Annotated in this window: 54 protein-coding genes and 3 tRNA genes (1 of these 57 cut by a window edge); 30 read left to right on the plus strand and 27 right to left on the minus strand. The window is 73.5% G+C overall.

The window, feature by feature from the left end:
- Positions 1-490 (minus strand): ALF repeat-containing protein (locus ACIO5D_RS17490; RefSeq protein ID WP_400796128.1); only part of this gene is annotated, 490 nt, incomplete at its 3' end.
- Positions 491-660: 170 nt separating this feature from the next.
- Positions 661-2,001 carry a hypothetical protein gene (locus ACIO5D_RS17495; protein ID WP_363607207.1) on the minus strand — a complete coding sequence of 447 codons (1,341 nt, stop codon included), beginning with the start codon at positions 1,999-2,001 and terminating at the stop codon, positions 661-663.
- A gap of 211 nt (positions 2,002-2,212) precedes the next feature.
- Here ACIO5D_RS17495 and ACIO5D_RS17500 point away from each other — a divergent pair, with 211 nt between their 5' ends.
- The gene (locus tag ACIO5D_RS17500; RefSeq protein ID WP_363607205.1) at positions 2,213-2,704 is read left to right on the plus strand and encodes an ATP-binding protein; all 492 of its coding nucleotides are present in this window, start codon (positions 2,213-2,215) and stop codon (positions 2,702-2,704) included.
- Positions 2,705-2,767: 63 nt separating this feature from the next.
- Positions 2,768-2,995 (plus strand): hypothetical protein, encoded by a 228-nt coding sequence (locus ACIO5D_RS17505; RefSeq protein WP_400796131.1) that lies wholly within the window; start codon positions 2,768-2,770, stop codon positions 2,993-2,995.
- Between the two features lie 83 nt (positions 2,996-3,078).
- Here the strand turns inward: ACIO5D_RS17505 and ACIO5D_RS17510 are convergent, their stop codons facing one another.
- A complete protein-coding gene (locus ACIO5D_RS17510; RefSeq protein WP_363607203.1) occupies positions 3,079-3,552 on the minus strand; it encodes a hypothetical protein in 474 nt (157 codons plus the stop codon).
- A gap of 22 nt (positions 3,553-3,574) precedes the next feature.
- On the minus strand, positions 3,575-4,819 hold the full coding sequence (locus ACIO5D_RS17515) for a helix-turn-helix domain-containing protein (protein ID WP_400796133.1): 1,245 nt from the start codon (positions 4,817-4,819) through the stop codon (positions 3,575-3,577).
- Positions 4,820-4,888: 69 nt separating this feature from the next.
- Between ACIO5D_RS17515 and ACIO5D_RS17520 the strand changes: the two genes are divergently transcribed.
- A complete protein-coding gene (locus tag ACIO5D_RS17520; RefSeq protein WP_400796373.1) occupies positions 4,889-5,518 on the plus strand; it encodes an ATP-binding protein in 630 nt (209 codons plus the stop codon).
- A 149-nt stretch (positions 5,519-5,667) separates the two neighbouring features.
- The gene (locus ACIO5D_RS17525) at positions 5,668-6,177 is read left to right on the plus strand and encodes a DUF3592 domain-containing protein (RefSeq protein ID WP_400652044.1); all 510 of its coding nucleotides are present in this window, start codon (positions 5,668-5,670) and stop codon (positions 6,175-6,177) included.
- Between the two features lie 14 nt (positions 6,178-6,191).
- Here the strand turns inward: ACIO5D_RS17525 and ACIO5D_RS17530 are convergent, their stop codons facing one another.
- Complete coding sequence (locus ACIO5D_RS17530; RefSeq protein WP_400796136.1) at positions 6,192-7,682, minus strand: MFS transporter; 1,491 nt, start codon at positions 7,680-7,682, stop codon at positions 6,192-6,194.
- Positions 7,683-7,771: 89 nt separating this feature from the next.
- Here ACIO5D_RS17530 and ACIO5D_RS17535 point away from each other — a divergent pair, with 89 nt between their 5' ends.
- Positions 7,772-8,656, plus strand: coding sequence for a helix-turn-helix transcriptional regulator (locus ACIO5D_RS17535; RefSeq protein WP_400796139.1), 885 nt, complete (start codon positions 7,772-7,774; stop codon positions 8,654-8,656).
- Here ACIO5D_RS17535 and ACIO5D_RS17540 read toward each other — a convergent pair.
- The gene (locus ACIO5D_RS17540) at positions 8,596-9,069 is read right to left on the minus strand and encodes a hypothetical protein (RefSeq protein WP_400796142.1); all 474 of its coding nucleotides are present in this window, start codon (positions 9,067-9,069) and stop codon (positions 8,596-8,598) included. The genes ACIO5D_RS17535 and ACIO5D_RS17540 overlap by 61 nt on opposite strands.
- Positions 9,066-9,779 carry a hypothetical protein gene (locus ACIO5D_RS17545; RefSeq protein ID WP_400796145.1) on the minus strand — a complete coding sequence of 238 codons (714 nt, stop codon included), beginning with the start codon at positions 9,777-9,779 and terminating at the stop codon, positions 9,066-9,068. The genes ACIO5D_RS17540 and ACIO5D_RS17545 overlap by 4 nt, the downstream gene beginning before the upstream one ends.
- Before the next feature lie 134 nt (positions 9,780-9,913).
- Here ACIO5D_RS17545 and ACIO5D_RS17550 point away from each other — a divergent pair, with 134 nt between their 5' ends.
- The 9 genes from ACIO5D_RS17550 to ACIO5D_RS17590 all read left to right on the plus strand — a co-directional run bounded on the left by ACIO5D_RS17550 (position 9,914) and on the right by ACIO5D_RS17590 (position 19,720).
- A complete protein-coding gene (locus ACIO5D_RS17550) occupies positions 9,914-11,143 on the plus strand; it encodes a sensor histidine kinase (protein ID WP_363607193.1) in 1,230 nt (409 codons plus the stop codon).
- The gene (locus tag ACIO5D_RS17555) at positions 11,131-11,775 is read left to right on the plus strand and encodes a response regulator transcription factor (RefSeq protein WP_363607192.1); all 645 of its coding nucleotides are present in this window, start codon (positions 11,131-11,133) and stop codon (positions 11,773-11,775) included. The genes ACIO5D_RS17550 and ACIO5D_RS17555 overlap by 13 nt, the downstream gene beginning before the upstream one ends.
- Positions 11,776-11,777: 2 nt before the next feature.
- Complete coding sequence (locus ACIO5D_RS17560; RefSeq protein ID WP_363607191.1) at positions 11,778-12,554, plus strand: DUF4097 family beta strand repeat-containing protein; 777 nt, start codon at positions 11,778-11,780, stop codon at positions 12,552-12,554.
- A 95-nt stretch (positions 12,555-12,649) separates the two neighbouring features.
- Positions 12,650-13,819, plus strand: coding sequence for a tRNA dihydrouridine synthase DusB (dusB, locus tag ACIO5D_RS17565; protein ID WP_363607189.1), 1,170 nt, complete (start codon positions 12,650-12,652; stop codon positions 13,817-13,819).
- A 563-nt stretch (positions 13,820-14,382) separates the two neighbouring features.
- Entirely contained in the window at positions 14,383-17,091 is a 2,709-nt protein-coding gene (ppdK, locus tag ACIO5D_RS17570; protein WP_363607188.1) for a pyruvate, phosphate dikinase, read from the plus strand.
- A 210-nt stretch (positions 17,092-17,301) separates the two neighbouring features.
- Positions 17,302-17,853 (plus strand): ribonuclease, encoded by a 552-nt coding sequence (locus ACIO5D_RS17575; protein ID WP_400652056.1) that lies wholly within the window; start codon positions 17,302-17,304, stop codon positions 17,851-17,853.
- A 71-nt stretch (positions 17,854-17,924) separates the two neighbouring features.
- Positions 17,925-18,395, plus strand: a complete 471-nt coding sequence (locus tag ACIO5D_RS17580) for a hypothetical protein (RefSeq protein ID WP_400652059.1) — start codon at positions 17,925-17,927, stop codon at positions 18,393-18,395.
- Positions 18,395-18,748, plus strand: coding sequence for a transcriptional regulator (locus ACIO5D_RS17585; RefSeq protein WP_400652062.1), 354 nt, complete (start codon positions 18,395-18,397; stop codon positions 18,746-18,748). Before ACIO5D_RS17580 ends, ACIO5D_RS17585 begins: the two co-directional genes overlap by 1 nt.
- A 60-nt stretch (positions 18,749-18,808) precedes the next feature.
- Complete coding sequence (locus ACIO5D_RS17590) at positions 18,809-19,720, plus strand: hypothetical protein (RefSeq protein ID WP_400796148.1); 912 nt, start codon at positions 18,809-18,811, stop codon at positions 19,718-19,720.
- A gap of 49 nt (positions 19,721-19,769) precedes the next feature.
- Here the strand turns inward: ACIO5D_RS17590 and ACIO5D_RS17595 are convergent, their stop codons facing one another.
- Positions 19,770-20,765, minus strand: a complete 996-nt coding sequence (locus ACIO5D_RS17595) for a hypothetical protein (protein WP_400796151.1) — start codon at positions 20,763-20,765, stop codon at positions 19,770-19,772.
- A gap of 109 nt (positions 20,766-20,874) precedes the next feature.
- Between ACIO5D_RS17595 and ACIO5D_RS17600 the strand changes: the two genes are divergently transcribed.
- Entirely contained in the window at positions 20,875-22,119 is a 1,245-nt protein-coding gene (locus tag ACIO5D_RS17600; RefSeq protein ID WP_400796154.1) for an ADP-ribosylglycohydrolase family protein, read from the plus strand.
- Between the two features lie 3 nt (positions 22,120-22,122).
- On the opposite strand, the gene ACIO5D_RS17605 is transcribed toward ACIO5D_RS17600, so the two are convergent.
- On the minus strand, positions 22,123-22,851 hold the full coding sequence (locus tag ACIO5D_RS17605; protein WP_363607178.1) for a GNAT family protein: 729 nt from the start codon (positions 22,849-22,851) through the stop codon (positions 22,123-22,125).
- Positions 22,852-23,520: 669 nt separating this feature from the next.
- Between ACIO5D_RS17605 and ACIO5D_RS17610 the strand changes: the two genes are divergently transcribed.
- On the plus strand, positions 23,521-24,465 hold the full coding sequence (locus ACIO5D_RS17610) for a PAC2 family protein (RefSeq protein WP_363607177.1): 945 nt from the start codon (positions 23,521-23,523) through the stop codon (positions 24,463-24,465).
- A 196-nt stretch (positions 24,466-24,661) separates the two neighbouring features.
- Positions 24,662-25,657, plus strand: a complete 996-nt coding sequence (locus ACIO5D_RS17615) for an SGNH/GDSL hydrolase family protein (protein ID WP_400796156.1) — start codon at positions 24,662-24,664, stop codon at positions 25,655-25,657.
- A 123-nt stretch (positions 25,658-25,780) separates the two neighbouring features.
- Here the strand turns inward: ACIO5D_RS17615 and ACIO5D_RS17620 are convergent, their stop codons facing one another.
- Positions 25,781-26,206 (minus strand): YjdF family protein, encoded by a 426-nt coding sequence (locus ACIO5D_RS17620; protein ID WP_400796159.1) that lies wholly within the window; start codon positions 26,204-26,206, stop codon positions 25,781-25,783.
- Between the two features lie 327 nt (positions 26,207-26,533).
- Between ACIO5D_RS17620 and ACIO5D_RS17625 the strand changes: the two genes are divergently transcribed.
- From ACIO5D_RS17625 to ACIO5D_RS17635, 3 genes are all read left to right on the plus strand, one after another.
- Entirely contained in the window at positions 26,534-27,844 is a 1,311-nt protein-coding gene (locus tag ACIO5D_RS17625; protein ID WP_400652078.1) for a deoxyguanosinetriphosphate triphosphohydrolase, read from the plus strand.
- Between the two features lie 41 nt (positions 27,845-27,885).
- Positions 27,886-29,793 carry a DNA primase gene (gene dnaG / locus ACIO5D_RS17630; protein WP_363607171.1) on the plus strand — a complete coding sequence of 636 codons (1,908 nt, stop codon included), beginning with the start codon at positions 27,886-27,888 and terminating at the stop codon, positions 29,791-29,793.
- A gap of 200 nt (positions 29,794-29,993) precedes the next feature.
- The gene (locus tag ACIO5D_RS17635; protein ID WP_400652336.1) at positions 29,994-31,088 is read left to right on the plus strand and encodes an RNA polymerase sigma factor; all 1,095 of its coding nucleotides are present in this window, start codon (positions 29,994-29,996) and stop codon (positions 31,086-31,088) included.
- Here ACIO5D_RS17635 and ACIO5D_RS17640 read toward each other — a convergent pair.
- The 4 genes from ACIO5D_RS17640 to ACIO5D_RS17655 all read right to left on the minus strand — a co-directional run bounded on the left by ACIO5D_RS17640 (position 31,085) and on the right by ACIO5D_RS17655 (position 34,665).
- Positions 31,085-31,264: a hypothetical protein gene (locus ACIO5D_RS17640; protein WP_363607169.1), complete on the minus strand. Its 180-nt coding sequence runs from the start codon at positions 31,262-31,264 to the stop codon at positions 31,085-31,087. The two genes, ACIO5D_RS17635 and ACIO5D_RS17640, sit on opposite strands and share 4 nt — an antisense overlap.
- Positions 31,265-31,330: 66 nt before the next feature.
- Positions 31,331-32,734, minus strand: coding sequence for a glutamate decarboxylase (locus ACIO5D_RS17645; protein WP_363607168.1), 1,404 nt, complete (start codon positions 32,732-32,734; stop codon positions 31,331-31,333).
- 85 nt (positions 32,735-32,819) lie between these two features.
- Complete coding sequence (locus tag ACIO5D_RS17650; protein ID WP_400796162.1) at positions 32,820-34,250, minus strand: FGGY family carbohydrate kinase; 1,431 nt, start codon at positions 34,248-34,250, stop codon at positions 32,820-32,822.
- 118 nt (positions 34,251-34,368) lie between these two features.
- Positions 34,369-34,665, minus strand: coding sequence for a hypothetical protein (locus ACIO5D_RS17655; RefSeq protein ID WP_400652338.1), 297 nt, complete (start codon positions 34,663-34,665; stop codon positions 34,369-34,371).
- A gap of 243 nt (positions 34,666-34,908) precedes the next feature.
- On the opposite strand from ACIO5D_RS17655, the gene ACIO5D_RS17660 reads away from it, so the two are divergent.
- Both ACIO5D_RS17660 and ACIO5D_RS17665 read left to right on the plus strand, forming a co-directional pair.
- A tRNA-Asn gene (locus ACIO5D_RS17660) sits at positions 34,909-34,981 on the plus strand.
- A 61-nt stretch (positions 34,982-35,042) separates the two neighbouring features.
- Positions 35,043-35,115 (plus strand) — tRNA-Asn (locus ACIO5D_RS17665).
- A 123-nt stretch (positions 35,116-35,238) separates the two neighbouring features.
- Here ACIO5D_RS17665 and ACIO5D_RS17670 read toward each other — a convergent pair.
- Entirely contained in the window at positions 35,239-35,985 is a 747-nt protein-coding gene (locus ACIO5D_RS17670; RefSeq protein WP_363607163.1) for a trypsin-like peptidase domain-containing protein, read from the minus strand.
- Between the two features lie 117 nt (positions 35,986-36,102).
- On the minus strand, positions 36,103-36,948 hold the full coding sequence (locus ACIO5D_RS17675) for a trypsin-like serine peptidase (RefSeq protein WP_400652086.1): 846 nt from the start codon (positions 36,946-36,948) through the stop codon (positions 36,103-36,105).
- Positions 36,949-37,137: 189 nt separating this feature from the next.
- On the opposite strand from ACIO5D_RS17675, the gene ACIO5D_RS17680 reads away from it, so the two are divergent.
- Positions 37,138-37,211 (plus strand) — tRNA-Ile (locus tag ACIO5D_RS17680).
- 235 nt (positions 37,212-37,446) lie between these two features.
- Entirely contained in the window at positions 37,447-38,361 is a 915-nt protein-coding gene (locus ACIO5D_RS17685; RefSeq protein ID WP_400652092.1) for a 1-aminocyclopropane-1-carboxylate deaminase/D-cysteine desulfhydrase, read from the plus strand.
- Positions 38,362-38,404: 43 nt separating this feature from the next.
- On the opposite strand, the gene ACIO5D_RS17690 is transcribed toward ACIO5D_RS17685, so the two are convergent.
- Positions 38,405-39,916, minus strand: a complete 1,512-nt coding sequence (locus ACIO5D_RS17690) for an LCP family protein (RefSeq protein ID WP_400652094.1) — start codon at positions 39,914-39,916, stop codon at positions 38,405-38,407.
- 170 nt (positions 39,917-40,086) lie between these two features.
- Positions 40,087-40,551, minus strand: a complete 465-nt coding sequence (locus ACIO5D_RS17695) for a MarR family transcriptional regulator (protein WP_363607159.1) — start codon at positions 40,549-40,551, stop codon at positions 40,087-40,089.
- A gap of 127 nt (positions 40,552-40,678) precedes the next feature.
- On the opposite strand from ACIO5D_RS17695, the gene ACIO5D_RS17700 reads away from it, so the two are divergent.
- Together ACIO5D_RS17700 and ACIO5D_RS17705 are read left to right on the plus strand one after the other, a co-directional pair.
- Positions 40,679-41,704, plus strand: coding sequence for an NADP-dependent oxidoreductase (locus ACIO5D_RS17700; RefSeq protein WP_400796164.1), 1,026 nt, complete (start codon positions 40,679-40,681; stop codon positions 41,702-41,704).
- Between the two features lie 348 nt (positions 41,705-42,052).
- On the plus strand, positions 42,053-42,547 hold the full coding sequence (locus ACIO5D_RS17705) for a DUF3145 domain-containing protein (protein WP_363607157.1): 495 nt from the start codon (positions 42,053-42,055) through the stop codon (positions 42,545-42,547).
- 132 nt (positions 42,548-42,679) lie between these two features.
- Here the strand turns inward: ACIO5D_RS17705 and fabF are convergent, their stop codons facing one another.
- The 5 genes from fabF to ACIO5D_RS17730 form a co-directional block, all read right to left on the minus strand.
- A complete protein-coding gene (gene fabF, locus ACIO5D_RS17710; protein WP_363607156.1) occupies positions 42,680-43,945 on the minus strand; it encodes a beta-ketoacyl-ACP synthase II in 1,266 nt (421 codons plus the stop codon).
- A gap of 158 nt (positions 43,946-44,103) precedes the next feature.
- Positions 44,104-44,352 carry an acyl carrier protein gene (locus ACIO5D_RS17715; protein WP_363607155.1) on the minus strand — a complete coding sequence of 83 codons (249 nt, stop codon included), beginning with the start codon at positions 44,350-44,352 and terminating at the stop codon, positions 44,104-44,106.
- An 81-nt stretch (positions 44,353-44,433) separates the two neighbouring features.
- Positions 44,434-45,468: a beta-ketoacyl-ACP synthase III gene (locus tag ACIO5D_RS17720; RefSeq protein ID WP_363607154.1), complete on the minus strand. Its 1,035-nt coding sequence runs from the start codon at positions 45,466-45,468 to the stop codon at positions 44,434-44,436.
- Entirely contained in the window at positions 45,465-46,415 is a 951-nt protein-coding gene (locus tag ACIO5D_RS17725; RefSeq protein WP_400796167.1) for an ACP S-malonyltransferase, read from the minus strand. The genes ACIO5D_RS17720 and ACIO5D_RS17725 overlap by 4 nt, the downstream gene beginning before the upstream one ends.
- A 90-nt stretch (positions 46,416-46,505) precedes the next feature.
- Positions 46,506-47,702 (minus strand): helix-turn-helix domain-containing protein, encoded by a 1,197-nt coding sequence (locus ACIO5D_RS17730; RefSeq protein WP_363607248.1) that lies wholly within the window; start codon positions 47,700-47,702, stop codon positions 46,506-46,508.
- Positions 47,703-47,909: 207 nt separating this feature from the next.
- On the opposite strand from ACIO5D_RS17730, the gene ACIO5D_RS17735 reads away from it, so the two are divergent.
- A complete protein-coding gene (locus ACIO5D_RS17735) occupies positions 47,910-48,686 on the plus strand; it encodes a pirin family protein (RefSeq protein WP_400796170.1) in 777 nt (258 codons plus the stop codon).
- A 47-nt stretch (positions 48,687-48,733) separates the two neighbouring features.
- Here ACIO5D_RS17735 and ACIO5D_RS17740 read toward each other — a convergent pair whose 3' ends face one another.
- The gene (locus tag ACIO5D_RS17740; RefSeq protein ID WP_400652104.1) at positions 48,734-49,567 is read right to left on the minus strand and encodes a serine hydrolase domain-containing protein; all 834 of its coding nucleotides are present in this window, start codon (positions 49,565-49,567) and stop codon (positions 48,734-48,736) included.
- Positions 49,568-49,675: 108 nt separating this feature from the next.
- On the opposite strand from ACIO5D_RS17740, the gene ACIO5D_RS17745 reads away from it, so the two are divergent.
- The 3 genes from ACIO5D_RS17745 to ACIO5D_RS17755 all read left to right on the plus strand — a co-directional run bounded on the left by ACIO5D_RS17745 (position 49,676) and on the right by ACIO5D_RS17755 (position 52,368).
- Complete coding sequence (locus tag ACIO5D_RS17745; protein WP_363607146.1) at positions 49,676-50,167, plus strand: MerR family transcriptional regulator; 492 nt, start codon at positions 49,676-49,678, stop codon at positions 50,165-50,167.
- Entirely contained in the window at positions 50,164-51,177 is a 1,014-nt protein-coding gene (locus ACIO5D_RS17750; protein WP_363607144.1) for an aldo/keto reductase, read from the plus strand. The genes ACIO5D_RS17745 and ACIO5D_RS17750 overlap by 4 nt, the downstream gene beginning before the upstream one ends.
- 120 nt (positions 51,178-51,297) lie before the next feature.
- Positions 51,298-52,368, plus strand: a complete 1,071-nt coding sequence (locus tag ACIO5D_RS17755) for a WYL domain-containing protein (RefSeq protein ID WP_363607142.1) — start codon at positions 51,298-51,300, stop codon at positions 52,366-52,368.
- Here the strand turns inward: ACIO5D_RS17755 and ACIO5D_RS17760 are convergent.
- The 3 genes from ACIO5D_RS17760 to ACIO5D_RS17770 form a co-directional block, all read right to left on the minus strand.
- Entirely contained in the window at positions 52,332-53,543 is a 1,212-nt protein-coding gene (locus tag ACIO5D_RS17760; RefSeq protein ID WP_400796174.1) for an alpha/beta hydrolase, read from the minus strand. The genes ACIO5D_RS17755 and ACIO5D_RS17760 overlap by 37 nt on opposite strands.
- A 160-nt stretch (positions 53,544-53,703) precedes the next feature.
- Positions 53,704-54,051: an MmcQ/YjbR family DNA-binding protein gene (locus tag ACIO5D_RS17765; protein ID WP_363607138.1), complete on the minus strand. Its 348-nt coding sequence runs from the start codon at positions 54,049-54,051 to the stop codon at positions 53,704-53,706.
- Between the two features lie 79 nt (positions 54,052-54,130).
- Positions 54,131-55,105, minus strand: partial view of an acyltransferase gene (locus ACIO5D_RS17770; protein ID WP_400652112.1) — the 3' portion only. Its footprint extends 255 nt past the window's final position; only the last 975 of its 1,230 coding nucleotides appear in the window; the start codon falls outside the window, past its right edge; the stop codon is at positions 54,131-54,133.

A 55,105-nucleotide genomic window follows, 5' to 3' on the forward strand; every position in this document is an offset into this window, starting at 1 on the left:
ACGCCTTGTCGGCGAGGATCCGCTGCACCTCGGCGCGGTCGTCCTCGGCGCGGGCGGTGTACTGGCCCTCCTTGAGGAACTTGAGGATGTCCTCGTGGGTGCCGCCGAACGCGGCGTTGGCGGCCTTCTGGACGGCGGGGCCGCCGGCGCTGAGGATCTGGGCGACCTTCACCCGGTCGTCGTGCTCGCGCCGATTCGGCAGTTCGACCTCCAGGAAGTGCCGGAGGTCGGCGGCGGTGCCGTCGAGTGCCTTCTGGGCGGCTTCGCGAACGCCGGGCCCCGACTCCTTGTCGGCCAGGATCCGCTGCACCTCGGCGCGGTCCTGCGCCTCCTGGGCCGAGTCGTGGTCCGCCGCGGCGTCGGACGCCGTGTCCGGACCGGAAACACCGGTGGGCTTCGGCTGCTCGGCAGCGGAGGCCATCGACGGGAACAGGACGGTGGGCGCCAGCGCAGCCGCAGCGAGGACTGCGGACACCTTGGGCAACTTCATCAAGCAAACCTGCTTCTCAAGCGGAGATCACGGGGAGAGTTCGTGAACCCGGTCAGCATAGATCGTTTTGCATGATTGGCATATCGACTTTCTTTGCCTGGAGAGCGCCGCCGGACCGGCCAACTCGACGCCCCGCCGTCGTTCTGTTTCCAGGAGTGAGAGGCCACCGGTCAGGCCGCCTTCTGCCGGGCCACCTCGCCGGTGCGCTGGTGGAGCTGGCGGACCGTCCGGTTGCCCAGGTGGGCGGGGAGAGCGGCGTCGAGGGCGCGGAAGTGCTCGTCGCCGCGGACCGAGCTGATCGTCACGTAGTCGTCCAGGAAGGTGTCCCAGGTCGCGCAGGCGGCCTCGATGTGGCCGAGCTCCATCTGGCGCCGCGCGAGCAGCCCGTTGGCGTGGACCCGGCCCTGTTTCCCGTTGGCGGGCCGGGCCCGGTTGGAGAACTGGAGTTCTCTGATGGCCCCGGGGAGGTCGCCGAGTTCGTACAGGACGTGTGCGACGTGGAAGTGATAGGAGGACTGGTCGTAGCCGCCGACGGCGTCGTTGCGGCCGTCGGCCCTGGAGAGCGCCGTCTCGGTCTCCGCCAGCCGGGCGAAGGCCTGTCTGCGGTCCTTCACCATGGCCGCGCCGTGTGCCTGCTGACCGGTCAGGAAGGCCCGCAGGCGCGGGCCCGCGACGGGGGCCGCCTGGGCGGCCGAGTCGGCGAACTCCAGGGCCTTCGAGCCGTAGCCGAGGTTGGCGGCCTGGAGGGCCATGCCGCGCAGGGTGCGGCAGTAGGTCACATGGTCCTGGGCCTCGCGGGCGAGCCTGAGGGCCTGGACGTAGTACTGCTGGCCGAGCCCGTGCGCGGTCTCGTACATCGCCATCCACCCGGTGAGATAGGTGAGATCGGCCGCGGCCGCGAGCAGGTCGGCCTTCACCCGGTCACTGCCGGACGCCTGGAGCCAGGGCCCGACCGAGTTGACCAGGAACGCCGCCGCCATCGGCCGGGCGTGGGCCGCGCCGAGCTCGTCGAGGATGCCGGCGATCCGTTCGGTCACCGCCCGGACGGTCTCGACCTCGCCCTGGCCGATGCGGACGGTGCGGCCCGCCGCCGCGCGGTCGACCGGTTCGGCCGCGCCGTCGAAGCCCGGCAGTGTCAACGCGACCGAGTACAGCCCGGCGGCGAGGACGCCCCGGCGGGACGGGTCCATGTCGGCCCGGCCGATCGACATCAGCTCGGACAGGACGCCCTTCCTGCCGCTGGGCTGGGCGGCGTCACCGAGGCCGGTCTCCTCGGGCGTCACCGGGCGGCCGAGCCTGCGCGACAGCGTCTCCCGGATCACCTCCTGGACCTCGGCACGCGGCCGGGCTCCCGAAAGCCAGTGTGAGACGGACGACTTGTCGTAGGTCAGATGGAGGCCCGCCTCGTTCCCGACGCGGTTCACCGCCCGCGCGAGCTGGTCGTTCCCCCAGGTCGCCTCGTGCATGAGCGAGGCGAGTTCGGTGTTCGGTGTGCGCGGTCGTTGCGCCATCGCGACCCCCGTTCTTCGTTCAACCGGTTCAACGCGGGCACCAGCATCGCCGGTTCTCTCAGGCTCTGTACCCGCGTTGAATCAATGTCAGGCTCCCGGGTGACGCGGCTGTGTTCGCACGATCGTGGTGGGCGGGGGCCGGGTGCTGACGCGGCAGACGAGTCCCGGGCCTCGGCCGGCGGACACAGGCTCACCATCGGATGGAGAAGCAGTGATCACGCGCAGTCCACTCAACACCGCGAGGTTCCCGGTGCCGTACGCCTGGGAGGTCGCGCCGGACGCGGCCGCGGTGCCGTCGGCGCGGAGGCGGGTGGTGGAGGTCGTCCGGGCCTGGGACGCCCCCCTCTCGGACGAGGCGCTACGGGAGGTGGAGCTGTGCGCGGACGAGGTGATCGCCAACGCCGTGGAGCACACCGGCGGCCGCTGCACGGTGACCCTCCGGTGGAGCGACGGCCGGCTCCGGGTGGAGGTCGCCGACCTGTGTTCGGAGCTCCGCGACCGCCAGGACGAGACGGATCCGACCGGCGGTCGCGGTCTGCTGCTGGTGGCGGGGCTGGCACACGGCTGGGGCTGGCACCCGTCCGGTGCGGGCAAGGTGGTCTGGTTCGAGTACGCGGCCGATCGCGAGCCGGACGGCTCCCCGCGCCCCGCACACGGGTGGGGTGCGGGGGAGGACCTCCGGCCCCTGTGGCAGGTGGCGTGATGGGGGCACCTCCCGCCCGCGCGCGCACCGTCCTCGTCGGACTTCTCCGGAAGGGACGTCCCGATGAGCGGCGGGAAGCTGCCGACCAGGGCTGAACTGGGCTGCACCGCCCTGACCTTCACGCTCTCCGGGGGCGTCGCGTTCGCGGCCGCGAGCCTGATCGACGCCGACCAGCCGGAGGTCGGCCGCCTGGTCTGGTGGATGTTCTTCGCCGCCGCCCTGATAACCGGGACGAACTGGTCCGCCGCCTGGCTCCAACGCCGCGACGCCGACCGGCACCGCGACCGCTGACCCCTGACGAAGGCCCCTGCGAGGAGGAGGACCAGCGATCCTCCTCCTCGCACCATGCGTGGAGGACTTCCGTCGACGTGCGGCTACCTGGCCGCCCCGTGCGGCCAGAGCACCTGAACCGGCACTCCGCGCCGTTCCGCGTATGCCACCACGTCGGCCGTCCCGCCGTAGCCCCGGGCCGGCAGGCCGTCCCAGACAGCGAGGAGTCGCTCCGCCAGGCCGACCACCAGCTCACTCCCGGCCATGTGGGCGGCCTCGTCGGACGGCACCATGCCGGTGCGGTGGACGGCCGAGGCGCCGCGCAGCAGCCGGTCGTAGACCGGGTGGTGCCACACGGGCAGGCTGTTCCGGTACTCCTCGGCCGGGATCACGACCTCGAGCCGTCCGCCGCGCTCGAGGACGGTCCCGGCGAGCCAGCTGTCCGGCCCGTCGGCGATACACGACACGACGGTCAGCCCGGCCGGGTCCTGGTCCCGGACGGCGTTCTCCAGCAGCCGTCGGACCTGCTGCTCGATCTCGGCCGTCAGCCCCCGGTGCCCGGTGATCCCGATACGCATCGCGTCCCCTCCCTGGAGATCCCTACAGATACACGCCGTGCAGATGCTCGTCGAAGTCCCTCACGACCTTGGGCGGTGAGGAGGTGGTGAGCGAACGTCGCAGAGCGCGGGCTCGTTCGACGATTCGCCCCGAACGGTAGTGGAGCCCGGTGTCCATGGCCCGTGAAGCGAGCGCAAAGGCCGCTTCAATCCTTCCCGCCGCAAGGTGCCCCGCGGCGATGTCCAGGACCAGCAGCGCGCGCTGCTTCGCATGGCCGGTGGCGAGAGCGGCCGCATCAGCGGTGACGGCCCATTCCGGAAGACCGAGCTTGGCGCCACAGGTCACCCTGAACGAGGCGACCTTGGCTTCGTCGAACGCGAACACCCAGGGCCAGGGCGGCGGTTCATCGCGGGTGTGGGTCTCCGCCGCAGCCCGGCTCCGTGTCAGTGCGCGGTCGGCGCTGCGCTGGTCGCCCCTGGCGGCGTGCCCAAGAGCCTCGACCGAAGACAACCACGCATCGGCGATCGCAGGACGAGTCGGCCCCAGGAACCGGCGCGCCGCGGCTGCGAGGCCGAGTGCTTGTGCGGCATTGCCCGCGTGGGCTTCGAACTGCGCAAGGCTGCCGGCCTGGTAGGCGGCCAGGAGGGGATCCCCTGCCGATCGGGCAGCCTTGACGGCGGACCCGTAGAACGAGCGCGCCGATCCGTTGTCGCCCATGTCCCAGGCCAGCCATGCGGCAAGGCCGGCTGCCTCGCTGGCGACGGCGGCGAGCTTCGTCCGATGGCCGGGGGTCGGGGCTGAACCCACCAGCCCCTGAATCAGCCGCATATGGGAGTGCACCGCACCGGACAGTTCCCGCGAGGGGGTCGATCCGTCCAGGCGGCGGTACGAGGTCGTGCCGAGCCGGAGTGCCGCAGCCTGTTGCCCGGACTCGTCGGGCAGCTCTGGTATGGCTGCGAGTACAGGGGTCGCAGCCATCGCTGCGACCCCTCCGAGGAATTGCCGTCGTTCCACGTGTTCAGTCCCGTTTCCGGCCCGCACGCCCGTGTCGGCGAGGCCGAGCAAGGCCGCTGGGATTCCGAGGTGCGCCGATACGCGGATGAGCACATCCATGGTGTACGGACTGCTGCCGCGCTTTTCCAGGCGGGAGATTGCCGACTGGGAGAGCCCGCACGCCTCGCCCAGCTGGAGCTGTGTCATGCGATGGTGCGTCCTGGCCAGCTCGATGATCTTGCCGTAGTTCCGCGCCCGGGACGCGTCCCGGAGCGCTGTCGAATTCCAGTTCAACAGCCCACTCCACACTACGAGTTTCGACCGGCCCAACCATGCATTCGAATGCGCCTCACGCATATCCGTATGCGAGCACCGCATGCCCGATGGTCTCACGAGCGTGATCGGGCATTCACTGAATGTCATCAAGGGTTTGTTGTCGGACTCGGTGAAGGTGGCCGGGGCGGCAGTGCCGCGGTTCCTGAGGGCGGCCGGGCAGCCCGGCTCCGACGAAGGGTGTTCGTAGTGATCAGTCCGCTCAATACCGCGCGGTTCCCGGTCCTTTCGGAGTGGGGTGTCGCTCCGGATGCGGCTGCCGTGTCGTCGGCGCGCAGGCTGGTGGTGGAGGTGGCCAGGGTGTGGGGAGTCCCGTTCTCGGACGAGGCGCTGCGGGAGGTGGAGCTGTGTGCGGACGAGGTGATCGCCAACGCCGTGGAGCACACGGGGGAACGCTGCACGGTGACCCTCCGGTGGAGCGACGGCCGGCTCCGGGTGGAGGTCGCCGACCTGTGTTCGGAGCTCCGCGACCGGCAGGACGAGACGGATCCGACCGGCGGTCGCGGTCTGCTGCTGGTGGCGGGGCTGGCGCACGGCTGGGGCTGGCACCCGTCAGGTGCGGGCAAGGTGGTCTGGTTCGAGTACGCGGCCGACGCCCTGCTCCCCACGCATGGATGGGGAGCAGGGCGCGACCTCAGACCCCAGGGCCAGATGGCGTGACGGATTCGCCCTCCGCCCGAGTGACCGTTGGGTATTGGCGTGCCGCCGACCAGGGCTGAACTGGGCTGCACCGCCCTGACCTTCACGCTGTCCGCGGGCGCGGCTAGCGTGAGCGAGCGTGGGCCGCCGCGCCGACACCAGGGGGAACGATGGAGAGCCTGCCGGACCATGGCCGGACGGTGCGGAACGGCTCTCTGGCGATGATCGCCCTGGGGGTCCTGCTGTTCGTCCTCGGCGTCGTCTACCTGATACCGCACGACATGGGCGTGACGTCGGTCCTGCGGAGCCGCGGCGTCCACACCCGGGCGGTCGTCACTGAATGCACCGCGGTGAGCGGGCCGGAGGACAACCCCGCAGGAAACTCCGACTGCCGGGTGCGGTTCACGGCGTCCGACGGGACGTCCGTCGAGACCCGACTGGCCTATGTCACCGGGACCGCCCGAGTACGTGACACCGTGGCCGTGGTGTACGACCCCCGGCACACCGGCACCGCCGCCCTCGAGTCGAGCATCGGCGTCCGGGACTCGCTGGTCCGGAACGCGCTCGACGTGGTCGCGCTGATCGCGTCGGTCGTCATGACGCTGCTGGGCCTCGCGGTCCACCTCGCCTACCGCTGGGTCACCCGGGCACGTCCACGGCCGGGGCCGTCCGGAACCTGAGGCCCGGCGGCCGGTCAGCCGATGGAGCGGGGCAGGCGGGTGGTGAGGTAGAGGATGGTGAGGGAGCCGAGCAGCTGGATGCCGAGGACCAGGGCGAGGGCGCGGTCCATGCCCAGGGCCGGGGAGAGCGCCAGGTAGAGGGTGCCGAGGGTGGCGACGCCGAGGGCGAGGCTGGACTGCTGGCTGGTGGCGAGGACACCGCTGCCGACGCCGGCGCGGTCGGCGGGGACCTTGGAGAGAACGACGCGGAACAGCGGGGTGCCGATCAGGCCCTGGCCGATGCCGGCGAGCGCGACGCCGGGAGCCATCCGCAGCGGCGAGAAGTGCTGCCAGTCGGCCAGGACGGTGAGGGCCAGCGTGGCCAGGCCGACGGCCTGGACGACGGCGCCCGCGGTGAGCACCCGGCTGCCGGAGCGGCCGATCAGGCGGGGGCCGGCGAGCGAGGCCCCGAAGTAGCCGACGGCCATCGGGACGAGCGCCCAGCCGGCCGCCACCGGGCCGAGGCGCAGGCCCTGCTGGAGGGCGACCGCCACCACGAACATGAAGCCGCCGAAGCCGGCGAAGTAGGGGAGCGCGATACCGAGCCCGCGTCGCATCTCGGGGATCCGCAGCAGGGACGGCGGCACCAGCGGGGTGCCGCCGCGCAGTTCGGTGCGGCGCTCGACGACCGCGAAGGCGGCGGTGAACACCGGGAAGAGCGCGAGCAGCAGCCAGGACCAGAGCGGCCAGCCGGCCGCGCGCCCCTCCATCAGCGGGACCAGCAGCGAGACCAGCGCGGCGGCGAGCAGGACGGTGCCGGGGACGTCCACCCGGGCGGCCCTCGGGGCGCGGCTCTCCGGGACGTAGCGGACCGCGAGGACGACGGCGAGCAGCGCGAACGGGACGTTCAGCAGGAAGACCGAGCGCCAGCCGGTGCCGAACAGGTCGGCGGCGACCAGCATGCCGCCGAGCACCTGCCCGATCACCACCGAGATGCCGGCCACCGCGCCGTAGACGCTGAGCGCGCGGCCGCGCCGGGCGCCGTGGGTGGCGGCGGTGATGGTGCCGAGCACCTGGGGGATCAGCAGGGCCGCCGAGGCGCCCTGCGCGGCGCGGGCGGCGACCAGGCTCCACGCGCCGGGGGCGAGTCCGCAGGCGAGCGAGGTCAGGGCGAAGGCGACGGCGCCGACGACGAACAGCCGGCGGCGGCCGAAGATGTCGCCGAGCCGGCCGCCGAGCACCAGCAGGACGGCGAAGGCGACGCCGTACCCGGCGGCGACCAGTTCCAGGACGGCGGGCCCGGCGGCCAGGTCGTGGTCGATGGTGGGCAGGGCGACGTTGACGATGAAGAAGTCCAGCATCGGCAGGAACGCCCCGAGCAGGACGGTGACCAGCCCGGCGGTGCCGAGCGCGGCGGTACCGCCGGACGCGGTGCCGGGGGTGGTGGCGGCCGCTCCGGCGGGTCGGGGTGGAACGGTGACGGTGGTCTTGGCGACGGCGAGTTGTTGGGTCACGGGTCCTACCATCCAGGCCACCACACCCTGGTACCAGAGTGTGCTTATCCAGGTATAAGAAGTACCTGGCAACAGGCTCCCGGGTGGCGCATGCTGGGGTGATGAGCCTGACCACCGCCGCCACCGCTCCCGTCGCGAGCGCCGCCCACACCCCCCTCGCGCCCGCCGAGGCCCGGCGGCACGAGCTGGCCGCCTTCCTGCGCAGCCGCCGCGAGCGGATCGCGCCCGACCAGGTGGGCCTGCCGATGACCGGCCGGCGCCGGACGCCGGGGCTGCGCCGCGAGGAGGTGGCGCAGCTCGCCGCGGTCGGGGTCACCTGGTACACGTGGCTTGAGCAGGGGCGTGGCATCCAGGTCTCCACCCAGGTGCTGGACGCGGTGGCCCGCGCGCTGCTGCTCGACCCGAGCGAGCGCGCCCACCTGTTCACCCTCGCCGCGGCGGAGGACCCGGCACCGGTGGTGGAGTGCCCGACGATCACCCCGAGCGTCCGGCTGGTGCTGGACCGGATGGCGCCGTACCCGGCGGGGGTCGTCAACTCCCGCTACGACGTGCTGGCGTACAACCCGCAGTACACCGGGATCGTCGGCGACCTCGACGCACTGCCGTACGAGGACCGCAACCTGCTCTGGCTGGCGTTCACGCCCTCGCGCTTCCGCGAGGTCCTGGTGGACCACGAGAGCGAACGCGAGCTGATGGTGGCCCGGTTCCGCTCGGCGATGGCCGACCACAGTGCCGAACCGGCCTGGAAGGCGCTGCTCTGCCGGCTGCGCAAGGCCTCGCCGGACTTCGAGGCGGCCTGGCAGCGGCACGACGTCCAGCGGCCGGGCAACGGGCTCAAGCGCTTTCACGTCCCGGGCGTCGGTCTGCTGCGCTGCGACTACACCAGCTTCTGGCTGGGCCCGCGCCAGGGGCCGCGGCTGATCGCCTACACCCCCAGGGACGAGGAGACCCGTGAGCTGATGAACCGGCTGCCGACTCGGCTCTGAGCGGCGCGACCGGCGGTGGAGCAACCGGCGGCGCGCGCGGCGGCGGCGCGGCCGAGCACCAGGCAGAGGGCGGCCAGCGGCAGTTCGACGCAGCAGGCCATCACCAGGGCGGCGAGCAGCGGCAGACCCGATCCGGCGGTGCCGATGTCGGCGAGGGCGTCGGCGGCGAGCAGCAGCGCCACCGCGACGGCGGGCCGGAGCGCGGCCGGGCTGCGGCGGCGCAGCAGCGCGTCCAGCCGGAGCAGGGCGGACAGCTCCAGCAGATCGAGGACGACCCAGGCGGTCTCGTGACAGACGGCCAGCACCGCCAGCCAGGGCAGCAGCGCCAGCGCGGCCAGGGCGGGCACCTTCTCCGCGCGGGCCGGCAGGGCCGGCGGCGCGGCGGGGCGGGCGGTCAGAACGGCGGTGCTCATGCGGCACCACCGGTCACGCCGCCGTTCACACCGTCGGTCACGTCATCGGCCGTGCCGGTGTCGGCGGTCGTGCCGGTACCGACGCGGGTGGCGTGGCGGCGGATCCGCTTCAGCGGCCGCCGCTCGCGCACGCCCTCGCCCGGGTGCTCCACCAGGACGCCGTCGAACGAGCCCTCAGCCCAGGCCAGCCAGAACTCCCCGGCCACCGCGACGACATGTCCGGCCGCGGTGATCCGGGCCGGGCGGCCCAGCCACCGCAGCCGTCCGGCGGTGAACCCCACGGTGGGCGCCGTGCCGTCCTGCGGCAGCCGGCCCCAGGCGATGCCATGGGCCCGCCGCCCGTTCCCGCCCGAGCCCGGGTCCGCGTCGTCGGCCACGCAGCGCCGGGCCGCGCACAACAGCTGCGAGGTGAGCCGCGCGGCGACCAGGACATCCACCAACTCGCCGTGCTCGTACACCTCCAGGGCGGCCCGGCCCCGTCCGGCCCGGACGGTGCGCACCGACCACGGGCCGCGCGGCCCGACGGGCAGCCGCCCGTCGCCGTCCCCAGCCGCCCAGGAGGCCGCCCAGGAGGTCGCGGCGGAGCCGGCGCCGGACGCCGCCGGGCCGGGCACCGAGGCCCGGCCGTGTGCCGTCCCGTCTGCCGTCCCGTCTGCCGGTCCGGGCCGCCCGGGCGGCGGGGCGGCGGAGTGCGATGCGGTGCTCGTCATGCCGTCAAGCCTTCCGCGCACCACGCCCGGTGTCGGTAGTGCGCCGCTCCCGACCGGGGGTGTACCCAGCTGCACCCCCGGCCTGTACACCCCTTCATGGCAGCGGCCGATGATCACGCTCTACGCTGTCGGCCATGCCCTCCACCACGCTGCGCCGAGCGCTCGCCAGGGGCGCCGGTCGGCCTCCGTGGTCGGCGGACGTCTGGCGCGACACCCGTTTCACCGCCGCGGGCATCCCGATGGCACTGCCGGTCTGGATGGCCTTCACCCAGTCCAAGCTGTTCGTGCCGGTGGTCCTCCTGCTCCTGGCCTGCCTCCGCCCGCTGACGGCCGTTCAGCGCGGTCGCCTGCGCACCCTGCGCGGGGTCGAGGTGCCCCTGCTGCTGCGGCCGGCCGACGCCCCGTCCGGCCTGCTGCTCCGGCTGCGGACCGGCGTGAACTGGCGTCAGGTCGGCTACCACCTCCTCGTCGGCCCGGTGCTCGCGATCGGCGCGGTGGCGCTGCTGTACGCGTGGGGCGCCGGTCTGGTGATGGCCACCGTCTACGGCTGGGCCTGGCTCATGCCGCACTCCAGCCCGGTGCGGACGGAGTGGCTCACCCTGAACATCCCGGTCACCTTCGGCGGCGTGGCGCTGCTGGCCGTGCTGCCCGGGGCGACGGCCCTGCTGGCGTGGCTGGAGGAGCGCACGGCCCGCCGGCTGCTCGGGCCGGGACTGGCGGAGACCCTGGAGCGCCGGGTCGAGGAGATCGCCGAGAGCCGGGCCGGTGTGGTGGACGCCGCGGACGCCGAGCGCCGCCGGATCGAGCGTGACCTGCACGACGGCGCCCAGCAGCGGCTCACCTCGCTCGCGATGAACCTGGGGCTGGCCCGGCGGACCCTCAAGGACGTCCCGCCCGAGGCCATGCAGGTGATCATCGACGCGCACGAGGAGGCCCAGGCGGCCATCGACGAGCTGCGCGACCTGGTCCGCGGCCTGCACCCGGCCGTCCTGGAGGACCGCGGTCTGGACGCGGCGCTGTCCGGTATCGCGGCCCGGGCCCCGCTGCCGGTGCGGCTCGACGTCGACCTCGCCGAGCGGATCGCCCCGACCGTCGAGGCGGTCGCCTACTTCACCGTCTCCGAGGCGCTGGCCAATGTGGCCAAGCACGCCCGCGCGTCCCGGGTCGACCTCTCGGTCCGGACGGTCGGCGGCCGGCTGCGGCTGGTCATCAGGGACGACGGTGTGGGCGGTGCGGACCCTTCGCGCGGTACCGGGCTGACCGGTCTGCGCAAGCGCACCGCCTCGGTCGACGGCACGCTGTCCGTTCTCAGCCCCCTCGGGGGCCCCACCACCATCACCGTGGAGTTGCCGTGCGCGCTGTGATCGCCGAGGACTCGGTCCTGCTGAGGGTCGGCCTGGTCAAGGTCCTGGAGGCGGTGGGCTTCGAGGTCGCCGCCGCGGTGGGGGACGCCGAGGCGCTGCTCGCCGCGGTCGAGGAGCACCGGCCCCGGGTGGTGGTGGCGGACGTCCGGATGCCGCCCGGTTTCACCGACGAGGGCGTCCGGGCCGCGCTGATGATCCGCCGGCAGTGGCCCGAGGTGGCGGTCCTGCTGCTCTCCCAGTTCGTCGAGGAGCGCTACGCCGCCGATCTGCTGGCCACCAACACCAGCGGGGTCGGCTATCTGCTCAAGCAGCGGGTGGCCAATGTGGACGATTTCGTGGACGCCCTGCAGCGGGTCGCCGAGGGCGGGACCGCGCTGGACCCGGAGGTGGTCGCCCAGCTGCTGCTGCGCCGCCACCGCGACCCGCTGGAACGGCTGACCCCGCGCGAGCGGGACGTGCTCGGGCTGATGGCGGAGGGCCGGTCGAACGCCGCGATCGCCGCCGCCCTGGTGGTCAGCGACAGCGCGGTGGCCAAGCACATCAACTCGATCTTCACCAAGCTGGACCTGCCGCCGGCCGACGACAGCCACCGCCGGGTGCTCGCGGTGCTGCGCTTCCTGGAGGTCGGGTAGCCGTGCGGGAACGTCGTGGCTGGCAGGTCACCGGAACGCTGGCGCTGGCGCTCGTCATGGCGTTCGGCGTCGTGCAGACCTGGGCGATGGTGGTGCAGCAGCGGACGGTGTCGGAGCGCTCGTACGACGTCGCGGTGACGAAGGTGCAGCTGGACACCGGCAGCGCGGCGGTCCGGATCAGGCCCGGTCCCGAGGGCCGGGTGGTGGTGCACCAGAACCTGGACTGGATGGTGCGCGCACCGGTCGTCTCGACCAGTTTCGAGGGCACCGTGCTCACCGTCCGGATGCGCTGCAACCAGGTGCTGCCGATGGCGGACCTCGGCTGCGGCGCGATGATCGACCTGGAGGTGCCGGCCGCGGCCTCGGTGGCCGGCGAGGGGACCTCGGGCAGCGTGGAGATCGCGGACCTCCGCGGGGACGTCCGGCTGAGCCTGACCTCCGGCGCGATACACCTGACCGGGCTCTCCGGCCAGGTGTACGCGAGCACCACCTCCGGGATGGTCCAGGCGAAGGGGCTGAGCTCCGCGCGGGCGGAGGTGAGTGTCGCCTCGGGGTCGGTCGAGCTGGAGTTCTCCGCGGCGCCGCGGTCGGTGGACGTGAGCACCAGGTCCGGTTCGCTGGAGCTGACCCTGCCGCGTGACGCGCACTACAACTTCACCGGGGACATCGGCTCGGGCAGCCGCCACATCGACCCGACCCTGGCCGACTCCTCCAGCCCCAACAGCGTCCGGGTCTCGGTGGGCTCCGGTGTGGTGAGCATCGACGCCGCCGGGAACTGAGCGGCGGACGGCCCGGCCACGGGCCCGGGAGGGCGCCCGCCCGGGTGGGGGACAATGAAGAGTCCCGAACCCCCCGTCCCCGAGGTCAGCCGCGCATGACAGTTCCGTCCGCACCCACCGCGACCACCGCCGAGTTCGCGCCGCTGACCATCGGCCCGATGCAGGTGTGGCCGCCCGTCGTGCTGGCACCGATGGCCGGCATCACCAACGCCCCCTTCCGCACCCTCTGCCGCGAGCAGAGCGGCGGGAAGGGGCTGTACGTCTCCGAGATGATCACCACCCGGGCCCTGGTCGAGCGCAACGCCAAGACCATGCAGCTGATCAAGTTCGACCCGACCGAGAAGCCGCGCTCGATCCAGCTGTACGGCGTGGACCCGGTGACCGTGGGCAAGGCCGCCCGGATGATCGCCGAGGAGGACCTGGCCGACCACATCGACCTCAACTTCGGCTGCCCCGTCCCGAAGGTCACCCGCAAGGGCGGCGGCTCGGCGCTGCCGTACAAGCGCAACCTGCTGCGCGGGATCCTGCGCGAGGCGGTGGCCAACGCGGGGGACCTCCCGGTCACCATGAAGATGCGCAAGGGCATCGACGACGACCACCTCACCTTCCTGGACGCCGGCCGGATCGGCGCCGAGGAGGGCGTGGCCGCGATCGCCCTGCACGGGCGCACCGCCGCCCAGCACTACGGCGGCACCGCCGACTGGTCGGCGATCGCCCGGCTGCGCGAGTCCGTCCCGGCGCACATCCCGGTGCTCGGCAACGGGGACATCTGGTCGGCGCCCGACGCGGTGCGGATGATGCGCGAGACCGGCTGCGACGGCGTGGTGGTCGGGCGCGGCTGCCTGGGCCGGCCGTGGCTGTTCAAGGACCTGGTCTCGATCTTCGAGGGCGAGGTGGACTACGCCCGCCCGGCCTTCGCCGACGTGGCGCGGGCGATGGTGCGGCACGCGCAGCTGCTCGGTGAGTGGCTGGGCGACGAGACCCGCGGCGTGATCGACTTCCGCAAGCACGTCGCCTGGTACACCAAGGGCTTCTCGGTCGGCTCCGAGCTGCGGGTGAGGCTCGCCAACTCCTCCTCGCTGGCCGAGTTGGCCGAAACCCTCTCCCTGGTGGAGCAGTCCCAGCTCTGGCCGGCCGGTGCGGACGGCCCGCGCGGGCGGACCAGCGGCAACAACCGGGTGGTCCTGCCGGAGGGCTGGTTGGACGATCCGTATGACTGCGCCCTCCCCAGTGCGGACGCCGAATCGGACACCTCCGGCGGCTGACCTGTCCGATGTGGCGAAAATGCCCCTCGGGGGGTGCTGGCCGCTACGTCGGAGCCCTCTTGGCCCATCTGGCCAAGAGGGCTCCCTTTTGGCGCATCGATGTCACGGAACGAGCACGATTCTGGACGCAGTGCGACGATTGGCGGAGGCCGACTACGTTCGGCCGGTGAGACGCGCTCGTGACGCTTGCCACACGCGGTGGCGACTGGCGGCCGGTCAGGTGACGAAATGGACAGGTCGGCGGTGAATCGCTTCCCGAAGGGGGCGGCGGGCGATCGGCCGCTCCGGGTGCAGGAAATCAAGCCGGGGCGGCGCGGTGGACCGTCGGCCGCTACCGTCCGTCTCGCTCGTATGATCTTCAGGTTTCCATGCCTTCAAGAGTTGAAGGCTGGCTAGCGTCAGCCGGACGATTTCACCAACAGAGGTGAACGCCTTTATGCGCATTCGATCTGTTGGGTTACCGGTCGGTACTGGCCTCGTACGGCCTATTGGCGGCGCGGAAGTGCCTTTGAAATGGGTATGTTCTCCGGCGTCAGGGCAACCGTGTGCGAGGAGACAGACCCGTGTCGTCCCAGCAGAAGTTTGTTTACTCCTTCACCGAAGGAAACAAGGACCTCAAGGATCTTCTTGGCGGCAAGGGCGCGAACCTGGCCGAGATGACCAACCTGGGTCTCCCCGTCCCTCCGGGGTTCACCATCACGACCGAGGCCTGCAAGGTCTTCCTGGAGACCGGCAGCGAGCCGGCCTCGCTGCACAAGGAGATCAGCTCCCACCTGGACGCCCTCGAGCGGGAGATGGGCAAGCAGCTCGGCCAGGCGGACAACCCGCTGCTGGTCTCGGTCCGTTCCGGTGCCAAGTTCTCCATGCCCGGCATGATGGACACCGTCCTGAACATCGGCCTCTCCGACGCCTCGGTGACCGGCCTGGTCGCGCAGTCCGGCAACGAGCGCTTCGCCTGGGACTCCTACCGCCGCCTGGTCCAGATGTTCGGCAAGACCGTGCTGGGCGTGGACGGCGAGCTGTTCGAGGAGGCCCTGGACGAGGCCAAGCACGCCAAGGGCACCACCAACGACCTGGACCTGGACGCCGCCGACCTCCGCGAGCTGGTCGAGGTGTTCAAGGGCATCGTCCAGCGTGAGACCGGCCGGGCCTTCCCGCAGGACCCGCGCGAGCAGATGGACCTCGCCATCCACGCCGTCTTCCACTCCTGGAACGGCGACCGGGCCCGCCTCTACCGCCGCCAGGAGCGCATCCCCAACGACCTGGGCACCGCGGTCAACGTCTGCAGCATGGTCTTCGGCAACCTCGGCGAGGACTCCGGCACCGGCGTCGCCTTCACCCGTGACCCCTCCACGGGCGCCCAGGGCGTCTACGGCGACTACCTCTCCAACGCCCAGGGCGAGGACGTCGTCGCCGGCATCCGCAACACCCTGCCGCTGGCCGACCTGGAGCAGCTCGACAAGAAGTCGTACGACCAGCTGATGGCGATCATGCGGACGCTGGAGAACCACTACCGCGACCTCTGCGACATCGAGTTCACCATCGAGCGAGGCAAGCTCTGGATGCTCCAGACCCGGGTCGGCAAGCGCACCGCCGCCGCAGCCTTCCGGATCGCCGTCCAGCTGGTGGACCAGGGCCTGATCGACCTGGACGAGGCCCTGATGCGGGTCACCGGCGGCCAGCTCTCCCAGCTGATGTTCCCGCGCTTCGCCCCCGACGCCACCTCCCGGCAGGTCGCCTGGGGCCTCGCCGCCTCGCCCGGCGCCGCGATCGGCAAGGTGGTCTTCGACTCCTACACCGCCGTCAAGTGGTCCCGCTCCGGTGAGAAGGTCATCCTGGTCCGCCGGGAGACCAACCCGGACGACCTGGACGGCATGATCGCCGCCGAGGGCATCCTCACCTCGCGCGGCGGCAAGACCTCGCACGCGGCCGTGGTCGCCCGCGGCATGGGCAAGACCTGTGTCTGCGGCGCCGAGGAGCTGGAGGTCGACACCAAGCGCCGCCGCTTCACCACCCCCGACGGGCAGGTGGTCGAGGAGGGCGACATCGTCTCCATCGACGGCGCGACGGGCAAGGTCTACCTCGGTGAGGTACCGGTCCTGCCGTCCCCGGTGGTGGAGTACTTCGAGGGCACCCTGCACGCCGGTGCCGACGTCCAGGGCGGGCTCGTCCAGGCCGTCCACCGGCTGATGTCGCACGCCGACGTCCGCCGCCGGCTCGCCGTCCGGGCGAACGCCGACAACGCCGAGGACGGCGGCCGCGCCCGCCGGTACGGCGCCCAGGGCATCGGCCTGTGCCGCACCGAGCACATGTTCCTCGGCGAGGAGCGCCGCAAGGAGGTCGAGCACCTGATCCTGGCGGACAACGACAAGGACCGGGAGCTGGCCCTCTCCACCCTGCTGCCGCTGCAGAAGGCCGACTTCCTGGAGCTGTTCCAGGCGATGGACGGCCTGCCGGTCACGGTCCGCCTGCTCGACCCGCCGCTGCACGAGTTCCTGCCCGACATCACCGAGCTGTCGGTGCGCGTCGCCCTCGCCGAGGCCCGCAAGGACCCGAACGAGAACGACCTGCGCCTGCTCCAGGCCGTGCACAAGCTGCACGAGCAGAACCCGATGCTCGGCCTGCGCGGCGTCCGCCTCGGCCTGGTCATCCCCGGTCTGTTCGGCATGCAGGTCCGCGCCATCGCCGAGGCCGCCGCCGAGCGGAGGCTGGCCGGCGGGGACCCGCGTCCCGAGGTGATGATCCCGCTGGTCGGGACCGTCCAGGAGCTGGAGCTGGTCCGCGACGAGTGCGAGCGGGTGCTGGCCGAGGTCGCCGTCTCGACCGGCGTCCGGCTGGACATCAAGCTCGGCACCATGATCGAGCTGCCGCGCGCGGCCCTGACGGCCGGCCAGATCGCCGAGGCCGCCGAGTTCTTCTCGTTCGGCACCAACGACCTCACCCAGACCGTCTGGGGCTTCTCCCGGGACGACGTGGAGGCCTCGTTCTTCACCGCGTACCTGGAGAAGGGCATCTTCGGGGTCTCCCCGTTCGAGACCATCGACCGCGACGGCGTCGGCGCGCTGGTCAAGCACGCCGTCGAGGCCGGCCGGGCCACCCGCCCCGACCTCAAGCTCGGCGTCTGCGGCGAGCACGGCGGCGACCCGGACTCGGTGCACTTCTTCCACGAGGCGGGGCTGGACTACGTCTCCTGCTCCCCCTTCCGGATCCCGGTGGCGCGCCTGGAGGCCGGCCGCGCCGCCATCGAGACGGCGGGCAGCGACTCGCGCTGAGGAGGCATCCCTCGGCGCGGCTCGGCTGACCGCTCCCCCTCCCGTCGGGAGGGCGTACACCGGAGCTCGGCGCAGGAGACCCGGCGTACGTAGCGCGGCCGGGGCAGGAACGGACAATGGCGTCCGTCCCCGCCCCGGCCGCACACGTGTGTCCGCGACCACAGCGGCGGCTGCCCGGCCGGGGTCCGGCCGCCTGCCAAGCTGGAGCGCATGACCAGCAGAAACCGCCTGTCCGTCCTCGTGGCCGTCCTGATCTGCGTGCTCGCCGCCGCGGCCGGGTACGTCCTCTCGGGCACCGACGGCGGCCACCCCAGGGCCGCCTCCTCCTCGTCCGCCACGGCGACCGCGGCCTCCTCGACGGCCTCCTCCGGGGCCGCCCAGACGGCCTCCACAGCGCCGAAGCCGTCCGCCCCCAAGCCGTCCCCGCCGGCCGGCACCACTCCCGCCCCGGCCGGTACCTGGGTACCCGCCGACCCGGCGCTGGCCGACGTCTGCCGGACCAAGCTGCCCGACCAGGCCGTCGACACCCTCGGCCTGATCGCCAAGGGCGGCCCGTACCCCTACCGCTCGGACGGCATCGTCTTCGAGAACCGCGAGAACCGCCTCCCGCGCAAGGCGAGCGGCTACTACCACGAGTTCACCGTGGTCACCCCCGGCTCCGGCGACCGGGGCGCCCGACGGGTCGTCACCGGCGACTCGGGCGAGCAGTACTGGACGGCCGACCACTACGCCTCCTTCCAGGAGATCGACCCGCGCTGCTGAAAGTACTTTCCAAGTCGGAAAGTAGATGCCATAGTGGAATCTCCGAGAGCGCGAACACTCCAGGGGATCCCATGAGCAGCTCCGAACCCGTCCACCTGCCCGCCGCCGAGGCCCTGCGCCTCGTCGAACGGGCCAAGGCCGCCGCGCAGGGGCCGGGCCGACTGCCCTCGTGGTACGGCCCGGCCTTCGCGGTGGCCTTCGCCGTCTACGGAACGGCGCTCGGCCAGGCCATCGGGGCGGGCGTGCCGTGGCTGAGCGGCGTGTTCGGCGTGGCCTTCGCGGTGCTGACCGGCAGCCTGGCCGCGGTTGCCAACCGCAGCGGCGGCATCGTGCGGCGGATGTCACCGGGCCTCGGCCGCCCGGTGGTGCTGGCCGTCCTCCAGGTCCTCGCGGCGGCCCTGGCAGGCCTGCTGCTGGCCTGGGCGGCCGGCGGCGGCGCGCGCTGGATGGGCGCCGCCGCCGGGGTCGCGGCGGGCGCGGCGTTCTGGGCCGCCTCCCGGTGGCTGAACACCCACGTCCGCCGGTTGCTGGAGGAGCGCTGATGCCCGCGCTCGACCCGCTGCTCCAGCATCCGACCAGGCTGACCGTGCTGGCCTTCCTGAGCGCCTGCACCGAGGCCGAGTTCGCCGCCGTCCGGGATCACTGCGAGGTCTCCGACTCGGTGCTCAGCAAGGCCGCGACCGCCCTGGAGGAGGCCGGCTACCTGGTCGTCAGAAAGGGCTACGTCGGCAAGCGCCCCCGCACCTGGCTCGCCGCCACCCGGGCCGGCCACCGGGCGCTGGCCGCCCACCTCGCCGAACTCCAGCGCCTGGTCGCCGCCGCCGAGGCCGCCGGCGCCCTGTGCGCGAGGCTGTCGGCCGACCCGGTGTCCGGTGAGGCTCCGGCCGCCAAGTAGCCTGCGAGCCTGAGTGGTTCGGTCGACAGCGGACGGGTTGCGGGGGCGGGGTCGATGGGTGTGCGCAGAAGGCTCCACGGGGTGGTCGCGGCCACCGTCCTGGCGGCCCTCGCGGTGGGTTGCGGCGGCGCGGAGAAGCCGGGCGGAGCGGACCGGGAGGCCGTCGCCGAGCCGCCGATCGCCCGGACCGCCGCGGCGCCCGCCGACGGCGCCCCGGTCGCCCTGCCGCTCGACGGCTACTCCGTCGGTGCCGACGAGTCCGCGCTGATCTTCCGTGCGATGGGGCAGGCCACCCGGAGCTGCATGGCGGCGAAGGGGTTCGACTACGACCCGGGCGAGGTGCCCGCCGCGCCCCCGGCGACCCCCGTCGACCCGGGCACCCTCGGGCTGCTCTCCGCGACGGCGGCGCGGCAGACCGGCTACCACCGCCCGCCGCGCCCGGCCGGCGGCGTCAGCGGGACGTCCGGGAACGGACCGGCGCGGAGCGCGGAGTTCCAGCGGGCGCTCCAGGGCGAGGCCGGCCGGAAGGCCGGCCTGGCGGATTCCGGGGCCGATCGCGGCTGCATGGGGGAGTTCGAGCGGCAGTTGCAGGCGGCCGGCGTGAAGAGCACCGCGTCGGACCTGGTCGGGACGCTGCGGACGAAGGCGTACGACCGCTCGTCGTCGGACAGCAGGGTGACGGCCGCCCTGTCCGCGTGGCACTCCTGCATGGCCGCGCTCGGCTACGGCTACGCGAATCCGGTGCAGGCCAGTTCGGCGGCCTGGCCCGACCCGGTCTCCCAGCAGGAGAAGGACACCGCGACCGCCGACATGGACTGCAAGGCGCGGACGGGGCTGCTGGAGACCTGGTACGCGGTGCAGACCGCGTACCAGCAGCAGTACATCGCCGGGAACGAAGCCGCGCTGGAGGCGGTCAGGGAGACGTCCGGGCGGCGCGTCGCCGCGGCGAAGAGGGCGCTCGGCCGGCTCTGAGAGCGGCGTCGCCGATGCCCGGTCCGGCGCCCTGCGCGGCTCCGGTGCGCTACCGGGCCCGGCGCCAGCTGATCCGGGCGTGCGGGCCGTGCGGGCCGGCGGCGAGCAGGGCGCCCAGCTCCCGCAGCACCGGGGCCGGGTCGCGACGGAGCTGGACGGGGGTGGTGCGGACGACCGGGAGGCCGGCGGCGGTGAGGCGGTTGGCCCGGGCCAGGCCCCGCTCGTGGTCGGCCGGGCGCAGGTGCCAGGCGCGGGAGTCGATCTCCAGGGCCACACAGGCCTGCGGCCAGTAGGCGTCCGGCACGGCGAGGAAGCGGCCGTCCAGGAACAGAACGGCGTTCCAGAGCGGCTCGGGCAGACCGGCCTCCCGCAGCAGCGCGCGGGCCTCGCCCTCGACCACCGAGCGCACCCCGGCCGTCAGGTCCTCCACCACCTGCGCGACCTGCGGCAGCCCGGGCGCGCCCGGCCGGGCGAGCAGTTGGTCCAGCAGCTCGCCGAGCGCGCAGTGGCGCCGCTGCACCGCCTCCGCGCAGAGCGCCCGGAACCGCCGCTGCCCGGTCTCCCGGGGCGCGAGGTCGGCCAGCGCCCGGGCGACCGTGGTGCTCCAGAGCCCGTCGTCCCGTTCGAGGCCGCCCGGCATCGACCCGGCCGCCCGGTGGATCCGGACGAACCCCCGGTCCGCGACCCGGCGCGCGCCCGGGATCAGCACATCGACCTCCGCCAGGTCGGCCGGGTGCCCGGCGCTCGGCAGCCCGGCGTCGGCGAGCACCGCCACCCCGGTCAGCAGCACCTCCCCGGCCAGCGGCGCGCGGCCCTTCGGGCCCGCGTACGCCAGCGCCGCGCGCAGCCGCTGATGCGGGCTCAGCCGCCCGGTCTGCAGGCAGATCACCCGGGGCAGCACCTGCTGCCAGGGGCCGCCCGGCCGCAGCCGGTGGGCGATGGTGCCGGGCGGCACACCGAGCCGCCGCAGCTGGGCCCGGGTGATGATGTGCTGCTGGTCGGCGCCCAGCAGCAGCAGTGGGTCGATCTGGTCCGCACAGGTCATGCCCCGGGTCCTTCCCGCCCGGATAGGGTGTATGCGAAACATCGCCCGCCCGGGGAGCCGCGGTAAAGATGTTGACGGAGCGTCGGCCGGGCCGCTGAGCTTGGCCGTGATGACCACTTTCCCGAGCAGCCCCGCGCTCGACGTGCTGCACGCGCTCAACGGCCTGTCCGTCGGCGACGCCCTCGGCGCCCAGTTCTTCGTACCCGCCACCGCCGCGGCCCACTTCGCCGCCCGCACCGCCCCGCCCGGCCCCTGGCCGTGGACCGACGACACCGAGATGGCCTGCTCGGTGTCGGCGGCGCAGATCGAGCGCGGGCACATCGACACCTTCGACCTCACCCACGCCTTCGCCCGCCGCCACGACTTCGACCGCGGCTACGGCCCGGCCGCCAACCGCCTGCTCCGGCTGGTCCGGGAGGGCGGTGACGCCCGGCGACTGGCCGCCGAACTCTTCGACGGCCAGGGTTCGTACGGCAACGGCGCCGCGATGCGGGTCGCCCCGCTGGGCGCCGCCCACGCCGCCGACCCGGCCGCCGCGGTGCGGCCCGCCGCCGACACCGCCGTGATCACCCACACCCATCCGCAGGCCGTGGACGGCGCGATCGCGGTCGCCGTGGCCGCCGCCTGGGCGGTGCGGGCGCGGACCGAGCCCATGACGCCGGAGGGCTTCCTGGCGGCCGTCGTCCGGCTCACCCCGCGGGGGGCCGTCCGGGACGGCCTGACCGAGGCGGTCGGGCTGCTGGCCGAGCCGGACCTCACGGTGGCCGCCCGGCTGCTCGGCAACGGCAGCCGGGTGAGCGCCGCCGACACCGTCCCGTACGCCCTCTGGTGCGCGGCCCGCCGGCTCGGCGACTACCCGGCGGCGGTCTGGGAGGCGGTGGGCGCGGGCGGGGACATGGACACCGTGGCCGCCATCACGGGCGGCGTGGTCGCCGCGCACACCGGCACCGCCGGCATCCCCGAGGCCTGGCTGGCGGCCCGGGAACCGCTGCCGGCCTGGGCCTCCCCGGCGCCGGGCGCCGTCTCCGGCGGCCCGGACGACACCGGGGCGGGGATGCGGCTCCCGCGCCCGCACCCCGTGCCGGAGGTGGTCTGGACGGGCGAGCAGTGGGAGCGCATCCGGCAGGGCGGGCCGGTGGGCGCGCCGGACCACCGCTGGCACGTCCACACCCGGGAGGGCGTCGTCCGGCTCCGCCACCCCCGCGGCCACACCGTGTGGGAGGTGACGGTCGCCCCCGGCCGCGACGGCTGGCGGCCGGTCTCCGCGCTGGTGGAGGCCGGTCCGGACCGGTACGAGCCGGGCCCCGACGGCCTCACCCGCGTCCTGCGGGCCGCCGCCACCGGCGAACGGTAGCCCTCAGGCGGTGATCAGGTGCCCGGTGCCGCCGCCGTGTCTAAGGCACTCCTGGTTGATCGCCGGATCCGGGGCGCTCGGGGAGGTGGCGGCGGCGATCCGCAGCTCGATGATGTCCCGGACGGCGGGCCACTCCGAGTCGAGGATCGAGTAGAACGCGGTCGACCGCACCACACCGTCCAGGCCGCGCGAGTGCGCCCGGCGGACGCCCTCGGACGTCGCGCCGAGGCGTTCGATCGCGGCGCGCGAGCGCAGGTTGCGGGCGTCGGCGCGCATCGAGATCCGCTGCACGCCCCACTCCTCGAAGGCGTACCGCAGCATCAGCAGCTTGGCCTCGGTGTTGATGCCGGTGCCCTGGGCGCGCGGCGAGAGCCAGGTGTTGCCGATCTCGGCGGCGTCCGGCACGGCCGTGGCCGGATCGCCGAACGGGACACCGGGGACCGGCGGCCAGACGACCGGGCCCTGCCAGTAGTCGAGTTCCAGGAACCGGGTGGAGCCGACCACCCGGCCGTCCGCGGCGTTGACCGTCGCGAACGGCAGCGACCGGCCCGCGGCCTGGTCGGCGAGCGCCCGCGCGATGTAGTCGCGGGCCGCTTCCAGACCGTGCGGGACGGGGGTGAAGGCGTAGGTCGTACGGTCCTCGGCGCCGGCCTGGGCGATGGCCTCGGCGTGATGCGCGGCGAGGGGCTCCAGCCGCACGGTGCGGCCGGTGAGGATGACAGGTACGGGCACGGAACCTTGGCCCTTCGGCGGTCGGAGGGCGCCTCCCGCACCGGGGTCGCGGCGCGGGTTGCGTGGACGGTCGCCCCGGCCCCGGAGTCCGTCCGCCGGTACCCGTGCAGGCCGGAGACCGGCGGAGCGGGGCGGGGGCGGCGGCCCGGAGGCGGGCAGCGCGGTGCCGGAACGGACACGGGTCGACGGACCGGTCCGGCGGGGATGAGCGAGGGGACAGTGTGCGTCCGCGAAATGGCCGAGGAGGAAACGAGTGCGCGAAGGGAAGCGGGCGGCCAGGTGAAGGCAAGATGCGTCGTGGGTGGCTGGCCGAGCACCGGGCCGGGACGTGATCGACGGCGTTACGGACGACGTGACGACGACGCGACGATGCGAGGCAGCGAGAGGACGATACCCGCCAGAAGGCGGTGCGTCACTTCGCGGTACACGAATGGGCGCGCGGGTCTGCCGGGCCCGCGCCGGAGAGGCGCTTTCAACGCCTGTGACCAGGGGATTCTCCACCAGGTGCGATCATGGTCGAGGCGGCCTTCCGGCGGGGCGCCGAGCGGTCGACGGAGGTGCCGCGCCGCGATGCCCGGCGGTCACGGGAATTCCGGCGGGGCCCGGCACGCTGCAGTCCAGGAGAAGCCGGTACGGGTGTGACGAGTAGAGGACGGGGTTGGGTGCGCGGTGCGTGATCCCCAGGCGCTGTACGAGCTGGATCAGCAGGGCGTGGCGGCCGTGGCCGACGCGATCACCGCGTTGGGCGACACCGGCGCCGGCCTGGTGCTGCTCCACCACTTCGAGGGCTTCATGGACGCCGGCGAGGCCGGCGGCCAGGTGGTGGCCCATCTGCTGGAGCAGGGATCGCCGCAGGTGGTCGCCCGCTTCGACCACGACCGTCTGGTGGACTACCGGGCCCGTCGCCCCGCGATGGTCTTCGACCGCGAGCACTGGTCCTCCTACGACCCGCCGGAGATTCTGCTCCAGCTCGTCCACGATGCGGCCGGCTCGCCGTTCCTGCTGCTCAGCGGGCCCGAGCCGGACGTCGAATGGGAGCGCTTCACCGCCGCCGTGCGCGAGCTGGTCGAGCGCTTCGAGGTCCGGCTGACGCTGGACTTCCACGGCATCCCGATGGGCGTGCCGCACACCCGCCCGGTGGGGCTGACGCCGCACGGCAACCGGCTGGACCTCGCGGCGGGCTACCCGCAGTGGTTCGAGCAGGCCCAGGTGCCCGGCAGCGCGCAGGCCCTGCTGGAGTACCGGCTCGCCGAGGCCGGGCACGACGTCCTGGGCTTCGCCGTGCACGTGCCGCACTACGTGGCACGCTCGGAGTACCCGGCGGCCGCGGTGCTGGTCCTGGAGGCGGTGCAGTCGGCCACCGGCCTGGTGCTGCCGGGCACCCGGCTGCGCGAGCGGGTCGGTGAGGTCTACGCCGACATCGAGGAGCAGCTGGCCGGCGGGGACGGCGAGCTGCGCTCGGCGATCCGCGGCATGGAGGGCCAGTACGACGCCGTGGCGGGCGCGGAGAGCCGGGAGAGTCTGCTGGCCGAGCCCGCCGACCTCCCCTCGGCGGACGAGCTGGGCCGGCGCTTCGAGCAGTTCCTGGCCGAGCACGAGCGCGGGCCCGAGTAGGCCTTGAGCCCGGGCAGGTCCTGAGCCCGGGCAGGTCGTGCGACGGCCGGAGGAATTCCCGTCCGGGCGGGAGCCATCCGGCGCCGTCGTTCGTTGGCCCTGAGGTGCCCGGGGGACGGGCCGCCGCACAGAGAGCGACGCCGGCTCCTACCCCCGGGGGGACTTCATGCCAACGCCCAGGAACATGCCCGCGAGCATGCCCACCAGCACGTACCGGACCGCGGCCGGCGCCCTGTCGGCCGTCCTGGCCGCGCTGGTGCTGGCCGGCTGCGCGGGCGGCGGATCGGACGGCGGCCCGGCCGCCGCGCCGGACGGTGCCCGCGCGGCGCGGGCCGGCGCGCCCCCGACACCCACCCCGACGCCCACCGGTCCGTACGTGGCGCTCGGCGACTCGTACACCGCGGGCCTGAAGGTCGCCCCGCAGGTGGGGGAGCCGAAGGGCTGCGCCCGCTCGGCGGCCAACTACCCGTCCCTGGTGGCGAAGGCGCTCGGGCTGGCGGACGGGCAGTTCCGGGACGTCAGTTGCAGCGGCGCCCGTACCGGTGACCTCACCGGCACCCAGCACACCGACAGCGGCTCGAACGCGCCGCAGCTGGACGCGCTCTCCCCGGCCACCCGGCTGGTCACGGTCGGGATCGGCGGCAACGACGCCGGGTTCATGGAGGTCGTCACCCAGTGCGCCAAGGAGAACCTGGTGGACGCGGTGAAGGGCCTGGTCGGCACCGACCGCGTCGACGCGCCGTGCCGGGAGCACTACGCCTCCGCCGGCGGCGCCGCCGACCAGGTGCAGCGCAAGGTGGACACGGCCGGTGAACGGCTGGCCCAGGTCCTCCAGGAGATCAAGCGCCGCTCCCCGCAGGCCAGGGTGTACGTGGTCGGGTACCCGGCGCTGCTCCCGGCCGACCCGGCGAGCTGCGTACCGGTGCTCGGCAAGGCCGTCGCCGCCGCCGACCTGGCCTTCCTGACCGAGAAGCAGCAGCAGCTGAACGCGATGCTGAAGAGCCGGGCGGCCGGTGCCGGGGCGGTCTTCGTGGACGCGGCCGCCCCCTCGGCGGGCCACGACATGTGCGCGGGCGAGGCCACCCGCTGGGTGGAGCCGCCGTTCCCGGCGCCCGGTCTGGCCGCGATCCACCCCAACGCCAAGGGCGAGGAGGGCATCGCCGACGCCGTGCTGAAGGCCGTCCGCGGCTGAGGCGCCGCGGCCCGTCACGGCCCGGCGCCACGGCACCCGGGGCCCGGCGCCCCACCGTCCCGACCAGAGCCGTCCCGACCAGAGCCGTCCCGACCAGGGCCGCCGCGGCGCCGGGCCGCCCGGTCACCGCCCGCGGTGCCGCTCCCTGGCCCGGTGCCGGGCCGCCGCCCGCCGCTCCGCGGCCTCCTGGGCGGCGCGGCGCTTGGCCGCCGCCCGGTTGAGGTGCCCGGCATCCTGGTGGGCCCGCGCCAGCGCCTCCTCGGCGGCGGTGCTCAGCGGGCGGGCCGTCTGCTCCTTCGCGGCCTGCCGGGCGAGGCGTTTGGGGCTCACCCGGGGCTGCCGCGCCCGCCGTTCGGCGGCCACCTCGGGCGCCGCCAGCGCGGCGTCCAGCAGCCGGCCGAAGTCCTGGCGGACGAACGCCAGCAGCTCCGCGTTGCCGGGCTCGCCCCCGAAGACATGCCGGGCCGCGCGGACTCCGCCGGAGCCCGCGATCTCCAACACCCCGACCCAGAACGGGTCGTCGAAGAACACGCTGAACGTGCTCGGCATGGTGCGTCCTCCCATGGTCGTGCCGTGTCCCGCGCGCGACCGCGCGACGGGAGGAACACGCCGGACACCCTGGGAGGGGAGGTTACTGACCGCCGGCCGGTCCGACGGCGCCCGGACTACCGACCGGGGCTGTGTTTTCGCGCGTTCCCGCCGCCGATCGTACGAGCGGCCGTGGTACTCGCTCCAGCCGTTTTCCCGCGCGCCCCGGGCCCGTTCGGCCGGGGGTGCCCGGCACGTTCGCGTCCGCGAGCGTTCACCCCCCGGCCCGCGCCCCTTCACGCGCGGCACACTTCCGGTGTCGGGGCCGCGGCGTACCGTGTGGGGCATATGGACGACACCGCGTACCGCCTCACCGCCGCCCCGATCCCGTACGACCACGCCGCCGAGGCCCGTTGGGTGCCCGAACCGGACAAGCGCCCCGGCCGGACGGCGTTCCAGCGCGACCGCGCCCGGGTGCTCCACTCCGCGGCCCTGCGCCGGCTGGCCGGTACCACCCAGGTCGTCGCCCCGATGCGCAGTGACTTCCCCCGCACCCGGCTGACCCACTCGCTCGAATGCGCCCAGGTCGGGCGGGAGTTGGGCGCGGCCCTCGGCTGCGACCCGGACCTCGTGGAGACGGCCTGCCTGGCCCACGACATCGGCCACCCGCCGTTCGGCCACACCGGCGAGGAGGCGCTCGACCAGGCCGCCGAGGCCTGCGGCGGCTTCGAGGGCAACGCGCAGTCGCTGCGCATCCTCACCCGCCTCGAACCCAAGCGCTTCGCCCCGCAGGACGAACAGCCCGCCCGGCTCGCGCCCTGGCCCGGCCGCAGCGTCGGCCTCAACCTCACCCGCGCCGCGCTGGACGCCGCCACCAAGTACCCGTGGACCCGTGGCGCCCACCCCACCGACCCGGCCTCGCCGAAGTACGGGGTCTACGCCGACGACCTGCCGGTCTTCCGCTGGATGCGGGCCGGCTCCCCGGCCGGTCGCAAGTGCTTCGAGGCCACCGTCATGGACTGGGCCGACGACGTCGCCTACTCCACCCACGACGTCGAGGACGGCCTCCAGGCCGGCCACATCGACCCGGCCGTGCTGCGCGCCCCGGGCGAGCGGGCCGAGCTGTTCAAGGTGGCCGAGCGCTACGCCCGGGACGCCGGGCCCGAGGAGCTGTCCGCCGCCCTCGACCGGCTGCTCGCCCAGGAGTGGTGGCCGAACGCGTACGACGGCTCGGCCCGCGCCCGCGCCGGCCTGAAGGACCTCACCAGCCAGCTGATCGGCCGCTTCTGCCTCGCCGCCGAGCAGGCCACCCGCGCCCGCTACGGCCCCGGCCGGCTCAGCCGGTACGCGGCCGAGCTGGTGGTGCCGCGCGAGGTCCGGCTGGAGTGCGCGGTGCTCAAGGCGGTCGCCGTCCGGTTCGTGATGCAGCGCGACGAGCAGGCCCAGCTCCGGGCCCGCCAGCGGATCGTGATCGCCGAGCTGGCCGAGGTGCTGATCCGGCGCGCCCCCGAGGGACTGGATCCGGTGTTCGGCGCCCTCTACCGCGAGGCCGAGGACGACCGCGCCGCCCTCCGCGCCGTGATCGACCAGATCGCCACCCTCACCGACGCCTCCGCGCTGGCCCTGCACTCCCGCCTGGTCGACGGCGTCCGGGCGTGAGAGCCGTCGGGAACCGGCCGGGGTGGACGTAGACTTCCGGAGTGGCCGGGCGGATCAGGGACGAAGACGTACAGGCGGTGCGCAGCGCACTGCCGATCGACGTGGTGGTCGGCGACTACGTACAGCTGACCAACGGTGGCGGCGGCGAGTACAAGGGCGTCTGCCCCTTCCACGACGAGAAGTCCGCCTCCTTCTACGTCAACCCCGCCAAGGGCGTCTTCCACTGCTTCGGCTGCCAGGAGAACGGCGACACGATCGCCTTCCTGATGAAGATCGAGCACTTCACCTTCGCCGAGGCCGTCGAGCGGATGGCCGCCCAGGCGAACATCACGCTCCGCTACGAGGAGGGCGGCTACAGCCCCCGCCACCAGCAGGGCGAGCGCACCCGGCTGGTCGAGGCGCACAAGGTGGCCTCCGCCTTCTACCAGGAGCAGCTGGCCTCGCCGGAGGCGGAGATCGGCCGCCGCTTCCTCGCCGAACGCGGCTTCGACGAACAGGCCGCGCAGACCTTCGGCGTCGGCTACGCCCCGGCCGGCTGGGAGAACCTGGTGCGCTACCTGCGCGGCAAGGGCTTCAGCGACAAGGAGATCCTGCTCGGCGGCCTGGCCTCGCAGGGCCAGCGCGGCGGCCTGATCGACCGCTTCCGGGGCCGGCTGGTCTGGCCGATCCGCGACATCGCGGGTGAGACGGTCGGCTTCGGCGCCCGCCGTCTGCGCGAGGACGACAACGGGCCGAAGTACCTCAACACCCCCGAGACGCCGATCTACAAGAAGTCCCACGTGCTGTACGGGATCGACCTGGCGAAGAAGGAGATCGCCAAGTCGGGCCGGGCGGTGGTGGTCGAGGGCTACACCGATGTGATGGCCTGTCATCTCGCGGGCGTCACCACGGCGGTGGCCACCTGCGGCACCGCCTTCGCCGAGGACCACATCAAGATCATCCGCCGGCTGCTGATGGACACCTCGCAGTACCGCGGCGAGACGGTGTTCACCTTCGACGGCGACGCGGCCGGCCAGAAGGCGGCCCTGCGGGCCTTCGAGGACGACCAGAAGTTCGCCGCCAAGACCTCCATCGCGGTCAGCCCCGGTGGCATGGACCCGTGCGACCTGCGCCTGGCCAAGGGCGACGACGCGGTCCGCGAACTCATCGACAACCCGGTCCCGCTGTTCGAGTTCGCGCTGCGCTCGGCCGTCGCCCGGCACCGGGTGGAGACCCCCGAGGGCCGTTCGGCGGCGCTGGAGGAGGCCGCGCCGATCGTGGCCAAGATCAAGGACCGTTCGATCCAGCACGAGTACGCCGTCCGGCTGGCCGGCATGCTCGGCATCCTGGACGAGCCGTTCGTGATCCGCCGCGTCTCCCAGCTGGCCCGCTGGGACCGCGAGCGCCAGCAGAACCCGCGCGGCAACGGCCGGCCCCGCCGCCCCGAACCCGCGCAGCCCGTCCGCCCCGCCCGTCCGGTGTTCCGGCTCAACCCGCGCGACCCGGCCCAGTTCGTCGAGCGCGAGCTGCTCAAGCTGGCCCTCCAGCACCCGGACCTGGTCAGCCCGGCCTTCGACCACTACGCCGAGGACGAGTTCCCCACCCCGCCGTACACCGCCGTGCGCCGCGCCGTCGCCCAGGCCGGCGGCGCCGCGTACGGGGCCACCCTGGCCGACTTCACCAGTGTGGTGCGCGAGGCGGCCCCGGACGACCAGGTGCGCTCGCTGGTCACCGAGCTGACCGTGGAACCGGTGCGGTCGCGCCGCAAGGTGGACGCGGTCTACGCGGGGGAGTTCCTGGTCAAGCTGCGGATGCTGGCCGTGGACCGGCGGGTGGACGAGGTTCGCGCCCACCTCCAGCGGCTCGGTACCCGGGCCGCCGCCGAGGAGCTGCACGCGGTGCAGAGCGAGCTGTGGCAGCTCCAGCAGTACGGGCAGCAGCTCCGGAGCCGGGGCGCCGCGGCGCTGTAGGGCCGGGCGCCGCGGGCCGGGCCCGCCGCAGAAAGTCCGCGCACGAGTCTCGGCCACGGAGCGTGGCGTACCGCACACTGGAGGGCGTCCCACCTTCGTACAGCGCGGGTCCGCCAGAGTCGCGCCCGCCCCGGGGGGTGCCCGTGGAGCAAGGCCTTGCCGCCGCCGGACCGACCACCGCCGGACCGGCCACCGACCCGATCGCCCCCCACGACGACCACGGCCGGGCCGGGGCACCGCCTCCGGCCGGAGCCCGGGTGCCCGCGCAGGGCCACCCCGAGGCCCCGGACCCGCCGGTGGACGCGGACCCCGGGCCCGTCCGCGGTCGTGACCTCGGCCCCGATCCCGACCGCGAGCCCGGCCGCACGCCCGCCGAGGCGACCGGCCCCGCGGCGGACCTGCTCCGCCAGTACCTGCGCGAGATCGGCCGGATCCGCCTGCTCAACGCCGAGGAGGAGGTGGAACTGGCCCGCCGGATCGAGGCCGGCCTGTTCGCCGAGGAGCGGCTGAACCGCGAGCCGCCGCCCCCCGAGCCGCTGGCCGCCGAGCTGGACACCCTGGTGCTGGCCGGACGGATCGCCAAACGCCGGCTGATCGAGGCCAATCTGCGGCTGGTGGTCTCGGTCGCCAAACGCTACGTCGGCCGCGGGCTGACCCTGCTGGACCTGGTCCAGGAGGGCAATCTGGGGCTGATCCGGGCGGTGGAGAAGTTCGACTACGCCCGGGGCTACAAGTTCTCCACCTATGCCACCTGGTGGATCCGCCAGGCGATGAGCCGGGCGCTGGCCGACCAGGCCCGGACGATCCGGGTCCCGGTGCACGTGGTCGAGCTGATCAACCGGGTGGTCCGGGTACAGCGCTCCCTGCTCCAGGAACGCGGGGCCGAGCCCGGCCCGGCCGACATCGCGGCCGTCCTGGAGCTCACCGGGGAGCGGGTGCGCGAGCTGCTCCGGCTGGCCCAGGAACCGATCTCGCTGCACACCCCGGTCGGCGAGGAGGACGATGTCGCGCTCGGCGACCTGATCGAGGACGCCGACGCCGCCTCTCCCGCCGAGTCCGCCACCTTCCTGCTGCTGCGCCAGCACCTGGACGCGGTGCTGGCCACCCTCGGCGAACGGGAGCGCCAGGTCGTCCAGCTCCGCTACGGCCTGGACGACGGCCGCCCCCGCACCCTGGAGGAGATCGGCGCGCTGTTCGGCGTGACGAGGGAACGGATCCGGCAGATCGAGTCCAAGACCCTGGTCAAGCTCCGCGACCACGCCTTCGCCGAACAGCTACGGGGCTACCTCGATTAGGACTGCCCGGCGGCGGTCACGGCGGCGCTCGGCTGCTCAGTGGCTACGGCGGCCGGCGGCGAGGCCGGGCCGATCGGGATCGGGGCGGAGGCGACCATGTGCGCCAGGTCGGAGACGGCCATCGTGCAGCCGTTGCCGGCCGGCTGGTGGCCGCAGACCTGGAAGGTGGCGACCACGTCCGCCCCGGAATCCCCCGGAGCCGTGAGGCGCCGTCAGAAGCCCCGCCGGGCACCGTCACCGGCTCAGTGGTGGAAGCCCGTCCTCGGTGGCACACCGAGCTCCCGGAGCGGGCCGGGCTGGCGCCGCAGCTCCGGCAGCAGCCGGCCGAGGTCGGCGAGCAGCAGGTCGGCCAGGTCCCTGGAGAAGCCGTTGCGGCAGACCACCCGCAGCACCGAGAGGTCCTGCAGGTTCTCCGGGAAGGTGTACGCGGGCACCTGCCAGCCGCGTTCACGCAGCCGCCGGGAGACGTCGAAGACGTCGAAGGGCACGTCCTCGGTGGTGGTGAAGGCGAAGACCGGCAGCTGGTCGCCGCGGGTCAGCAGCCGGAAGCCGCCGAGCGCCTCGATCCGCCCGGCCAGGTAGACCGCGACCTCGCGGCAGGCGCCCTGGACGGCCCGGAAGCCGTCCCGGCCGAGCCGCAGGAAGACGTAGTACTGCGCGACCACCTCGGCGCCGGGGCGGGAGAAGTTCAGGGCGAAGGTCGGCATCTCGCCGCCCAGGTAGTTGACCCGGAAGACCAGTTCCTCGGGCAGCGCCTCCTTGTCGCGCCACAGGGCCCAGCCGACGCCCGGGTAGACCAGGCCGTACTTGTGGCCGGAGGTGTTGATCGAGGCGACCCGGGGCAGCCGGAAGTCCCAGACCAGCTCGGGGTCGAGGAAGGGCGCGACCATGCCGCCGGAGGCGCCGTCCACGTGCACCGGGACGTCCAGACCGGTGCGCTGCTGGAGCTCGTCCAGGGCCGCGCAGATCTCCGCCACCGGCTCGTAGGAGCCGTCGAAGGTGGAGCCGAGCACGCCCACCACGCCGATGGTGTTCTCGTCGCAGAGCGCCACCGCCTGCTCGGGGCCGAGGTGGTAGCGCTCGCCCTCCATCGGCGCGAGGCGCGGCTCCACCTCCCAGAAGTTGCAGAACTTCTCCCAGCAGACCTGCACATTGACGCCCATGACCAGGTTGGGCCGGGCGCCGGCCGCGTAGCGCTCGGGGTTGCGGCGCATCCAGCGGCGCTTGAGGGCGAGGCCGGCCAGCATGCAGGCCTCGCTGGAGCCGGTGGTGGAGCAGCCGACCGTGCCGTCCGGGTCGGGGGCGTGCCAGAGGTCGGCGAGGATCGCCACGCAGCGCCGCTCCAGTTCGGCGGTCTGCGGGTACTCGTCCTTGTCGATCATGTTCTTGTCCAGGCACTCGGTCATCAGCCGGATGGCCTGGACCTCCATCGACGTGGTGACGAAGGTCGCCAGGTTGAGCCTGGCGTTGCCGTCGAGCAGCAGCTCGTCGTGGATCAGCTGGTAGGCCGTGTCGGCCGGCACCGGCCCGTCGCCCAGCCGGTGCAGCGGCGGTGCCAGCTCCATCGGGCCCAGCGGGTCGGCCGTGCCGACGAACGGACTGACGGTCAGCCGGCGGTCGTCGCCGGCTCCCTTGTGCAGCGCCATGAGGTCGTGCCGCCCTTCACTGCGATGGCCGCGTGGCCTCCCACGCTGCCATCGGCCGGCGGGTGACGCATCTTCACCGGCCCGGCTACGCGGTCTCCGGGTGGATCTGCTCGCGGGCGGCCCGGTACTGCTGGCGCACCGCCGAGCCGACCGGGAGGTCCTGCTCGGGGTCGGGCGTGACGGTGACGGCCTCCGGCAGCTCCCAGCGCGGCGGCTGGGAGGTGCCCGCGAGCGCCCAGGCGGCCTGCCGGGCCGCGCCGCGGGCCGCGTGGGCCCCCGGCGGCGGGACCACGACGGGGATGCCGAACAGCATCGGAGCGATCCGGCGGACGGCCGGCAGCCGCCCGGCCGCGCCGAGCAGGAAGACCCGCTTCACCGCCACGCCCTGGGCGCGCAGCACGTCCAGCGCGTCCGCGATGTTGCAGAGCATGCCCTCGACGGCGGCCCGGGCCAGGTGCTGCGGGGTCATCGACTCGGTCCGCAGCCCGGTGAGCGTGCCGGCCGCGTGCGGCAGGGCGGGCGTCCGCTCGCCGTCCAGGTAGGGCAGCAGCACCACCCCGTACGCGCCGGGGGAGGACTGCAGGGCCAGCTCGCTCAGGCCCGCCAGGTCCTGGCCGAGCAGGGCGGCGGTGGAGCGGAGCACCTGGGCGGCGTTCAGGGTGGCGACCATCGGCAGGTGGCGGCCGGTGGCGTCGGCGAAGGACGAGACCAGCCCGGTGGCGTCCACCACGGCCTGCTCGTGCACCGCGAAGATCGTCCCGGAGCTGCCGAGCGAGACCACGGCGTCGCCCGGCCCGAGGCCGAGGCCGAGCGCGGCGGCCATGTTGTCCCCGGTGCCGGCCGAGATCAGCAGGCCCTCGGGGGTGTGCCCGGCGGGCTCGGCGGGGCCGAGCACGTCGGGCAGCCGCAGCTCGTGACCGAGTGCCAGCTCCACCAGGTCCTGCCGGTACTCGCCGGTGATCGGAGACCAGTAGCCGGTGCCGGAGGCGTCTCCCCGGTCGGTGGTGCGCCGCTTGGGGTGGCCGAGCAGCTGCCAGACCAGCCAGTCGTGCGGCAGCAGCACCTCGGCCACCCGGCGGGCCGCGGCGGGCTCGAACTCCGCCAGCCAGCGCAGCTTGGCGATGGTGTACATGGGGCCGGGGACGGCGCCGATGGCGGCGGTCCACGCGGCCGGGCCGCCGAGCGCGTCCAGCAGGGCGGCCGCGGCGCCGCTGGAGCGCGGGTCGTTCCAGAGGATCGCGGGCCGCACCAGCACGCCGCCGGCGTCCAGGCCGATCATGGCGTGCTGCTGCGCGCTGACGCCGATCGCCCGGACGCCCTCCAGCAGGCCGCCGGCGGCCGCGTCGCCCAGCGAGTGCAGCCAGATCTGCGGGTCGGCCTCGCCGGGCCGGACGTCGGGGCCCTCCGGCACGGGGTGCGGCGCCTTGCCGGACCGCAGCACCGCGCCGGTCTCGGTGTCGCACGCGACGATCCGGGTGCGACTGGTCGAGCTGTCTATCCCCGCGACGATGGCCATGTCGAGATCATGCCTCAGCCCGGGCCCGGACGCGGTCGGCGCGGGCAAGTTTTGTCCGTCCGGTACCTCCGGCGTGGGGCCCGGGAGGGCCGGCCGTCACCAGGCCGTCACCGTCCCGTCACGGACGGAAGGTACCCCAGCTGTCGTCCTCGACCCGGGGGCGGTTGAAGTACGGCACCCGGTCGGCGACGGACTGCGGCAGCCGGTCGCCCACCTTGCCCGCGACGGCACCGGCCGCCTTCCCGGCCACCGCGCCGGCCTGGTGCTTCGCCTTGTCGGCCGCGCTCTGCACCTTGGGGTTCTGGGCGACCTGCCGGGTCACCTTGGCGATCTGCTCGTAGCGCTGGCGCCCGGCCCGCGAGCCCAGGACGTAGCCCGCTGCGAGCCCGACGATCAACGACAGCTTCCACATGATCGGATTCCACCCTCTCCTGGCGGCCTCTGCCGCATTGCCCTACCCGTCCGCCGGGGCGGCGAACCGTCCGCGCCCCCAGCATCCCCCGGGGTCCTTGTGGGGCGCGCGCGGGGCGCGCCGGGCAGGGGCCCGCCGGGGAGGCCGGGGAAAGCGATTGGCGGACCACCCCCCCGAGTGCGCTAATGTATGTCCCGCAGCGAGCGCCGAGGAACCCGGGAAGCCGGGCCCGAAGCGGAAGCTCGATCCCCCATAGCTCAATTGGCAGAGCAGCCGACTGTTAATCGGCAGGTTATTGGTTCGAGTCCAATTGGGGGAGCTCAGGTGGCAGGCCTCTGGGTCGGCCGTCCTGGCCGTGGTACGGCAGTGGTGTACCGCGATCCCGCATAGCTCAATTGGCAGAGCAGCCGGCTGTTAACCGGCAGGTTTTTGGTTCGAGTCCAAATGCGGGAGCTGCATCGGGTCCGCCCGGTGACTGCTCAGAGCGAAGGCCCCTCGGACGACCGGGGGGCCTTCGTGTTGCCCCGCCCCCCTGCCTCCTGTGTTTCACCTGCGGCCCCCGGCGGCCCGGCCGGTTCAGGCGGTGGCCTGCCGGTACAGCTCGGCGACCCGGTTGTCGAAGGCGATGCTGTACGAGGTGCCGGGGCTGTCGCCGCCCTCCTGGTAGCCGCCGATCACCCCGATCACCGCGCCCGCCGTGGTGACCCACGGGCTGCCGCTGGTGCCGTCCGTGTAGCCGCGGCAGTCGAACCGCTCCTGGGTCGGGCTCTGTGAACTGGTCAGGGCCGAGCAGGTGATCGGCTCGTCGCCGGTGTTGGGGTAGCCCGTCACCGAGACCGTGAGCCCGAAGCCCTGTCCGGTGCCCAGCGGATTGCCGCCGACCGTGTCCTCGATCTCCCGGCCGTCCACCGGCCGCACGGTGACGAACGCCACGTCGTACTCCGGGTCGTCGCCCTCGGCCCAGCGCGGATCGACGGTGACCGAGGCGACCGGCCAACTCCCGTGGGGCGAGTACCCGTTGCGGTAGCCGGGAGTGAACACCAGGCCGTCCAGCAGGCCGATCCGGCGGCTCTGCACGCAGTGCGCGGCGGTCACCAGCAGATTGCGCCTCGGGCTGGTCACCACACTCGCGGTGCAGGCCCGGGGCCCCTGCGCGGTGCGGACCGAGAGGGTGCCGATCCGGTCGCCCGCCGGGGTCTGCGGCGCCACCTCGGCGGTTCGCGACTCCTCGCTCCCGCCGCAGGCGGTACCGGTGGCAAGCAGCAGGGCCGCCAGCGCGACCGTCCGTGCCGCGAGCACGGGCCGTACCGGGCGGGAGGCCATCGGGGTTCCGTCCTGTCCTCGGGGCGGGCACTGCGGGTCGTGCGTACCGCCGTTCGTGAGGAAGATCTACCAGTCCGCGCCCGGCGGCGCCACTGCCGACCCGTCCGGCCCCGGCGGTTATCCCGTGGCGCGGTCGTACAGGGCCTGGACGCGGTCCCCGAAGTAGCTGCTGTACGAGGTGTCCGGGCTGTCGCCGCCCTCCTGGTAGCCACCGATCACCCCGACCACGGTGCCGGTTCTGGTGGCCGGGTCGAAGTCGGTCACCCAGGGGCTGCCGCTGGTGCCGCCGGTGTAGTCGGGGCAGTCGATCCGCAGTTGGGTGGGGCTCTGCTCGACGGTGGTGTTGGCACAGGTGATCGGCACATCGCTGGTGCCGGGGTAGCCGGTGACCCGCACCGGCAGCCGGTGGCCGCGGTTGACGCCCAGCTTGTTCGCGCCGAGCACCTGCTGCACCTGCTGCCCGTTCTGTGACTGGACGACGGCGAAGGCGACGTCCACGTCCGGGTCGGCACCGTTCTTCCAGGCCTGGTCGACGGTGACGGCGAGCAGCGGCCAGACGCCGCTCGGGGTCCCGCCGTCCCGGTAGCCGGGCACGAACACCAGGTCGCCGCGCTGGCCGAGCCGGGGGTCCCAGACGCAGTGCGCGGCGGTGACGATCAGGTTGAGTCCGGCGCTGTCGACCACGCTGGCGGTGCAGAAGTGGTCGCCTTCGGCGTTGCGGGTGAAGACGGCGCCGACCAGCCCGTTGAGCACGGTGGGCTTGGCGGTGCGGGTGACACCGGTCTGCCGGCCGAGCGCGGCCCGCAGCCGCTGCCTGCTCCATCCGTGGGTGTCGGCGGACGCCGAGGGCGGGTGCGAACTCACCGTCGGTGTGCCGCCGCCGGGCCCCGCCGGGGTGGTGCAGCCCGCCGCGGCCAGCACCGTCACCACGACGCCCGCCGCCACCGCCTCACGTACCGTCATCCGCCCAGGCTCCCCGCCTCGTGGTGCCCTCATCAACCGGTTGCTCCGCCCGGGGAGGCGCGAATCCGTGCGTGCCGATGTGCGCCCCCGGCGCGCACCAGGGGTGACCGACCGGCTATGCTGCCCGGGACGGCCATTCGGGGCTGTCTGCTGCTGCCGCGACCGGACCACCGGCGTGCACGGCGAACCGGGGCGGTAGCTCAGCCGGTTAGAGCAGGGGACTCATAATCCCTTGGTCGTGGGTTCGAGTCCCACCCGCCCCACTATCAGATGTAACAGATCATCTGACAAATGGTGTGGCTGACCTGCAGAAACATGCCACTCTCTGGATCTGACTGTAGAGCAGGACGGCTCGTTCCGGGGCCCGCCACGCCGAGATTCACCCGGATGGGAACGCCATGGGAACGGGCGGGGGCAGGAACGCCGACGCCCCCCCCGGCGGGGAACTCCTTTCGCAGCGCCGCCCGCCGTTCGCGCGCCCTTCCGTATCCTGGCCCGATGCTCGAACCCGCGCTGCTGCCGACCCCGCTGGTGGACTGTACCGACGGGGCGCTGGCGCGGGCCGGGGTGGAGCTGCGGCTCAAGCGGGACGACCTGCTGCACCCCACGGTGCCGGGCAACAAGTGGCGCAAGCTCGGGCCGAACCTGGCGGCGGCGGTCGAGCAGGGGCATACCCGGCTGCTGACCTTCGGCGGGGCCTACTCCACCCATCTGCGCGCGGTCGCGGTGGCCGCGGCGGCGCTGGGCCTGGAGAGCGTCGGACTGGTCCGGGGCGAGGAACTGGCCGGGGCGCCGCGCAACTGGTCGCTGCGGGCGGCCGAGGCGGCCGGCATGGAGCTGTCCTTCCTCTCCCGGGCCGTGTACCGGGAGACGGCGGGCCGCTGCGGGACGGACCCGGCGGTCGAGGCGGAGCTGCGGCGGCGGTGGGGCCCCTGCCTGGTGCTGCCGGAGGGCGGCTCGAACCCGCTGGCCGTGATCGGTGCGGCGGCCGTCCCCGCCGAGCTGCCCGGTCTCGGTGCGCGGGACGTGGTCTGCTGCCCGGTGGGGACCGGTGGCACCCTCGCCGGGATCGCGGCCGGCCTGCCGGCGGGCGCCCGGGCGCTGGGCGTGGCGGTGCTGCGCGGTGGCGCCGGCTATCTGGAGGGCGAGGTCGCCCGGCTGCACCGGGCCGCGTACGGACGCGAGTTCGGCAACTGGTGGATCGACCACGGCCACCACGGCGGCGGCTACGGCCGGGTGCCGGCCGCGCTGGAGGCCTTCGCCGACGGCTTCGAGCGGCGCCACGGCATCGCCCTGGAACGCCGCTACGTCGCCAAGCTCCTGGCCGCCCTGTACGACCTCGCCGCCGCCGGCGCCTTCCCGGCGGGTACCCGGCTGACCGCCGTGATCACCGGCCTGCCGGACCCGCGGTAGCCGCGCCCGGTCCCGCCCGGGCTCCCGCGCCGGTCCCGCGGCCTCAGCCGAAGGTCAGGTCGGCGCAGGGGTCGGTGTCGGCGCTGCGCGAGTTCTCGGCGATGCCGCTGGGGACACCGCCCGGCGTACCGCCCGGTGCGGAGGCGGCGGGAGTCGCGCCACCCGGGGCACCGTCGGGGGCACCGGCGGCGGCCGTCGGGTGGTAGTCGCGGCCCAGGGTCACGGTGATCCCCCCGGAGCCCGGCTCCTCGACCAGCCGCGCCTGCGGGAAGAGCGGCGTCAGCTGCTCGGCGGCGGCCTTCAGCGCGGGGTCGTACGCGATCTCGGTGTTCAGCCGGCCGCCCTTGGGGGCGTCCAGGGTGACGTTCTGGAAGCCCTTGGCGCGGATCGCCTCGGCGCCCTTCCCGGCCAGCCCGGGAGTGCCGACACCGTTGACCACCAGGACCGGTACGGCCGCCTGCTCGGGCGCCAGCGGGGTGGGCGTGGCGGTGGCCGCGGCGGAGGCGGACGGGGACTCGGTCGGGGAGCCGTTCACCTGGCCGGTGCTCTGCCCGTCCAGCGTGCGGTCCTCGCGCAGCAGCCGCCAGAGCGTGTCCACATCGGGGTGGACCAGGGCGACCCGGTTGCCGGCGAAGCGCCAGGGGGTGGTGACGAAGGTGATGTCGGCGAGCTTGATGTTCTGCAGCGACTGGGCGAAGTCCACCAGCTTCATCGCGGTGCCCAGGCTCTCGTCCACGGTGAGCGAGCGGGTGGCCGCGTCGGCCAGCGGGAGCAGGGTCGGCAGGGAGAAGCCGAGGCCCTGGATCTTCTTGATCATCGAGGAGAGGAAGGCCTGCTGGCGCTTCATCCGCCCGATGTCGGAGTTGTCGCCGAAGCCGTACCGGGCCCGCAGGTAGTCCACCGCGGGCTGCCCGGAGATCTTCTGCATGCCCTTCTTGAGCTTGATGTTGTGCGAGTTCACGTCGTTGGGGACGCAGACGTCCACGCCGTTGATCGCGTCGGTCATCGCGGCGACGCCCTTGAAGTCGACCACGATGGTGTGGTCGATCCGCAGGCCGGTCAGCGCCTCGACGGTGTTCTGCGTACAGGCCGGGTTCCCCTGGGGGAACTCGCCTATGGTGAACGCCGAGTTGAACATCTGGTTCGTCTTCGGCTCCGTCCACCTGCCGCTCTGCAGCTTGCAGGACGGGATGGTCACCAGGGTGTCCCGGGGTATGGAGACGCCGACGGCGTGCTTGTGGTCGGCGTATATGTGCAGCAGGATCGCGGTGTCGGAGTGGCCGACGCCCTCCTCGCCGCCGCCGAGGTCGGCGTTGCCGTCGTCCCGGGTGTCCGAGCCGAGCAGCAGGATGTTGACCGGCACCGAGGCGCCCGGTGTGACCGGGACGGGGGCCGGCGGCCGCTCGGTGGCGACGCCGCCCGCGTCGAAGGTGGTGATGTTGGTGTCCAGCCGGTGGTAGAACCAGGCACCGGCGCCCGCCACGGACAGCACCAGTACGGCCGCGAGGCCCACGGCGGTCCGTACGATGCGCCGCCTTCGCGGGCTGCTGCTCATCGTTTCCGGCCCCCGTCTTCCGTCTTCTCGTCTCGGCTTCCCGCGCCGCCTGCCGCCCTCCGGGCAGACCGGTGCCAAAGTCTCGAACATTAGACGTTTCGGCGAAGTGTTCGGTTACATCCGACAGGCGGCCAATTCGGCCGGATCCGCCGTAGGGGCTGTGATGCTTCTCACGCCCCCGGGCCGGAGGCCCCCGCGAGCATCCGGCGGAGCAGGTCGCGCAGGACGGTCCGCTCGTCCGCACCGAGGGCGGCGAGCGGTTCGCGGGCGAAGTTCAGCGACTCGCGCAGTTCCTCGGAGGCGGCCGCGCCGGTGTCGGTGGCGGCGACCAGCTTGACCCGGCGGTCCTGCCGGTCGGCCTCCCGGGTCACGAAGCCGCGCGACTCCAGGCGGTCGACGATGCCGGTGATGTTGGACGGCTCGCAGCTGAGCGTCTGCGCGATGTGGCGCATCGGCATCGGACCGCGCCGCAGCAGGGCGAGGACCTTGGCCTGCGCGCCGGTGAGCGAGCGGGCGGCGGCGGCCTCCTCGTACTCGCGGTGGAAGAGCGCGACCAGATTGGCCATCAGGTCGACGACCTCACGGGTGATCTCGTCGGGCTGCGGCATGGCGGTCCCGGCCTGCTGGGTGTCCATGGGGGACAGTCTACCGGAACAGTTGACAACATGAACCTTTCATGTCCATCGTTACTTCAGTCGCTCAACCTTTCAGGTCGAGCGGTAATCGCCCGGGGATCACCCGGAACCTCAAGGAGCACACCTGATGGCAGAGCAGGCAGCGCCCGCCACCGCCCGTGAATGGCACCTCACCGCCCGCCCGGAGGGCTGGCCGGTCCCGACGGACTTCGCGCTGGTCGAGGTGCCGGTCCGGGCCCCCGGCCCGGGCGAGATCCTGGTCCGTAACGCCTATCTCTCGGTCGACCCCTACATGCGCGGCCGGATGTCGTCGCGCAAGTCGTACGCGGAACCGTACGAACTGGACAGGCCGATGCTGGGTGGCGCGGTCGGCCGGGTCGTCGCCTCGCGGGCGGAGGGTTTCGCCGAGGGTGACCATGTCCTGCACTCTTTCGGCTGGCGCGAGTACGCGACGTTCGAGGCCAGGGCGTCGGTCAAGGTGGACCCGAACGCCGCGCCGCTCTCCACCTACCTGGGTGTGCTGGGCATGCCGGGTCTGACCGCCTACGCGGGTCTGACGCGGATTGCGGAGATCAAGGCCGGCGACGCGGTGTTCGTGTCCGGCGCCGCCGGCGCCGTGGGTGGCATCGTCGGCCAGATCGCCAGGCTGAAGGGTGCGGCGCGGGTGATCGGCTCCGCCGGCTCGGACGAGAAGGTCAAGCTCCTCGTGGAGGAGTACGGATTCGACGCCGCGTTCAACTACAAGAACGGTCCGGTCGCCGAGCAGCTTCAGGCGGCGGCTCCCGGCGGCATCGACGTGTACTTCGACAATGTGGGCGGCGAGCACCTCGAAGCGGCGATCGACTCGATCAACCTGCACGGGCGCATCGCGGTGTGCGGCATGATCTCGCAGTACAACGCCACTGAGCCGACCCCGGCCCCCCGCAACCTCGCGCAGATCATCGCCAAGCGCTTCCGCATGGAGGGGCTGCTCGTGGGTGACCACTACGACCTTCAGCCGAAGTTCGTCGAGGAGGTCTCCGCGTGGGTGCGCTCGGGTGAGCTGAAGTACCGCGAGACGGTGACCCAGGGCATCGACAGTGCGGTCGACGCCTTCCTCGACCTGCTGCGCGGCGCCAACACCGGCAAGATGCTGGTCCGCCTGGACGGCTGACGCCGGATCACGACCGCGACCGCCCCGCCGCCCACCCGGGCGCGGGGCGGTTTGCGCACCGGGCGCGGGGAGCCGGGCCGCACTACCGCATTCCGGTCGGATCCGAAAGTGCGTCATCCATCGTGCAGGGCGGCGCGGTACGGTGGTCCCGCCTGGCGATGGGGCCGTTCGGGGGAGAGATCCGACCGGGGGGTGGACCTCGTTGAGGATTCGACTAGCATTGAGCGAAAGCCTGTCCGTTTTGCTCAAATTAGTGGCTTAATGTCGGCTAGCGTGGGTAACTGTGGATCAACTGCAGGCACGAGGCAGCTGGGGAAGGCGACCCTCGTCCACAGCCTGGAGGTCCCGGTGACGACACGTGGAGTCCTGTACATCCACTCCGCGCCCCGCGCGCTGTGCCCGCACGTCGAGTGGGCCGTAGCGGGGGTGCTTGGTGTGCGGGTGAGCCTGGACTGGATCCGCCAGCCGGCCTCGCCCGGACACTGGCGTGCCGAACTCTCCTGGAAGGGGGAGCCCGGCACGGCCTCGAAGCTCGCCTCCGCGCTGCGCGGCTGGCAGCTGATGCGGTACGAGGTGACCAGCGAGCCCTGCGCCACGGCGGAGGGCGAGCGGTACAGCAGCACGCCCACGCTCGGCATCTTCCACGCCGTCACGGGCATTCACGGCGACATCCTGATCCCCGAGGACAGGCTCCGCGCCGTGCTGCTCCGCGCCCGCAGCGAGGGCGCCGACCTGGAGGCCGAGATCTCCCGGCTGCTCGGCAAGCCCTGGGACGACGAGTTGGAGCCCTTCCGGTACGCCGGCGAGGGCGCCCCGGTGCGCTGGCTGCACCAGGTGGTCTGAGCGACCGGTCCGCTCGGGCCCGAGCGGACCGGCGGACGCGAAAGGGGTCCGGCGCTCGCGATGAGCGCCGGACCCCTTCGTGTGGGCCGGGCCGGACCTCCGTCACGGAAGGCCGGGCCCGCCCCGAGGGCCTCAGACGGTGCGGAAGGCCAGCACCACGTTGTGGCCGCCGAAGCCGAACGAGTTGTTCAGCGCCGCGATCCGCCCCTCGGGCAGCCGGCGGGCCTCGTCGCGCACGATGTCCGCGTCCACGTCGTCGTCCAGCTCCTCGACGTTGATGGTCGGCGGGGCGATCCGGTTGTACAGGGCCAGCACGGTGGCGACGGTCTCGATACCGCCGGCGCCGCCCAGCAGGTGACCGGTCATCGACTTGGTGGCCGAGACGGCGATGTGGTCGAGGTGCTCGCCGAGCTCCTTGCGCAGCGCCTTCAGCTCGGCCGTGTCACCCTGCGGGGTCGAGGTGGCGTGCGCGTTCACGTGCACGATCTCGGCCTTGTCCAGCTGGTTGCGGTCGAACAGGTCGGCGAGCGCGCGGGCCACGCCGGCACCGGTGGGTTCGGGCTGGGCGATGTGGTGGGCGTCCGAGGACAGGCCCTGGCCCACGGCCTCGCAGTAGATCCGGGCACCGCGCGCCTCGGCGTGCTCGATCGACTCCAGCACGACCACGCCCGCGCCCTCGCCGAGCACGAAGCCGTCCCGGCCCTTGTCGTACGGGCGGGAGGCGCGCTGCGGCTCGTCGTTGTTCTTGGACATCGCCATCATGTTGGCGAACGCGGCGATCGGCAGCGGGTGGATCGCGGCCTCGGTACCGCCGGCCACCACGACGTCGGCGCGGCCGGAACGGATCATCTCGATCGCGTAGCCGATCGCCTCGGCGCCGGAGGCACAGGCGGAGACGGGGGTGTGCACACCCGCGCGGGCGCCGACCTCCAGACCGACGTTGGCCGCCGGGGAGTTGGGCATCAGCATCGGGACGGTGTGCGGGGAGACCTTGCGGGAGCCCTTCTCCTTCAGCACGTCGTACTGGTCGAGCAGCGTGGTGACGCCGCCGATGCCGGAGGCGATCACGGCGCCCAGACGCTCGGGGGTGAGCTTGGAGGAGTCGTCGGTGGCCGGGGTCTCGTAGCCGGCGTCGGCCCACGCCTCACGGGCGGCGATCAGCGCGAACTGCGCCGAGCGGTCCAGCCGGCGGGCCAGCGGACGGGGCAGGATCTCGCCCGGTTCGACGGCGGTGCGCGCGGCGATCCGGACGGGCAGGTCGGCAGCCCACTCCTCGGTCAGAACCGCCACTCCGGAACGCCCGGCGACCAGGTTCTCCCAGGTGGTGGCGGCGTCGCCGCCCAGCGGCGTGAAGGCGCCGATACCCGTGACTACCACGGTACGGTTTTCAGCGGTCACTGGATCTTCTTCTCTCACGTTTGTGCGGCGTTCGGCGGCGCGCCGGGGGGTGGGACCCGGCCGGGGCGCCCAACAGGGCGTCCCGGCCGGAGAGTCGGCCGGCTCAGGGAGCCGGCCGACGGTCAGACGTCGTCGAGTGAATCGAACGCGTCGATCGCTCAGGCGTCGGCGTTGGTGAGGATGTAGTCCACCGCGTCGCCGACGGTCTTCAGGTTCTTGACCTCGTCGTCCGGGATCTTCACGTCGAAGCGCTCCTCGGCGGCCACGACGACCTCGACCATGGACAGCGAGTCGACGTCCAGGTCATCGGTGAAGGACTTGTCGAGCTCGACGTCCTCGGTCGGGATGCCGGCGATCTCGTTGACGATCTCAGCGAGACCTTCCAGGACCTCGTCCTTGGTAGCCATACTGGCTGCTCCTCTTCGGTGTTGAATGCGGCCGCCCGGCGGACGGACGCAGGCTTGCGGGATAAGTGGGGCGAAACGCGCCTAGGGGAGCGTAACGACTGCCGCGGCGTAGACCAGACCCGCCCCGAACCCGATGATCAGTGCGAGGTCGCCGCTGGAGGCTTCGCCGCTCTCCAGCATGCGCTCCATCGCCAGCGGGATGGAGGCCGCGGAGGTGTTGCCGGTCTCGGTGATGTCGCGGGCGACCGGCACCGTGTCGGGCAGCTTCAGCGCCTTGATCATGGCGTCCGTGATGCGCATGTTGGCCTGGTGCGGAATGAACGCGCCGAGCTGGTCGGCGGTGATCCCGGCGGCGTCCAGCGCCTGCTGGGCCACCTTGGCCATCTCCCAGACCGCCCAGCGGAAGACCGTCTGACCCTCCATCCGCAGGGCTGGCCACTTGGTCTCCGGGCCCGCGCCGTTGACGGCGTCCTCCTTGGCGAAGGCGGTGTCCCAGGCCTGGGTCTGCGTGATGACGTCCTTCTGGGAGCCGTCCGAGCCCCAGATGACCTTGCCGATGCCGGGAGTGTCGGACGGGCCGACGACCGCCGCGCCCGCGCCGTCACCGAAGATGAATGCGGTCGAGCGGTCCGACTGGTCGGTCAGGTCGCTGAGCCGCTCGACGCCGATCACCAGGACGTACTCGGCGCTGCCGCCGCGGATCATGCCGTCGGCCAGGCTCAGGCCGTAGCCGAAGCCGGCGCAGGCGGCCGAGATGTCGAAGGCCGGGGCGGTGCCGCAGCCGAGCCGCTCGGCGATCTCGGTGGCGATCGCGGGGGTCTGCTTGAGGTGCGAGACCGTCGCGACGATCACGCCGCCGATCTGGTCCGGGGTGAGTCCGGCCTGGGCGATCGCCTTGCCGGAGGCCTGCACCGACATCTCGGCGACGCTCTCGTCCGGACCGGCCCAGCGGCGCTCGGCGATCCCGCTCCGGGTGCGGATCCACTCGTCCGAGGAGTCGATCCAGTTCAGCACCTCGGCGTTCGGGATCACCCGGACCGGGCGGTAGCCGCCGACACCGAGGATGCGCGAGTACTGCGCGCCGATGGCCGGGCGGATCTGAGGGGCGCTTCTCATGCCTCGTTCTCCTGGTCCTGACCGCCGTGCTCCGCGACCAGCTCACGGGCCTTGTCGAGGTCGGCGGGCGTCTTCAGGGCAAGCGTCGCCACACCCTTGAGGTTGCGCTTGACCAGTCCGGTGAGGGTGCCCGCCGGGGCGAGCTCGATGACGGCGGTCGCGCCCAGCTCCCGCAGGGTCTCCATGCACAGGTCCCAGCGGACCGGGTTGGAGACCTGCGACACCAGGCGGTCCAGCACGTCGGTACCGGACGACACGACCGCGCCGTCCCGGTTGGAGAGGTAGGTGACCTTCGGGTCGGCGACCGACAGGGTCGGGGCCAGCTTCGCCAGGCGCTCGACGCCCGGCGCCATGTGCTCGGTGTGGAACGCGCCGGCGACCTTGAGCGCGATCAGCCGGGCACCGGCCGGCGGGTCGGCCTTCAGGGCCTCCAGCTGGGCCAGCGTGCCGGCGGCGACGATCTGGCCGCCGCCGTTGTTGTTGGCCGGGGTCAGGCCGTGCTCGGCGAGCTTGGCCGCGACGGCCTCCGGCTCGCCGCCGAGGACGGCGATCATGCCGGTCTCGGTGGCCGCGGCGGCCTCGGCCATCGCCAGGCTGCGCTCACGGACGAAGGTGAGCGCGTCGTGCGCGGTGAGCACCCCGGCACCGGCGGCGGCGGTGATCTCACCGACGCTGTGGCCGGCCACGGCGCCGACCAGCGTCCGGGCGCTGTCCTCGTCCGGGAACAGTGCGTGGGCGGTCACCAGGCCGGCCGCGACCAGCAGCGGCTGGGCGACGGCGGTGTCCTTGATTTCCTCGGCGGACGCCTCGGTTCCGGCGTGCACCAGGTCGAGCCCGGCGACCTCCGACCAGCCGCGCAGGCGGTCGGCGACACCGTCGACCTCCAGCCAGGGGCTGAGGAAACCGGGGGACTGGGCACCCTGTCCAGGGGCGACGATTACGAGCACGGTTCAACCCTCTCTCGCCAGGCGCCCGGGGGCGGGTAGGCGACGGTAACGAAGAAAAGCATCCGGGATTGTCAGTTCCCTACATCGCGGTCAATTGTGCTCTCCAGCCGCGGCGAGTCGTCCCAGCGCCAGTGCGATGCGCAGCGTGAACGCCGAACGTACGTCGGAGGGAGCGTAGCCCGTGACGTCTGTCACACGTCGCAGCCGGTAGCGCACCGTGTTGGGATGGACGAAGAGCATCCGGGCGGCACCCTCCAAAGAGGAGGCCTGCTCCAGGTAGACACTCAGGGTCTCCAGGAGTGCCGAGCCCGCCTCGTCCAGCGGTGTGTAGATCTCCTCCACCAGCTGGCGGCGGGCCGCCTGGTCTCCGGCGAGCGCGCGTTCGGGCAGCAGGTCGTCGGCCAGCACCGGGCGCGGGGCGTCCGGCCAGGCGGCGCAGGCCCGCAGGCCGGCGGCGGCGGCGTGGGCCGAGCGGGTCGCCGACAGCAGGTCGGGCACGGTCGGGCCGACCACCACCGGGCCCGCCGCGAACTGGCCGATCAGCGCCCTGGCCGCGTGCACCGGCTCCTTGTCGCCGCCGACCACCACCACCAGGCGCTTGCCCAGCACCCCGGTCAGCACATGCAGCTTGGCGTACCGGGCGGCCCGGCGGATCGCCTCGACCACCAGCTCGCTGTCCCCGTCCGGGGCGCTGCCCATCACCACCCGGACCTGGCTCGGCTGGCCCCAGCCGAGCGCGGCGGCCCGGGAGAGGACTCCCTCGTCGGCGTCACCGGAGAGCAGCGAGTTGACGACCAGTGCCTCCAGCCGGGCGTCCCAGGCGCCGCGCGCCTCGGCCGCCTGGGCGTAGACCTGGGCGGTGGCGAAGGCGATCTCCCGGGCGTACACCAGGACGGACTCGCGCATGTCCGCCTCGTCACCGGGGGCGGCCACCTCCTCGATGGCCTCCTCCATCACCTCGATCGTGGTGCGGATCAGCTCCACGGTCTGGCGCAGCGTGATCGCCCTCGTCAACTCGCGCGGTGCGGTGCCGAAGACGTCGGTGGAGATGGCCTGCGGGGCGTCGGGGTGGCGGTACCACTCGGTGAAGGCGGCGATCCCGGCCTGGGCGACCAGGCCGATCCAGGAGCGGTGCTCCGGCGGCATCCGCCGGTACCAGCCGAGCTGGTCGTCCATCCGCGCGATCGCGGCCGTGGCCAGCTTGCCCGAGGATTTCTCCAGCCGCTTCAGCGTCGCGACCCGGCGCTCGGCGCGCTCGGCGGCGAGTCTGCGTTCCTGTACGGTCAGGCGCGGCGCCGCCCGGCCGGGCCGGTCCCGGCCGGCCCCGGACGTCGGGCTCTTCCCGTTCTTGTCGGGCTTGGCGTTCGGATCGCTCTTGGAGTTCGCGGAAGCGGCTGGCACAAGGACAAGACTGCCTCACCGGAGTGGCTGCTCGTGCACGCCCCCCGCCGGAGGGCCACGGTGGCGGCCGTCACACCCGCTACCGTGGAGGCCGTGACCGACGCCCCCGCCCGCCCCCGCGCCGACCTGCGCCGCACCGCCGAGCGCCACCTCTCGATCCCGGCCGAGGGCATCGAGACCAGACACGCGTTCTCCTTCTCGGGCCACTACGACCCGAAGAACACCCACTTCGGCGCGCTGCTGGCCTGCAACGAGGAACTGCTCGCCCCCGGCGCGGGTTTCGACGAGCACAAGCACCGGGACACCGAGATCCTCACCTGGGTGCTGGAGGGCGCGCTCGCCCACCGGGACTCCCGCGGTCACAGCGGGGTGGTCCGCCCCGGCATGATCCAGCACCTGAGCGCGGGCTCCGGTGTCACCCACACCGAACGCAACGTCGGCGGCGCCCGGGGGCCGGTCCGCTTCATCCAGATGTGGCTCCAGCCGGACGTCTTCGACGCGCCCCCGGTGTACGGGCTGCGCCGGGTGGAACCGGCGGACGGCGGGTTGACGCTGCTCGCCTCCGGCCTCGAACGGGACGCCGGGACGGACGCCCTGCGGCTGCGCCGTTCCGACGCCGCGCTCTGGCTGGCCACCGCGGGGCCCTGGCAGCCGCTGCCCGAACTCCCGGCCGCCGCATGGCGGTACGCCCATCTGACGGCCGGTTCGCTCGGCTACCGCACCGTGCCGGGCCCGCAGGGCGGCGGCCGGTCGATGGTGCCCGGCGACAGCGTCCGGATCACCGGCAGCGCCTTCGCGGACCCGACGGCCGGGGAGACCGGCGCCGAGCTGCTGCTCTGGGAGATGCACTCGCCGGTCTCGTACGGCTGAGCGGGGCCCGCGGTGGGCGGCCGGTGCGGCGCGCCCACCGGGCTTGCTCAGCCGCGCAGTTCGGCCAGGACGGCGTCGCTGAGGAGCGGCCAGGACTCGGCGGCCCACGGGCCGAAGTCCCGGTCGGTGAGCGCGACGCAGGCCACGCCCGCCTCGGGGTCGACCCAGAGGAAGGTGCCGGACTGGCCGAAGTGGCCGAAGGTGGCGGGCGAGTTGGCGGTGCCCGTCCAGTGCGGCGCCTTGCCGTCCCGGATCTCGAAGCCGAGGCCCCAGTCGTTCGGGCGGCGGTGGCCGAAGCCGGGCAGGACACCGCTGGTGCCCGGGAAGGCGACCTCGCGGGTGGCCGTGCGTACGGTGGACGGGTCCAGCAGCTTGGGCGCCTGCAACTCGGCCGCGAACAGCGCGAGATCGCCCACGGTGGAGAGACCGCCGGCTCCGGCGGGGGACTTGTGCGCGGTGTTGATCAGCGTCGAGCGCATGCCGAGCGGCTCGAACACCGCCTCGGCGGCGTACCGGCCGAACTCGATGCCGGACGCCTGGGTCAGGGTCTGTGCCAGCACGTCGAAGCCGGCGTTGGAGTAGAGCCGGCGGTTGCCCGGCTCGGCCATCACCCGCTGTTCGTCGAAGGCCAGCCCCGAGGTGTGCGCCAGCAGGTGGCGGACGGTCGAACCCGCGGGCCCGGCCGGGTCGTCCAGCTCGAAGACGCCCTCCTCGACCGCGACCAGGACGGCGTACGAGGTGAGCAGCTTGGTCACCGACGCCAGCGGGAACAGGTGCTGCTGCGGGCCGTGTCCGGCGAGCACCGCGCCGTCCGCGCCCCGTACCACCGCCGCCGCGGCGTTGGGCACCGGCCAGTTCTCGATCATCCGCAAGCTCTCCATGGGCCCGACTCTAACCGGGTGGTCCGAGCACCCGCGTGGGAGGCTTGCTTGGAGTGCACTCCAACTCGCTAGCGTCGTAGACACCGCTCACCACTGGGGGTTCCGATCATGGCAACGCTCGCGCCGATCGAGGTCGACCCGCGCACCTGTTCCGACGTGTTCAACCAGCCGGTCGGCGACCCGGACCGCACCCCGCGGCACAGCATCAGCGAGGTCGCGGCGGCCAGCGGACTGACCGCCCACACCCTGCGCTGGTACGAGCGGATCGGTCTGCTCGACCCGGTCGACCGCTCCGCCTCCGGCCAGCGCCGCTACTGCGACGCCGACCTGCACCGGCTGGCCTTCCTGGGCCGGCTGCGGCTGACCGGAATGACGGTGGCCGACATGCTCCGGTACGTCGAACTGGCCCGCCAGGGCGAGCGGACCTTCGAGGGACGGCGCGACCTGCTGGTCGCCCACCGCGAGGAGGTCCGGCAGCGCATCGCCGACCTGCACGCGACCCTCGCCGTGCTCGACTACAAGATCGATCTCTATGCCGGGAAGATCGCCGACCGCGGCGAACCGGCCCGCCGCCAGCAGAGGAAGAAGCAGAGCGCATGACTCTCCCCACCCTCCCCACCACCCAGCTGGGCACCGACGGTCCGTCCGTGGGCGTCCAGGGCCTCGGCTGCATGGGCATGAGCGAGTTCTACGGCCCGACCGACACCGCGGAGGCGCTCGCCACCCTGGACGCCGCCCTGGAGGCGGGCGTCACCCTCTTCGACACCGCCGACGCCTACGGCTTCGGCCGGAACGAGGAGTTGATCGGTCCGTTCGTCCGCGCCAACCGCGACCGGGTGGTGGTCGCCACCAAGTTCGCCATCGAGCGCAAGGAGGACGACCCGGCCCACCGGGGCATCCGCAACGACCCGGCGTACATCCGGGCCGCCGCGGACGCCTCGCTGCGCAGGCTCGGCGTGGACGTGATCGACCTCTACTACATGCACCGCCGCGACCCGGACGTGCCGCTCACCGAGTCGGTGGGCGCGATGGCCGAGCTGGTCCGGGCGGGCAAGGTGCGTCACCTCGGCCTCTCCGAGGTGACCGGCGCCGAACTGCGCGAGGCGTACGCGGTGCACCCGATCGCGGCCCTGCAGTCGGAGTGGTCGGTCTTCGCCCGGGACGTCGAGCGCTCGGCGGTGCCGGCCGCGGCCGAGCTGGGCGTCGCCTTCGTGCCGTACTCGCCGCTCGGCCGGGGCTTCCTGACCGGTTCGTTCGCCGCCGCCGAGGAACTGGCGGCGGACGACGTGCGCCGCACCCAGCCCCGGTACAGCGGGGCGAACGCGGCCGCCAACACCGCGCTGCTGGAGCCGATCCGGGAGATCGCGGCGGCGCGCGGGATCACCGCCGCCCAGGTGGCGCTCGCCTGGGTGCACCAGCGCGCCGAGGTGCACGGCCTGGCCGTGGTGCCGATCCCCGGCACCCGCAAGCGCAGCCGGCTCGCCGAGAACACCGCCGCGGCGACGCTGCGGCTCACCGCGGAGGAACTGGCCGCGCTGGAGCCGGTCGCGGCGAAGGTGGCCGGCGACCGCTACCCGAACATGGCCTTCACCTCGGTCGGCCGCGAGTAGCCGCGCGCCCGGTGCGGGGGCCGGCGGTCCGGTGCGGGGGCCGGCCGGTCCGGCCCCCGTTCCGGCAATCTCCCGGTAAAAGCTGACAACCGGCGTCAGGGTTTCTGGGATCCTCGTGCCATGAAGGCCGACCGCCTGCTCTCCATCCTGCTGCTGCTCCAGACCCGCGGCCGGGTGCCCGCCACCGAACTGGCCGAGCGCCTGGAGGTGTCGGTCCGCACCATCTACCGCGACGTCGAGGCGCTCTCGGCGGCCGGCGTCCCCGTCTACACCGAACGCGGCCGGCACGGCGGGATCAACCTGCTGCCCGGCTACCGCACCGACGTCAGCGGGCTCACCGCCGACGAGGCCCGCGCCCTGTTCGTGCTCTCCGCCCAGGGCGCGCACAGCGACCTCGGGCTGGACGGCGCGCTCGGCTCGGCGCTGCGCAAGGTGATGGCCGCGCTGCCGGCCCCGCACCGCCCGGCCGCCGAGCGGATCAGCGAGCGCGTCCTGGTGGACCCGGCCCGCTGGCTCCAGGCGGGCGTGCCCGCCGGACCGGACCTCGGCGAGCTGCAGTACGCCGTCTTCGCCGACCGCCGGCTGCGGCTGCGCTACCGGCACAGCGGCACCTCGGGGCCCGCCGAGTACACCGTCGACCCGTACGGCCTGGTGAGCAAGGCGGCCGTCTGGTACCTGGTGGCCGATCTGCGCGGTGAGCCCCGGCTGTTCCGGGCCGACCGGGTGCTGGCCGCCGAGACCGCCGAGGAGCCGGTGCGCCGCCGTCCCGGTCTCGGTCTGGGCGAGGTCTGGGCGGTGCTGCGCGAGCAGGTCGAACGGCTGCCCAAGGAGGTGTCGGTCAAGGTCCGGGTGCGGCGCGCCCGGCTGGACATGTTCATCCGCCTCCACGGGACCAGGCTCACCGCGCCGCCGCCCGAGTGGGGTACCGGGCCCGCCGACGAGTGGGTCGAGCTCGCCCTGGGCTTCCAGTCGCTGCCGGCCGTCCGCTCGCTGCTCTCCTTCGGCGGGGACGCCGAGGTGCTCTCACCGCCCGCCGCCCGGCGGGAGATGGCCAGGGTCGCCGCCGAGGCCGCCCGGCTCTACCCGGACCGCGGGGCGGCCCCCGGCCGGGGCAGGGCGTCCGACCGGCCGCAGTCCGCCAGGGAGCGGAGGGTTCAGGCCCCGGCCGTCGGGCGGACCACCTCGTCGTAGTGGCCGAGCGAGATGGCCGCGAAGTTGTGCAGGCTGTCGGTGCCCTCGGTGAAGTAGCCGTTGTGGCCGGAGGCCCGGGCGGAGGAGATCTCCTCGGCGCCGAAGCCGGTCGAGGTCGGGTCGGCGCCGTGGCCGAGCCCGCCGACCTCCAGGTACGGCACGTTGCCGATCCAGTCGCTGCCGTTGCGGGTGGCCCAGACGTGCACGCCGGCGCCCAGTTCGGAGGTGGTCTGCACTCCCATGCCGGGGCTGCCGAACACCACCAGGTCGGTGACCCCGGAGGTGTCGGACGGCGAGGCGGCCGCCCGCGGGATGTCGGGGGCGGCGTTGCCGCAGACCACCGAGCCGTAGGAGTGGCAGAGCAGCGACGGCGGGGCGTCCGGCCGGGTGGTCTCCTTCAGCCCGGCGAGCAGCCGTTCCAGCCGGGGCGCGGCGATGTCGGCGAGCCGCGAGGTGACGGCGTCCGGACCGAGTCCGGAGGGGGTGACGTAGCCGGTCCAGGCGATCACCGCGGTCCGGGTGCGGGGCGACTGCCGCCGCTCCTCGGCGTACAGCGCGCGGGCCATCCCGGCGGGGGAGCGCAGCGGTTCGGCGGTCTGGTCGAAGTGGCCGAGGTCGGCGTCCGAGCCGGGGACCAGGACGGAGATCCGGTCGGCGTCCGCGAGATCGCCCCAGACCTCGGTGACCAGGCCGCGGCCGCGCGGGTCGAAGGCGAGGACCTGGCGGTCGGGGGCCAGCAGGTGCTCGATGTCGTTGGCGCGGGAGACGGCCAGCGCGCGCAGGTCGGAGTCGAGCTTCCGGTTGTTGGCGCGGTCCCGGGCGTGGTCCCGCTCGGCGGCGAGGGCGATCCGGTTGGCGCGGTAGCGCAGCTCCACCGGGGCGCCGTCGAAGTTGCCGACGACCAGCGGGTAGTCCTGGATCAGCCGGTCCAGTTCGGTGGGGGCGAGCGACGTGAAGAACTCGGCGGCGGCGGCCGGGGTGGTGGTGGCCGGGTCGGGCAGACCGCGGCCGAAGGAGTGGTCCTCGACCCAGGCGGCGCTGCCGGCCGGAGGCGTGGAGATCGCCAACTGCTCGGTGGACGCGGCGGCCTGGGCCGCCGCCGCACCGGCGTCGGCGAGCACGGCGCAACCCGCGAAGGCGCCGATCAGTACACGCTTCCACCGCCGACGGCGCATCGCGTCAACTCCCTAGGGGCCCGTCACCGTTCCGCGGGCGGGGGCCCGGAGGGTGCTACGACTGCCAACTTCCCTTCGCAAGCCTAGGGCGCCCGGAGGAGTGATGGACCCGCCCTAAACTGTGTTTAGCATCACATGAACCGCCGGTGTCCGGGCGGCGTCACCGGGCCGCCTCCGCGTCGAACTCCTTGACGAGCCGCTTCGGTGCGGTGCGCCGCCAGGCGTCGGTCAGCAGGTCGCGCAGCTCGTCCGGGTCGACCAGGTCGAGCCGGACGCCCACCCAGCCGTGCCGCCCGACGTACTGGGGGAAGGAGAACACCTCGGGCTCGGCGGCGAGCAGCTCGGCCTGGTCCTCCCGGGAGGCCTTCACGCTGACCGTCCCGCCGTCCGGCGAGCCCATCGCGAAGATCTTCGAGTGGACCCGCAGCGTCTCGATCTCCCAGGTCGGCTCCTGGACGGCCTGCGGCAGGGCCAGCGCCATCGCGCGGAACTCATCGAACGTCACCATGGCGGCAGGGTAGGGCAGCGGACCGACACCGCGCCCCGGAACGCACGGCGTTCCGGGGCGGCGGCCGCTCCGGCGCTGGTCAGACCAGACCCAGCGCGTACGCGGCGAAGAGCGCCGCCGCGGCCCCGGCCACGGCCTTCCAGGCGCGGGAGAACGCCGTCCAGGGCCCGTCGAACCGGCGGGTGAACCACCCGATCGTCACCAGGACGGCGCCGAACAGCGGGAGCAGCGCCAGCCGGGCGGCCACCCAGCCCAGAGTCGACGGTGCGGTGGTCAGCCCCGGCACCGCGCCCAGGGCCGCCGCACCGGGCACCGCGACGGCGAGCATCGCGCTCTGGTGCCAGCAGAAGATCGTCATCGCCGAGAGGTTGACGGCCACCACCGGCAGCCAGAGCAGCGGCCGGCGCCCCAGCAGCCGGCCGAGCCGCTCGCGCAGCAGGACCGCCGCGCCGCACTGCACCGCCGCCAGCGCCAGGACCAGCAGGGACGGCGGGTGCGAGTTGGTCCGCTCGGCGCCGGGCACGCCGACCATGCTGGCCGGGTAGTGGAAGACCAGCAGCAGTACGGCGAACAGCGCACCGCCGCCGAGCAGCAGCAGCCGCGCGGCCGGGCGGCGCAGCCGGCCCTGCGCCCAGAGCACGCCCAGCTGGTAGCCGAAGAGCCAGCCCGGCAGCACGTTCACCAGCCCCACCCAGGACGGCACCGCGTCCGCCCAGGGCCCGTACCGCCCCAGGTCGACCAGGGCGACGACGGCCACCAGCGCGCCCGCCGACCAGCCGCGCAGCCGGCGGCCGGCCGCCACACAGAGCGGGGTGAGCGCGGTCAGCCCCAGGTAGACGCCGATGTACCAGAGCGGCTGCACCACCAGCACCGAGCCGGTCCGGACGGTGTCGCCCGGCACTCCGAGCCGCTCCAGCAGCGGGATCAGCAGTGCCCAGACGGCCGTCACCCCGAGCACCGGGCGCAGCAGCCGCACCGCCCGGCCGCGCAGCCAGCCCGGGTACGTCACGCCCTTGGCGCGGGCCCGCTCCAGCGAGTGGACGGTGGAGTGGCC

It is taken from the genome of Kitasatospora sp. NPDC087315 (assembly GCF_044744345.1).
Taxonomy (GTDB): Bacteria; Actinomycetota; Actinomycetes; order Streptomycetales; family Streptomycetaceae; genus Kitasatospora.

Coding starts and splice junctions, on each gene's coding strand:
- ACIO5D_RS17575 (WP_400652056.1), top strand. CDS start 17,302: ATGACCAGCAGAAACCGCCTGTCCGTCCTCGTGGCCGTCCTGATCTGC.
- ACIO5D_RS17675 (WP_400652086.1), bottom strand. CDS start 36,948: ATGACGGTACGTGAGGCGGTGGCGGCGGGCGTCGTGGTGACGGTGCTG.
- ACIO5D_RS17495 (WP_363607207.1), bottom strand. CDS start 2,001: ATGGCGCAACGACCGCGCACACCGAACACCGAACTCGCCTCGCTCATG.
- ACIO5D_RS17620 (WP_400796159.1), bottom strand. CDS start 26,206: ATGCCGAGCACGTTCAGCGTGTTCTTCGACGACCCGTTCTGGGTCGGG.
- ACIO5D_RS17760 (WP_400796174.1), bottom strand. CDS start 53,543: ATGCGCCGTCGGCGGTGGAAGCGTGTACTGATCGGCGCCTTCGCGGGT.
- ACIO5D_RS17535 (WP_400796139.1), top strand. CDS start 7,772: ATGAGCCTGACCACCGCCGCCACCGCTCCCGTCGCGAGCGCCGCCCAC.
- ACIO5D_RS17595 (WP_400796151.1), bottom strand. CDS start 20,765: ATGACCTGTGCGGACCAGATCGACCCACTGCTGCTGCTGGGCGCCGAC.
- ACIO5D_RS17530 (WP_400796136.1), bottom strand. CDS start 7,682: ATGGTAGGACCCGTGACCCAACAACTCGCCGTCGCCAAGACCACCGTC.
- ACIO5D_RS17510 (WP_363607203.1), bottom strand. CDS start 3,552: ATGCGTATCGGGATCACCGGGCACCGGGGGCTGACGGCCGAGATCGAG.
- ACIO5D_RS17600 (WP_400796154.1), top strand. CDS start 20,875: ATGACCACTTTCCCGAGCAGCCCCGCGCTCGACGTGCTGCACGCGCTC.
- ACIO5D_RS17700 (WP_400796164.1), top strand. CDS start 40,679: ATGGCAGAGCAGGCAGCGCCCGCCACCGCCCGTGAATGGCACCTCACC.
- ACIO5D_RS17750 (WP_363607144.1), top strand. CDS start 50,164: ATGACTCTCCCCACCCTCCCCACCACCCAGCTGGGCACCGACGGTCCG.
- ACIO5D_RS17765 (WP_363607138.1), bottom strand. CDS start 54,051: ATGGTGACGTTCGATGAGTTCCGCGCGATGGCGCTGGCCCTGCCGCAG.
- ACIO5D_RS17685 (WP_400652092.1), top strand. CDS start 37,447: ATGCTCGAACCCGCGCTGCTGCCGACCCCGCTGGTGGACTGTACCGAC.
- ACIO5D_RS17550 (WP_363607193.1), top strand. CDS start 9,914: ATGCCCTCCACCACGCTGCGCCGAGCGCTCGCCAGGGGCGCCGGTCGG.
- ACIO5D_RS17585 (WP_400652062.1), top strand. CDS start 18,395: ATGCCCGCGCTCGACCCGCTGCTCCAGCATCCGACCAGGCTGACCGTG.
- ACIO5D_RS17740 (WP_400652104.1), bottom strand. CDS start 49,567: ATGGAGAGCTTGCGGATGATCGAGAACTGGCCGGTGCCCAACGCCGCG.
- ACIO5D_RS17505 (WP_400796131.1), top strand. CDS start 2,768: ATGAGCGGCGGGAAGCTGCCGACCAGGGCTGAACTGGGCTGCACCGCC.
- ACIO5D_RS17745 (WP_363607146.1), top strand. CDS start 49,676: ATGGCAACGCTCGCGCCGATCGAGGTCGACCCGCGCACCTGTTCCGAC.
- ACIO5D_RS17650 (WP_400796162.1), bottom strand. CDS start 34,250: ATGGCCATCGTCGCGGGGATAGACAGCTCGACCAGTCGCACCCGGATC.
- ACIO5D_RS17670 (WP_363607163.1), bottom strand. CDS start 35,985: ATGGCCTCCCGCCCGGTACGGCCCGTGCTCGCGGCACGGACGGTCGCG.
- ACIO5D_RS17520 (WP_400796373.1), top strand. CDS start 4,889: ATGCGAGCACCGCATGCCCGATGGTCTCACGAGCGTGATCGGGCATTC.
- dusB (WP_363607189.1), top strand. CDS start 12,650: ATGACAGTTCCGTCCGCACCCACCGCGACCACCGCCGAGTTCGCGCCG.
- ACIO5D_RS17615 (WP_400796156.1), top strand. CDS start 24,662: ATGCCCACCAGCACGTACCGGACCGCGGCCGGCGCCCTGTCGGCCGTC.
- ACIO5D_RS17625 (WP_400652078.1), top strand. CDS start 26,534: ATGGACGACACCGCGTACCGCCTCACCGCCGCCCCGATCCCGTACGAC.
- ACIO5D_RS17645 (WP_363607168.1), bottom strand. CDS start 32,734: ATGGCGCTGCACAAGGGAGCCGGCGACGACCGCCGGCTGACCGTCAGT.
- ACIO5D_RS17695 (WP_363607159.1), bottom strand. CDS start 40,551: ATGGACACCCAGCAGGCCGGGACCGCCATGCCGCAGCCCGACGAGATC.
- ACIO5D_RS17690 (WP_400652094.1), bottom strand. CDS start 39,916: ATGAGCAGCAGCCCGCGAAGGCGGCGCATCGTACGGACCGCCGTGGGC.
- ACIO5D_RS17545 (WP_400796145.1), bottom strand. CDS start 9,779: ATGACGAGCACCGCATCGCACTCCGCCGCCCCGCCGCCCGGGCGGCCC.
- ACIO5D_RS17720 (WP_363607154.1), bottom strand. CDS start 45,468: ATGAGAAGCGCCCCTCAGATCCGCCCGGCCATCGGCGCGCAGTACTCG.
- ACIO5D_RS17580 (WP_400652059.1), top strand. CDS start 17,925: ATGAGCAGCTCCGAACCCGTCCACCTGCCCGCCGCCGAGGCCCTGCGC.
- ACIO5D_RS17540 (WP_400796142.1), bottom strand. CDS start 9,069: ATGAGCACCGCCGTTCTGACCGCCCGCCCCGCCGCGCCGCCGGCCCTG.
- ACIO5D_RS17755 (WP_363607142.1), top strand. CDS start 51,298: ATGAAGGCCGACCGCCTGCTCTCCATCCTGCTGCTGCTCCAGACCCGC.
- ACIO5D_RS17715 (WP_363607155.1), bottom strand. CDS start 44,352: ATGGCTACCAAGGACGAGGTCCTGGAAGGTCTCGCTGAGATCGTCAAC.
- ACIO5D_RS17525 (WP_400652044.1), top strand. CDS start 5,668: ATGGAGAGCCTGCCGGACCATGGCCGGACGGTGCGGAACGGCTCTCTG.